At 49.5% G+C, this 57,671-nt stretch carries 50 protein-coding genes and 2 pseudogenes (1 of these 52 cut by a window edge); 28 read left to right on the top strand and 24 right to left on the bottom strand.

Going from position 1 to position 57,671, the window contains the following annotated elements; translation table 11 throughout:
* Positions 1–1,308: the 5' portion of a sulfatase family protein gene (locus B1728_RS16435; protein ID WP_306293531.1), read on the bottom strand. 558 nt of this gene lie to the left of the window's left edge; only the first 1,308 of its 1,866 coding nucleotides appear in the window; its start codon is at positions 1,306–1,308; its stop codon lies beyond the left edge, outside the window.
* A 371-nt stretch (positions 1,309–1,679) separates the two neighbouring features.
* Between B1728_RS16435 and B1728_RS16430 the strand changes: the two genes are divergently transcribed.
* Positions 1,680–2,282: a class I SAM-dependent methyltransferase gene (locus tag B1728_RS16430; protein ID WP_079911317.1), complete on the top strand. Its 603-nt coding sequence runs from the start codon at positions 1,680–1,682 to the stop codon at positions 2,280–2,282.
* 23 nt (positions 2,283–2,305) lie between these two features.
* Here B1728_RS16430 and B1728_RS16425 read toward each other — a convergent pair whose 3' ends face one another.
* Together B1728_RS16425 and B1728_RS16420 are read right to left on the bottom strand one after the other, a co-directional pair.
* Entirely contained in the window at positions 2,306–3,541 is a 1,236-nt protein-coding gene (locus B1728_RS16425; RefSeq protein ID WP_079911316.1) for an MFS transporter, read from the bottom strand.
* A gap of 100 nt (positions 3,542–3,641) precedes the next feature.
* On the bottom strand, positions 3,642–4,601 hold the full coding sequence (locus B1728_RS16420; protein ID WP_079911315.1) for a helix-turn-helix transcriptional regulator: 960 nt from the start codon (positions 4,599–4,601) through the stop codon (positions 3,642–3,644).
* Positions 4,602–4,833: 232 nt separating this feature from the next.
* Here B1728_RS16420 and B1728_RS16415 point away from each other — a divergent pair, with 232 nt between their 5' ends.
* The 4 genes from B1728_RS16415 (at position 4,834) to B1728_RS16400 (ending at position 9,936) form a co-directional block, all read left to right on the top strand.
* Positions 4,834–5,814 (top strand): glycosyltransferase family 4 protein, encoded by a 981-nt coding sequence (locus B1728_RS16415; protein ID WP_079911314.1) that lies wholly within the window; start codon positions 4,834–4,836, stop codon positions 5,812–5,814.
* 23 nt (positions 5,815–5,837) lie between these two features.
* Positions 5,838–6,953 carry a glycosyltransferase family 4 protein gene (locus B1728_RS16410; RefSeq protein ID WP_179136046.1) on the top strand — a complete coding sequence of 372 codons (1,116 nt, stop codon included), beginning with the start codon at positions 5,838–5,840 and terminating at the stop codon, positions 6,951–6,953.
* Positions 6,954–6,973: 20 nt separating this feature from the next.
* Positions 6,974–8,260, top strand: coding sequence for a protoporphyrinogen/coproporphyrinogen oxidase (locus B1728_RS16405; RefSeq protein ID WP_179136045.1), 1,287 nt, complete (start codon positions 6,974–6,976; stop codon positions 8,258–8,260).
* A gap of 254 nt (positions 8,261–8,514) precedes the next feature.
* Complete coding sequence (locus B1728_RS16400) at positions 8,515–9,936, top strand: PQQ-dependent sugar dehydrogenase (RefSeq protein ID WP_079911311.1); 1,422 nt, start codon at positions 8,515–8,517, stop codon at positions 9,934–9,936.
* Positions 9,937–10,033: 97 nt separating this feature from the next.
* On the opposite strand, the gene B1728_RS16395 is transcribed toward B1728_RS16400, so the two are convergent.
* A complete protein-coding gene (locus tag B1728_RS16395) occupies positions 10,034–10,630 on the bottom strand; it encodes an NAD(P)H oxidoreductase (protein WP_079911310.1) in 597 nt (198 codons plus the stop codon).
* A 170-nt stretch (positions 10,631–10,800) separates the two neighbouring features.
* Between B1728_RS16395 and B1728_RS16390 the strand changes: the two genes are divergently transcribed.
* Positions 10,801–11,157 (top strand): winged helix-turn-helix transcriptional regulator, encoded by a 357-nt coding sequence (locus B1728_RS16390; protein WP_079911309.1) that lies wholly within the window; start codon positions 10,801–10,803, stop codon positions 11,155–11,157.
* A gap of 69 nt (positions 11,158–11,226) precedes the next feature.
* On the opposite strand, the gene B1728_RS16385 is transcribed toward B1728_RS16390, so the two are convergent.
* Positions 11,227–12,108 (bottom strand): LysR family transcriptional regulator, encoded by an 882-nt coding sequence (locus B1728_RS16385; protein WP_079911308.1) that lies wholly within the window; start codon positions 12,106–12,108, stop codon positions 11,227–11,229.
* Between the two features lie 171 nt (positions 12,109–12,279).
* Between B1728_RS16385 and B1728_RS16380 the strand changes: the two genes are divergently transcribed.
* From B1728_RS16380 to B1728_RS16370, 3 genes are all read left to right on the top strand, one after another.
* Positions 12,280–13,194, top strand: coding sequence for an NADP-dependent oxidoreductase (locus B1728_RS16380; protein WP_079911307.1), 915 nt, complete (start codon positions 12,280–12,282; stop codon positions 13,192–13,194).
* 254 nt (positions 13,195–13,448) lie between these two features.
* Positions 13,449–14,144: an MIP/aquaporin family protein gene (locus B1728_RS16375; RefSeq protein ID WP_079911306.1), complete on the top strand. Its 696-nt coding sequence runs from the start codon at positions 13,449–13,451 to the stop codon at positions 14,142–14,144.
* A gap of 107 nt (positions 14,145–14,251) precedes the next feature.
* Positions 14,252–14,590, top strand: coding sequence for a hypothetical protein (locus B1728_RS16370; protein WP_079911305.1), 339 nt, complete (start codon positions 14,252–14,254; stop codon positions 14,588–14,590).
* A gap of 58 nt (positions 14,591–14,648) precedes the next feature.
* On the opposite strand, the gene B1728_RS16365 is transcribed toward B1728_RS16370, so the two are convergent.
* The 5 genes from B1728_RS16365 to B1728_RS16345 all read right to left on the bottom strand — a co-directional run bounded on the left by B1728_RS16365 (position 14,649) and on the right by B1728_RS16345 (position 19,558).
* Positions 14,649–15,722, bottom strand: a complete 1,074-nt coding sequence (locus B1728_RS16365) for a hypothetical protein (RefSeq protein ID WP_079911304.1) — start codon at positions 15,720–15,722, stop codon at positions 14,649–14,651.
* A gap of 118 nt (positions 15,723–15,840) precedes the next feature.
* Positions 15,841–16,152, bottom strand: a complete 312-nt coding sequence (locus B1728_RS16360; RefSeq protein ID WP_079911303.1) for a helix-turn-helix domain-containing protein — start codon at positions 16,150–16,152, stop codon at positions 15,841–15,843.
* A gap of 68 nt (positions 16,153–16,220) precedes the next feature.
* On the bottom strand, positions 16,221–16,568 hold the full coding sequence (locus B1728_RS16355; protein WP_079911302.1) for a type II toxin-antitoxin system RelE/ParE family toxin: 348 nt from the start codon (positions 16,566–16,568) through the stop codon (positions 16,221–16,223).
* Between the two features lie 254 nt (positions 16,569–16,822).
* Positions 16,823–19,114, bottom strand: coding sequence for a M56 family metallopeptidase (locus tag B1728_RS16350; protein WP_079911301.1), 2,292 nt, complete (start codon positions 19,112–19,114; stop codon positions 16,823–16,825).
* A 51-nt stretch (positions 19,115–19,165) separates the two neighbouring features.
* Complete coding sequence (locus tag B1728_RS16345) at positions 19,166–19,558, bottom strand: BlaI/MecI/CopY family transcriptional regulator (RefSeq protein ID WP_306293530.1); 393 nt, start codon at positions 19,556–19,558, stop codon at positions 19,166–19,168.
* Between the two features lie 248 nt (positions 19,559–19,806).
* On the opposite strand from B1728_RS16345, the gene B1728_RS16340 reads away from it, so the two are divergent.
* On the top strand, positions 19,807–20,367 hold the full coding sequence (locus tag B1728_RS16340; protein WP_079911299.1) for a hypothetical protein: 561 nt from the start codon (positions 19,807–19,809) through the stop codon (positions 20,365–20,367).
* A 108-nt stretch (positions 20,368–20,475) separates the two neighbouring features.
* Here the strand turns inward: B1728_RS16340 and B1728_RS16335 are convergent, their stop codons facing one another.
* Positions 20,476–20,922 carry an OsmC family protein gene (locus B1728_RS16335; RefSeq protein ID WP_079911298.1) on the bottom strand — a complete coding sequence of 149 codons (447 nt, stop codon included), beginning with the start codon at positions 20,920–20,922 and terminating at the stop codon, positions 20,476–20,478.
* A gap of 443 nt (positions 20,923–21,365) precedes the next feature.
* Between B1728_RS16335 and B1728_RS16330 the strand changes: the two genes are divergently transcribed.
* Positions 21,366–22,862: a malate:quinone oxidoreductase gene (locus B1728_RS16330; RefSeq protein ID WP_079911297.1), complete on the top strand. Its 1,497-nt coding sequence runs from the start codon at positions 21,366–21,368 to the stop codon at positions 22,860–22,862.
* A gap of 149 nt (positions 22,863–23,011) precedes the next feature.
* On the opposite strand, the gene B1728_RS16325 is transcribed toward B1728_RS16330, so the two are convergent.
* Positions 23,012–24,481, bottom strand: coding sequence for a stalk domain-containing protein (locus tag B1728_RS16325; protein ID WP_079911296.1), 1,470 nt, complete (start codon positions 24,479–24,481; stop codon positions 23,012–23,014).
* A gap of 422 nt (positions 24,482–24,903) precedes the next feature.
* Here B1728_RS16325 and B1728_RS16320 point away from each other — a divergent pair, with 422 nt between their 5' ends.
* From B1728_RS16320 to B1728_RS16285, 8 genes are all read left to right on the top strand, one after another.
* Entirely contained in the window at positions 24,904–25,410 is a 507-nt protein-coding gene (locus B1728_RS16320; protein WP_079911295.1) for a MerR family transcriptional regulator, read from the top strand.
* The gene (locus B1728_RS16315; protein WP_079911294.1) at positions 25,407–25,847 is read left to right on the top strand and encodes an SRPBCC family protein; all 441 of its coding nucleotides are present in this window, start codon (positions 25,407–25,409) and stop codon (positions 25,845–25,847) included. Before B1728_RS16320 ends, B1728_RS16315 begins: the two co-directional genes overlap by 4 nt.
* Positions 25,848–25,849: 2 nt before the next feature.
* Positions 25,850–26,287, top strand: coding sequence for an SRPBCC family protein (locus B1728_RS16310; RefSeq protein WP_079911293.1), 438 nt, complete (start codon positions 25,850–25,852; stop codon positions 26,285–26,287).
* Between the two features lie 156 nt (positions 26,288–26,443).
* Positions 26,444–26,824 carry a penicillinase repressor BlaI gene (gene blaI / locus B1728_RS16305; protein WP_079911292.1) on the top strand — a complete coding sequence of 127 codons (381 nt, stop codon included), beginning with the start codon at positions 26,444–26,446 and terminating at the stop codon, positions 26,822–26,824.
* 66 nt (positions 26,825–26,890) lie between these two features.
* Positions 26,891–28,432: a M56 family metallopeptidase gene (locus B1728_RS16300; protein ID WP_144027894.1), complete on the top strand. Its 1,542-nt coding sequence runs from the start codon at positions 26,891–26,893 to the stop codon at positions 28,430–28,432.
* A 252-nt stretch (positions 28,433–28,684) separates the two neighbouring features.
* Positions 28,685–29,266: a Crp/Fnr family transcriptional regulator gene (locus tag B1728_RS16295; protein ID WP_079911478.1), complete on the top strand. Its 582-nt coding sequence runs from the start codon at positions 28,685–28,687 to the stop codon at positions 29,264–29,266.
* Positions 29,267–29,343: 77 nt separating this feature from the next.
* Entirely contained in the window at positions 29,344–29,682 is a 339-nt protein-coding gene (locus B1728_RS16290) for a darcynin family protein (protein ID WP_079911290.1), read from the top strand.
* A 122-nt stretch (positions 29,683–29,804) separates the two neighbouring features.
* On the top strand, positions 29,805–30,542 hold the full coding sequence (locus tag B1728_RS16285) for a hypothetical protein (protein WP_079911289.1): 738 nt from the start codon (positions 29,805–29,807) through the stop codon (positions 30,540–30,542).
* 20 nt (positions 30,543–30,562) lie between these two features.
* Here B1728_RS16285 and B1728_RS16280 read toward each other — a convergent pair whose 3' ends face one another.
* Complete coding sequence (locus B1728_RS16280) at positions 30,563–31,264, bottom strand: FlxA-like family protein (protein ID WP_079911288.1); 702 nt, start codon at positions 31,262–31,264, stop codon at positions 30,563–30,565.
* A gap of 278 nt (positions 31,265–31,542) precedes the next feature.
* On the opposite strand from B1728_RS16280, the gene B1728_RS16275 reads away from it, so the two are divergent.
* From B1728_RS16275 to B1728_RS16255, 7 genes and pseudogenes are all read left to right on the top strand, one after another.
* Entirely contained in the window at positions 31,543–33,903 is a 2,361-nt protein-coding gene (locus tag B1728_RS16275; RefSeq protein ID WP_179136044.1) for a helix-turn-helix domain-containing protein, read from the top strand.
* Between the two features lie 14 nt (positions 33,904–33,917).
* A complete protein-coding gene (locus B1728_RS16270) occupies positions 33,918–35,462 on the top strand; it encodes an extracellular solute-binding protein (RefSeq protein ID WP_079911286.1) in 1,545 nt (514 codons plus the stop codon).
* Positions 35,463–35,922: 460 nt separating this feature from the next.
* Positions 35,923–40,179: pseudogene (locus B1728_RS37240) on the top strand (pectinesterase family protein); the annotation flags it as partial.
* A 15-nt stretch (positions 40,180–40,194) separates the two neighbouring features.
* A pseudogene (locus B1728_RS36820) lies at positions 40,195–41,448 on the top strand (pectate lyase family protein); the annotation flags it as partial.
* 864 nt (positions 41,449–42,312) lie between these two features.
* Positions 42,313–43,920 carry an S-layer homology domain-containing protein gene (locus tag B1728_RS36815; protein ID WP_306293533.1) on the top strand — a complete coding sequence of 536 codons (1,608 nt, stop codon included), beginning with the start codon at positions 42,313–42,315 and terminating at the stop codon, positions 43,918–43,920.
* A 193-nt stretch (positions 43,921–44,113) separates the two neighbouring features.
* Positions 44,114–45,331, top strand: a complete 1,218-nt coding sequence (locus B1728_RS16260; protein ID WP_079911284.1) for a chromate transporter — start codon at positions 44,114–44,116, stop codon at positions 45,329–45,331.
* Between the two features lie 114 nt (positions 45,332–45,445).
* Positions 45,446–46,084: a histidine phosphatase family protein gene (locus B1728_RS16255; protein WP_079911477.1), complete on the top strand. Its 639-nt coding sequence runs from the start codon at positions 45,446–45,448 to the stop codon at positions 46,082–46,084.
* Positions 46,085–46,217: 133 nt separating this feature from the next.
* Here B1728_RS16255 and B1728_RS16250 read toward each other — a convergent pair whose 3' ends face one another.
* The 4 genes from B1728_RS16250 to B1728_RS16235 are packed head-to-tail and all read right to left on the bottom strand — an operon-like array spanning position 46,218 to position 49,959.
* Positions 46,218–47,225 carry a FecCD family ABC transporter permease gene (locus tag B1728_RS16250; RefSeq protein WP_079911283.1) on the bottom strand — a complete coding sequence of 336 codons (1,008 nt, stop codon included), beginning with the start codon at positions 47,223–47,225 and terminating at the stop codon, positions 46,218–46,220.
* Positions 47,222–48,232 carry a FecCD family ABC transporter permease gene (locus B1728_RS16245; RefSeq protein WP_079911282.1) on the bottom strand — a complete coding sequence of 337 codons (1,011 nt, stop codon included), beginning with the start codon at positions 48,230–48,232 and terminating at the stop codon, positions 47,222–47,224. The genes B1728_RS16250 and B1728_RS16245 overlap by 4 nt, the downstream gene beginning before the upstream one ends.
* Positions 48,233–48,238: 6 nt before the next feature.
* Positions 48,239–49,159, bottom strand: a complete 921-nt coding sequence (locus B1728_RS16240; protein WP_079911281.1) for an iron-hydroxamate ABC transporter substrate-binding protein — start codon at positions 49,157–49,159, stop codon at positions 48,239–48,241.
* An 8-nt stretch (positions 49,160–49,167) separates the two neighbouring features.
* Positions 49,168–49,959: an ABC transporter ATP-binding protein gene (locus tag B1728_RS16235; protein WP_079911280.1), complete on the bottom strand. Its 792-nt coding sequence runs from the start codon at positions 49,957–49,959 to the stop codon at positions 49,168–49,170.
* A 180-nt stretch (positions 49,960–50,139) separates the two neighbouring features.
* On the opposite strand from B1728_RS16235, the gene B1728_RS16230 reads away from it, so the two are divergent.
* Together B1728_RS16230 and B1728_RS16225 are read left to right on the top strand one after the other, a co-directional pair.
* Positions 50,140–51,189: an NAD(P)/FAD-dependent oxidoreductase gene (locus B1728_RS16230; RefSeq protein ID WP_079911279.1), complete on the top strand. Its 1,050-nt coding sequence runs from the start codon at positions 50,140–50,142 to the stop codon at positions 51,187–51,189.
* 89 nt (positions 51,190–51,278) lie between these two features.
* The gene (locus B1728_RS16225) at positions 51,279–51,647 is read left to right on the top strand and encodes a DUF4180 domain-containing protein (RefSeq protein WP_079911278.1); all 369 of its coding nucleotides are present in this window, start codon (positions 51,279–51,281) and stop codon (positions 51,645–51,647) included.
* A 116-nt stretch (positions 51,648–51,763) separates the two neighbouring features.
* Here the strand turns inward: B1728_RS16225 and B1728_RS16220 are convergent, their stop codons facing one another.
* The 7 genes from B1728_RS16220 to B1728_RS16190 form a co-directional block, all read right to left on the bottom strand.
* On the bottom strand, positions 51,764–52,741 hold the full coding sequence (locus B1728_RS16220) for a FecCD family ABC transporter permease (protein ID WP_079911277.1): 978 nt from the start codon (positions 52,739–52,741) through the stop codon (positions 51,764–51,766).
* Complete coding sequence (locus B1728_RS16215; protein ID WP_079911276.1) at positions 52,738–53,760, bottom strand: FecCD family ABC transporter permease; 1,023 nt, start codon at positions 53,758–53,760, stop codon at positions 52,738–52,740. Before B1728_RS16215 ends, B1728_RS16220 begins: the two co-directional genes overlap by 4 nt.
* Positions 53,761–53,765: 5 nt before the next feature.
* Positions 53,766–54,737: an ABC transporter substrate-binding protein gene (locus tag B1728_RS16210; RefSeq protein WP_079911275.1), complete on the bottom strand. Its 972-nt coding sequence runs from the start codon at positions 54,735–54,737 to the stop codon at positions 53,766–53,768.
* Positions 54,738–54,835: 98 nt separating this feature from the next.
* Positions 54,836–55,639 (bottom strand): helix-turn-helix domain-containing protein, encoded by an 804-nt coding sequence (locus B1728_RS16205; RefSeq protein ID WP_079911475.1) that lies wholly within the window; start codon positions 55,637–55,639, stop codon positions 54,836–54,838.
* Between the two features lie 133 nt (positions 55,640–55,772).
* Positions 55,773–56,423, bottom strand: coding sequence for an ABC-2 transporter permease (locus B1728_RS35795; protein WP_144027893.1), 651 nt, complete (start codon positions 56,421–56,423; stop codon positions 55,773–55,775).
* 5 nt (positions 56,424–56,428) lie between these two features.
* The gene (locus B1728_RS35790; RefSeq protein ID WP_144027892.1) at positions 56,429–57,280 is read right to left on the bottom strand and encodes an ABC transporter ATP-binding protein; all 852 of its coding nucleotides are present in this window, start codon (positions 57,278–57,280) and stop codon (positions 56,429–56,431) included.
* Positions 57,277–57,666 carry a GntR family transcriptional regulator gene (locus tag B1728_RS16190; protein ID WP_079911273.1) on the bottom strand — a complete coding sequence of 130 codons (390 nt, stop codon included), beginning with the start codon at positions 57,664–57,666 and terminating at the stop codon, positions 57,277–57,279. The genes B1728_RS35790 and B1728_RS16190 overlap by 4 nt, the downstream gene beginning before the upstream one ends.
* Positions 57,667–57,671: the final 5 nt, after the last annotated feature.

Here is a 57,671-nt window from a genome sequence, read left to right as displayed (position 1 = left end):
TTTTAACCTTTGTTGAACCACATCGGCGTCAATTCCGGCAAGCCCAAGCATGGTAGGAAGCAGATCTACATGGGAGGTAAGTATATCCGTTGTTTTCCGGCCGTTAAACAGCTTGGGATTATGCATCAACAGCGGTACATGAATGGTCTCTTCATAAGCGTTATACCATTTCTGATGCATACCGCCATGGGCGCCTAACATCTCCCCATGGTCTGAACTAAAGATCACAATCGTATCTTGATAGAAAGAGGAGTCGCGCAGGCTTTGCAGTACCTTTCCTATTTGCTGGTCCACGTTTTTCTGAAGCTGAAAGTACAGCTGGCGGTAGAAACTCGAGTTTCCGGTAGGCTGGAAAACCCGGGGATACAGATCACGATAGCTTCGTTGAGCGCGAGGCTTCGTGCTTAGGGATTCGGTCCATGTCGGAGGCGGAGGAATATCGGGGATCGTTGGGTCTACTTCAAAGTTGAATTGCGGAAGCTGCCGCGTAATCTCTCCAAACAAGGTAATATCATGCGGGTTCACAAATGAGGAAACAATGAACCACGGCTTTGGTTCCGCCGAGGGATGTTCTCTTTGCTCCCGGTCCAGACGTTCGATCAGCTCTATGGTTTCCGCCGCAAACACCTGGTCTCTGCCTGCCAATCCGATGGCCGACGACGATCCGGAATCATGAGGACTTGAGCCATGCGGCTCAGGGCCGACCCATCCGTGGAACCCGTAATTGGCAAGGCGGTCCGCATTTAAATAAATATCGACTCGTTTCGGTCCGGGTACGCCGGTCTGCGGGTCATAGCTTGTAAACGATTGATAAGTACCGGGAATCAAAATGTCCGGATGCGAAATATGCCACTTGCCTTTGTAAAAGGTTTGGTATCCCGCAGCTTCAAAGCAGTCTCCTATGGTCGGTACTGTGTTCGGGTCAAGCCAAAATATCCCGTCCCCGAAAGGTCCCTTTCCGGGGCCGCTTGTCTGAGTCACTCCGTGCAAGGAGGGATAATGTCCTGTAAATAAGCTTGCACGGCTCGGGGAGCATGCGACAGAAGCAGCATAATGACGTTGAAACTCTAATCCATTGCTGCGAAGAAATTTCTGAGCCAGCAAGTTCTGCTCACGCCATGTTTTCAGTTCCGTGCTTTCGTAAACAGGGGGATAGCGTTCCTCATCTACTATGATTAGCAGAAAATTAGGTCTTTTGTTCAAGCGCTTATTGTCAAGAGAGTTTATAGAAAGCTCTTTTCTCCGATCGTTCTTTATGCCTGCCGATGACTTTGTAGAGCCTGTTGATGTACCCCTTTTTTTAGGCAATCGTCCAGTCCCCTTCCCTAAGTAAATATCGGTATTAAATATATGCTCTGAAAGAAACGGTAAAACCATGATTATGTACGCCGTGTTCATTTCCTCGAGGTTGAACCCCATCTGGAGCATGAGGATCTTGAGGTTTTGCCCGAATGGGAGGCATTGGAGAGGGCGTTACATTGGCATATTCCATGGGAACGGGATGCAGCGCGGATAATCCTGTTGTAAACTTAGAGTTGGTTAGCAGGTATGATTTGCATGAGGATTACAGATTCTGAGATTATGGTAGTTGAAGAGGTCATCGAATAGTTGAGCGAAATTCATTTTCATAACGTGATGGACCTGTCAGAACATATTTAACGGCAGAAGGAGAGAAACGAATGGGAAATACGGATAAGTTTGAAATGATAGCTAACCTATACGACACCCCTGAAAGAATCCAAATTGCAAAGGTATCATCGGAGGCCATTCGCACCTATCTAGTTGACACTAAAAGTAAGAATGCTATTGATTTTGGTTGCGGAACGGGTCTTGTCGGAATGAACCTGCTAAACGAGTTTAAATCCATGCTGTTTCTGGATACATCGCAAAACATGCTTGATCAAATCAAGCAAAAAATCTCCCGCTCTGATATTCAAAACGCAGACACCTTATGCTTTGATTTTGAGAAGGAAGGTGTATCGGATTTTCAGGCTGACTATATTTTTATGGCGCAGGTCCTCCTTCATATTAGTGACGTCGAATTGGTCTTATCAAGGTTATTTGACGCTTTAAATGAAGGAGGCCATTTACTGATTGTAGATTTTAATAAAAATGAAAACATAGTGTCAGATATCGTTCATAACGGATTTGATCAAGCAGAGCTGGCTAACATCATGACGAAAATAGGGTATAGGGATATTCAATCCCGAACCTTTTATACCGGAAGTAAAATTTTCATGGGACAAGATGCATCTATGTTTATTCTTGATTCTCAAAAGTAAGCTTCAAAGGGGGTGCCGCTGCCCTACTTAGCATCTTCGGAGACGGCCCGAATCTCCCGGCCTTCCATTCGCTTGATAGCGCTATGAGCCGGTTCCCTTCGCAAGCGGGCCAGCATCCCTGCGCCCAAGAGGGTGGTAAGGACAGCTATCATGGCCATAGGGCTGTAACGATTCATTTGATATAGAGTGGTGCTTAGAATAGGGGCGATGATGGCGGCGATTCCCTGCATGGCAGCAACCAAGCCGGCAACGCCTCCTTGCTGTTCGCTGCTTACCGAAAGAGAAGCGCCTGCCATAAATCCGGTCATCATAAAGCCCGATCCTAATCCAAAAACAAAAAACGCCGAATAGTAGAACGGCAGGTGAGCCGTAAGAAGGAATAGGAGCATGCTTACGACGAGAATCAAGGAACCGAGCAGGATCATCGGCCGCGGCCCCCATTTCAGCCATTTGGACTGCACGATTTGGGCAGAGAGCATGGCAATGCCCGTAAGCATTAATCCGAAGGATACTATTCTTGCCAGCTGATCGGAGGGGAGGCTCAGCTGATCCTGCAGATAAAACCCTCCAATAACTTGAATCGTTACGATTCCTATCATCGTGACTAGCGCCACGATTAAATAATTGCGCAAACCAGGTTGAAATGGGCTGACTTTGGCAGACCCCTTCGCTGTCGCCGGTTTCTTTGCAGGCATCAGCAGCAGAGTGATGAAATAGGCAACTATTGCAATCCCAATTCCAAAATATAAAGGCCACAGCAAACCAAATAATGTAAATACACCGGCGATCGCCGGGCCGAGAATAAGCCCAAGCCCATTTGCCGCGCTAATGATCGCCATGCCGGTTCCTCTTTCCTTCCCCTCCGTCACATCTCCCATATAAGCTTGTGAGGAGGAAAGGATTGCCGGGATAAACATCCCGACCAAGCTTCGCGTGACGATCATCAGCGACAGCAGTAGTCCGCCGCTAAGCCAGTGATGGAGACCGCTGTAGAAGGTGACCGCCAACAATAAAGTGCTGATGGATATACCAATAAACCCAATCAGGATTACCGGCTTCCGTCCCTTCACATCGCTGATATTCCCCCATACAGGAGCCATAACCGCCATCATAATCGATCCGACGGAAATAAGGATTCCGGAATGGATTTCCCTTAAGCCCAATTCTCGTATAAGCGAGGGGGTAATCGGCGCGATAAGCATAAGCCCCAGCATGGCTGCGAAAACACTGAAAAAAATGCTTCCCTTCATTTTGTTCATTCTTACACTCCTCTACACAATAGTATTGTTTGAAGAGGAGTATAAGGGATTTGCGGTACGGACCGCTCCCGTGAAACGGAATCCATTACGGTCAAACGGATTAAAAATATTTTTTTATCTCCGACGGCTTTATACCAAACTTCCGAATGAATTGCTCGGAAAACGCGCTTACGTTGCTGTAGCCTACCATCATCGCAGTTTCGGTTACATTGGACTCTTGGTTCCGCAGAACCATCATCGCATGCTCGAGACGAACGTGTCTCAAATACTCGAATACGGTCATTCCAAAACATGCCTTGAATCCCGTCTTCAGTTTAAAGTCGTTTAACCCGACCATTTTGGCCAAGGCCAGCAGAGAAGGAGGGTCGGTCATACAAGATTCAAGTATTTCCTTAGCCCTATGCAGTTTTTGGATATCCCCTTTGGACAAGCCGCCCGGTCTGGGCGAAGGCTCGAATAATTGAAGCATATACATGTTCAGTAACTCCAATGCGGATGCTTCCATCAGTAATGGGGATCTATTGGCGTCTTTAAAATCGGAGATTAATTGCTTCGCCAATACCATGCTTCTGGCGTCATTTTCAAAACAATAGCGGCGGAAGGTTTGCCCCTGCAGGAGCCGGTCGAATTCAAAGTTTGTATTGGTTGAAGTCGTCAACTCATGAGCCGCATAATCAAATAGAGAAACCGGAATGGCCAGCGATAGAGAAACATACGGTTCTTGTGCCGAGGGATAAAACTGTGCTTGAAAGTCTTGAATTAAAGCAAGCGCACCCTGCCCGACCGGAGTCTCATGATCATGACCGGACACATTCACCTGCCGCCCCCCGGAAAGAGTAAACTGAAGCTCAACCATACGTCCTCTGGAAGCAAAACAAAAAGGATACGGTTCATGATAACGAATGTCGTGATACACGATTTCGATCCCGCTGTAAGTAGTGACCTTGCAGGCATTCCCGGCGCCGATCTCCGGTCGCAGATTGTACGTTACTCCGTTCTTTTGGCCAAACAACGTTTCATCGAAATATCGCTGATAAATGGACTTCAACGATTCCACCATAATCACCTCTGTACGAAATAGTATACCGCAAGAAATCCGGAGGATGAATTCCAAGATGGGAAGTACGATCAGGTATTCGGGAAACACGAGATAAAAGTGGCAGGAAAAATATACAAATGAATTGCTATTTTATTACAATCGAAATATAATGGGGACAAGACTTGTTCGTTAAAACGAACGTCATTTTGCAAAATCAAAAGCCTTATAACGAACGAAGGGGGATACAATTCATTTGTTAGCAGCCAGCTTCTTTATCTCGCTAGCGTTTTGTATGCTATTGACCCCCATCATGAGGATTATCGCGCTTAAGCTGCGCATCGTTGATTATCCAAATACGGAATTGAAAACACATAAGCGCCCCACTCCCTATTTGGGAGGACTGGCTATTTTTGCCGCTGTAGCAGTCGTACTGATCTTACAGAACGATCATGTGACCTTGATGAATCAGTACGGTAAAATACTTGGCGCGCTGATTATACTGGGACTAGGTCTCGTTGATGACATAAGGCCGTTATCACCCGTTACGAAGCTTATTGTACAGTTTATTGCTGCTTTCATCGTTGGGTCCAGCGGGATCTCTTTTTCGTTTTTTGATAACGGAATATTGAATCTTGCAGTGACCATCCTTTGGATCATAGGTGTGTCTAACGCCATTAACTTAATCGATATTATGGACGGGCTTGCGGCAGGCATTGTTAGTATTTGTTCCTTATTTTTTGCATTGTTGCTGCAGCTTTCAGGGGATCTATTCAGCAGCGCTTTAATGCTCGCTTTAGCTGGCGCATGCTTAGGCTTTCTGATCTATAATTTTCAGCCCGCAAGAATCTATATGGGCGATACCGGCAGTTTACTGATTGGGTTTTTAGTTGCATGCACGGTGATAGATTGGACGGAGGGTCAGGAGTTTGGTCGGCAGCTGATCGTCCCCGTTTTTATTCTGGGGATCCCCTTATTTGAGCTGATCTTTGTCTCGGTACTGCGAATAAGGGCCGGGAAGTCCCCGCTTCGAGGGAGTCAGGATCATTTTGCGTTGAGGCTTGTCAAGATGGGGCTATCCGTCAGAAAAGCGGTGCTGCTCGCCTATGCGGGTGCCATTATACTGGGTACCATCGCCTTACTCATCCTATCGTTTGATGCCTATGGATTGGCAGCGGCAGCATTCGGATTGGTATGTGCGGCGGCATACAAATTAAGTCAGGTAAACGTAAGTTAATCCGGTCCCGAGAAGGTGATGAAATGGCAAAGGTTTTATTTGTTGTTCCGTACGCCAAGTACTATTTGAATTTTAACCGGGATCTTTTGGAATCGTTGGTACGAGACGGGCACAGCGTAACGGCATTGGCACCTGATACCATAGCGGAGGATACGTTGGCTGCCATTGGGGTTAAGTTCGTTCGGGTTCCTATCCGGAATACAGGGTTAAACCCGTTGTATGATCTACGCAGTATTCTTCATTTGGTTCGGATCATAGGAGATGAGGACCCCGATATCATCAGCTGCTACTCTATCAAGCCCGTATTTTACGGCAGCCTGGCGGCCAGACTCGCAAACAAGGGAAGGGTATTTGTCAACATCACCGGATTAGGCTATATGTTCATGGAACGAACCTGGAAGCAGCGAATGCTGATGCCGATTGTCAAAACCTTATACCGCCAGGCCTTTCGTCATTGTGAAGGGGCTTTTTTTGAAAACGAGGATGATCTTCAACTATTTACTAACATTCACTTCATTCAGCGGGAAAAAGCGACGATAGTGAACGGAGTGGGTGTCAACCTTACTTCATTTAGAAAGCCTTCCGGCAGGACGGGCAAAGCGCCTGTTACCTTTATCCTTATAGCAAGAATAATTAAGGCCAAAGGAATTTACGAATACATCGAAGCTGCGAGAATTTTAAAAAGAAAGTATCCGGACATAGGCATCAAGCTGCTAGGCCCCTTTGATGTTAACCCGACGGCGATCCGTGAGGATCAAATGACCGAATGGATAAATGAGCAGGTGGTTGATTATCTTGGAGAAACCAGGGATGTTCGACCGCATCTAAACAGCTCGGACGTTTTCGTCCTGCCCTCCTATTATCGTGAAGGAACTCCTAAATCTATATTGGAAGCGATGTCAATGGGGATGCCTGTTATTACTACGAATACACCTGGATGCAAGGAAACGGTTATTCAAGAATACAACGGTTTCCTGGTACCGGTTAAGAACGCCGCCGCGCTAGCTGAGGCTATGGAACGATTCATTCTAGAACCTGGCTTGATAGAAAGAATGGGAGCATGCAGCCGCGAGATAGCAGAGCAAAAATATGACGTACATAAGGTCAACTCACGAATTAGAAGCGTCATGCAGATCTAGTAGAAAAAAGGGGGAGCATGGTGTCCATATATGTTATCGGAGCGGGCGTAACCGGCTTATCTTTTGCAGCAAGCTTAGGCCATGCGAAGGTCCTGGAAGGCAGTTCCAGACTTGGAGGGAAAGCCGCATCGTATGGAATCGATACTCCCGTTGGCAAGTTTACCTTCGATGTAGGTGGCCATTGGTTTCATTATCAAAATGTCCCGGAGGTTTTGCAGCTTTTGGAAGGACTTCCTCTGCAAAGGCACACACGGCAAGCCTTCGTATACCTGGAAGGAAAATGGTTCGACTTTCCGTTGCAGCAGAGCTATAAAAAGCATGAAGACCGTCGATTTGTCAATCAGATTAATCGGGAGTTAATCGCCATAAAGGAAAAGGAAGCAGACAGAGGGGGCCGCTTCCAGAACTATTTGGACATGCTGCTCCGATCGTACGGACCTACTTTGTTTGAATATTTTTTCAGGGATTATAACAGGAAGATGTTCGGGGTATCGGATCTGGCACAAATCCAAGTAAGCCAATACGAGCAAATCAGAAATGTTCGAACGGACAAGAATACTGCGGGATATAACAGTTATTTTTATTATCCGCAAAGCCCGTTAGGAGCCCAAGCGATTCCGGGACACCTGGCGAACCATGCATGCATTCAGTTCAATTCTCAAGTCCAATCGATTCATCTTCATAACCGAACTATCACCATCAATGAGCAAACGGTTCCTTGGGACATGGTTGTTTCCACGATGCCGCTACCCAAATTGATAAGTATGCTGGACGGTGCAGATAGTCAGATCGCAAGCTTATCCCGTCATTTGCAAGCAAGCAGGGGGTTCATCCTCAATTTAGGAGTAAAGAAGAATCCGCTGCATGCCAACAAAAGCTGGATTTATGTATCGGAGATGAAGTACTGCTGCTACCGCATCGGTTTCTATAGCAATGTTCAACCTAGTATGGCCCCGGAAGGCTATAGCTCCATTTATGTAGAGTGCTCCCCTTTGTTTTTTAAGGATGAACAGGAAGCATTAAGCTTAAGGCCACGGGTCATTAAGGACCTTATAAGCATTGGGATCATTGAGGATGAACGGGATATTGTGACTATGAAACCAATCTATCTGGAGCATAACTATTGCTTGCCGGACGATCGAATTACGTCTATTATTCGAGGCTACTTGCGGCAGCATAACATATACAGCATCGGCAGGTACGGGAGCTGGCACTGGTCCAGCCAACATGAGGATATGAAGCAGGCTATTGATCTAGCTAAGGAATTGAAATTAACGAAGCGCTCCTTTAAAGCTGTCTCTAATTAAAATATTCTGAAAGGATTAGCTGCAATCTTGGCCTAAGGCACCGCAGGAGGATTTTTTTACAATTCGTGGGAGCCGATGGTCAAATAAAGGATATGGAATATCCAGCGGCATTCATCCGACCGGAGCAGCGCTTATATGGCGTTTGCTCCGTTTTTTTCGTGAAGAAATAAGGTTTTGAAGAAAACCTCCTAGTACTAAAGGAACCGCTCTAATCATATTTCTAAAAAAGGAAGCAAGAGGAGGTGCTACTATAGTTGATAAAAGTTAAGGCTCGTTTGCGGCCCATTGTAAGCAGAATCAATATGCCCACTGTTTTGAAAACCGCTATGCTTCCGGGTGATTCAGCCGAAACCTTATTTATTGCGACCCAGGTAGGAGAGGTCTTTTACATCCGAGGCGGTGTTATAAGGACGTTGTTAAATATTAGCCCCCGCATCCTAAAACTAGGCGGCTCTGGCGGATATGATGAACGGGGGTTGCTCGGGCTTGCGTTTCATCCCGAATTTTATTATAACGGTCTTTTCTATCTTCATTTTTCAGCAGCGGGAACTCAAGGTCCCGGCGCGCTTTCAGGTGAATTTGAATCGTTTAAGCCTAACCCGTGTGATCCCAAAACATTAAACCTGCAGTGGATACATAGAGAATCGCAATATGATCATATCGATACAGTGGAAGAATGGGTATTACAACCGAATGGCCAGCCTCAAAAGCGGCGAGCATTACTGAATATAAGAAGACCATTTTTAAATCATAATGGTGTCAATAGCTTGAATTTTTCGCCTGAAACAGGAAGGCTTATTTTGACAACCGGAGATGGCGGATCCGGCTATGACCCGTTTAATTTAAGTCAGAACGATATGGAAATCGCAGGGAAAATTATTGAAATTGACGTAGGCAAGAACACATTTATGTACAACCCGCCCGTGGTCACGCGTTTTAATGAACTGCCCGTACCTATCCAGGAAACGCTTACGGTAATAGCCAAAGGGGTCCGTAATATTCCAGGCATTTCATTCCAAAGGGTCTATAATCAATATATCAAATATGTGGGAAATGTCGGACAGGATCTGGTGGAGTCGATTTTTTCATTCGTTCAGCATAAACCAATACCGGTTACCCAGCTTGTTCAAGCTTCTGTAATGAATTCTGAGCCTGACCAGCAAGGGTTTATTAACTTTGGATGGAGAGGGTGGGAAGGCGCTTTTCCTACCTCGATCATTAGGGGGTGCTCTGGAAATCCAACTGGGGATGAGAAGACCATTGCCTATTACAATGAAACCGTAATGACCTCAGCGAGGCGTCTTCAGCCTTTGGTGAGTTATTTTCATCAAGATCCCCGGCCCGACAAATTCGGAGGAACCGCACTAACAGGAGTCCAGCCCTATGGAGGGAACGGAATCCCCGCTTTAACGGGAAGTGTTGTATTTATCGATCTTGCCCGCAGTGAAGGCTCTCGCCCTCCGGTTAGAGGGGTTTTAGCTTATTCCAGGGCACAAACGGACTGTAGACCTAGTGATTTTAGTGTTATTGAAACGGATGATCCGTTCGGTTCTCAATCAGCTTACTATGTTAGTTTGGGAACGAATCTGGATCAAACCCGGCTTTATTTAGGTGTCTATGGGTCTATGAAAGTAGCGGATTTTCACCAGGGCTCCGTTTTTGAAATTGTTCCATAATTCATCTGTGCGAACAAGAAGGCCCGGTTTATCCCAAAAATATTGAAAGTAAAGGCCCCTCTCGGACGAAAGGGGTCTTTGGTATGTCAATCTTTTATCAAGCTTCCTTAGCGGCTTTTATATCGTTGTCGTATTCCAATCCCAGATGGTAGGCGCGTGACAGGAGATTCTCAAAGGTTTCCGGCCTTGAATCCAAGGTGTCGTATAATATCTCGACCTTGCTATTAGAGATTCCGCAGTAATCGGCTATTCCGATGTTGAGATGTCGGGAGAGCATCATATCGTATTCTCTCTTCTCGAAATGTTCTTTCGGAGCTGCTGCCAGACCAAGCCACAGCACTTTTTTATGATGCAATGTAGAAGAGCCGTACGCAAAACCATTATTCCATACTCGATCGATATATCCTTTGAGCATAGCGGGCAGGTTGAACCACCATATCGGAAAAATAAAGGCGAGCGCGTCATGATGTTTCATTCGTTCCATTTCGGCCTCCACCTCAGGTGAATAGATCTTGTGATCGGATGACCAATCCGGTTCATCCGCTTCCCACATTACGGGATTAAAGCCGCTGCGATGCAAGTCCAGCACCTCCGTCTCGTGCCCTGCATCGGCGAGTCCTTGGACGAATCTGCCTGTTACGGAAAAGGTTAAAGAGTTCTCCCGCGGGTGTGATACAACGGTTAAAATTTTCATAAATGGCACCCTCCCTATTTCTCTTTTGACTTCGAATGAAGTACGATAAAATTATCATGTATTCTGAGAAATATAGGAAGTACTTACTTTCTTGTGCTATAAACACTTCAAAGTGATATAGGCACTAAAAAGTAACCGTACATTCTAAGGAACGAGAGGATGGTGATCCCATGGAAGAACAGATAACTCGGTCTTTTAACATCCCTGCAGAAGCGACATTGGAAGTGATCGGGGGGAAGTGGAAATTATTGATTTTATGCCATTTGAACTGCGGACCCGGGCCCAAAAGAACGAGCGAATTAAAAAAAGCTATTCCCGATATAACGCAGAAAATGCTGATTCAACAGCTTCGGGAATTGGAGGAAGACGGTATCATCACGAGAACGGTATATAATCAGGTGCCGCCGAAGGTTGTCTATGAAATGAGTGAGCTTGGAAATTCATTGCAATTCATATTAGACCAACTGGGTGAATGGGGCGAGCAATACATCCGCCGCCGCGAATGGAAGTCTTCCTGTTCCGAATAAGCGTAAGCAATGCCGCATCTTTGAGACACTCTTGTAGTTTATATTGGATGCAGCCAGCCTCATTCCCATTCAACCTGCTTTCTCTGATTCGGCAAAATACCCGATGAGAAAGTCGCGAAACTTGCGCGCAGCGAGGGATAGGTACCGCTTCTCGTACCAAACGATTTGGAAATTACGCTGGCAAACGGGGAACTCAATACGGAGCAGGTTCAGAGGGGAGTTCGGGCCGCCGCAATTTCCTACAAGTGCAACGCCTAACCCGGCTCGGACAAGACTAGCGATGGCGGCAGGCTCGTCGACCCGGCAGACGAAGTTAGGTGTAATCCCAGCTTCCTGAAAGAACAAATCGTTCATCCGCTGAAAAGGAAGCCCCTCCTTATACCCGATAAACGAGTCCTCCGCCAGCTCACTCAAACGGATGCTCTTTCTCCCGGCAAAGCGGTGTCCTTGGGGAACAGCCAAATAAACATCTTCCTTCAAAACGGACACGGCGCTTATGTCGGGCCGATCGATCGGCAGGGCCGTAAAACACATGTCGACCTCGCCTGCTTCCACCAAATGCGTCATTTCTTCCATCGAAGCCTGTGTAATCCGAAAGTTGACTTCCGGATGAAGTGTGAGAAATTCGCCGAGCGCCTCCGATAATCGGTCCAGCGTTGATGTGGCGAGATGAATACTCCCTTGTTCGAGTCCCGCCAGCTCAGACACTTCTTTCCTCCCTTCGTCCAGCAGGGTGAGCGCCTTCTCTACTTTGTCCAGAAATGCCTTGCCGAAGGTATTAAGGCGAATCCTTCCCCCATGTCTATCGAACAAAGGAACCCCAACGCTTTCCTCCAGTCTGGAGATCGTCTTGCTCAGCGCAGGCTGCGCGATGCACAGCTCCTGTGCCGCCTTCGTCATGTGCTCCAATCGAGCCACCGTTCGAAAATACTGCAGCTGCAGCAGCTCCATCCACTTTTCCCTCCCCATATACCCGAGTATATAATCCTCATGGTTTAAGATATATTTTTGTTTATTTAAAAGCGATTGTAAAATAAATCATGCAAGGAAAGCAATATGCTTTTATATAAATAAATCTCATTTTTGGGAAAGAACACGCTATGAACAGAGGAGGATTGTTCTATGAAAGCAGCAGCATTTCGTTCGGTTGGTGGACCAGAGGTTATGGAGGTGATGTCGTTTCCCGATCCGCAGGCCGGCCCGGGGCAAGTCAGGGTTCGGGTGAAAACGGCGGGGGTGCAGCATTATGATTGCGGGGTGCGGAGCGGCTGGACTCCGCAGGGCGTAGCCATTCAACTTCCGCAAATTCCGGGCAATGAGTTTGCAGGCATCATCGATCAAGTAGGGGAGGGTGTAACCGGCCTTCACATCGGCAGCGAGGTGCTGGGCTTTGCGTTATTGAATTGTTATGCCGAATACGTGGTCGTTGGTGCAGACCAAATCGTAAGCAAACCCAGCAGCATGACCTGGGAAGAGGCAGGCGGACTGACTGGCAATGGTCAGGGCGCGTATATCGCTTTGAAAGCCATCGGCGTTGGACCGGGCGATACGGTATTGATCAATGGTGCGGCCGGCTCACTTGGCGCTTTTGCCGTACAGCTCGCGAGAGAGTGGGGGGCGAAGACCATCATCGGCACCGCCAGTGAGCGTAACCACGACTACCTTCGTTCGTTGGGCGCTATTCCAGTGACGTATGAGGAAGAGCTGGTCGAGCGGTTACAGGCGATTGCGCCGGAAGGCGTCGACGCCGCATTCGATACGGCAGGAGGGGAGGGGCTTCGGGCTGCGGTGAACTTAGTGAAGGATAAGAATCGTATATGCACGTTCTTCGCCTATGACCTCGTTGAGGAGCTCGGCCTTCGTGTCGTCCGCGCTGAACGCTCGGCAGCCCGCCTTGCAGAACTGGTAGAGCTGCATTCAAAAGGCAAGCTGCACATCCATATCCGGCAGACGTTCCCGCTCGAACTCGCTGCGGATGCCCACCGGCTGATAGAAACCAGGCACGGCCGCGGTAAGATTATTCTTACCATCGATTAAGCGGAGGGGAGAACTCTTTCTAGGGTCACGATTACACCAACGAGCCTTACAGCTTGCTGTATCATTTCAAATAAAATTTTCGTGGTCACTTATGATGCAATCCTGCATATCATCTAAAGGGCAAACGCTCTTGTACAAAAATTCACTAATAGGATTTTACATCTATTTCACTACATCCCACCCTTTGTACAGTTTTTGTCTATTTGCATCATTTATGATGGATAAGGTTGATTTTATTCATTAGGAGGGATGTTATGAACTCGTCTTTCAAAAAGTATGCTGCCGAATTCATTGGAACTATGGTGCTTGTTCTGTTTGGTTGCGGCAGCGCTGCTACGGCGGGTGGTGAGCTCGGGTATTTGGGAATCGCATTGGCATTCGGGCTTTCTATTGTGGCGATGGCCTACGTTATCGGTCCAATTTCGGGGTGTCATATCAATCCGGCGGTTTCACTGGCTATGCTTCTCAGCCGTAAACTGACGAGCACCGACTTTATCGGGTATGTTCTTTCACAAATTGCCGGCGCTATTGCGGGCTCCGCCATTCTGTACGCCATTATCGTCTCTGCGGGCATGCCCACGACGGGACTCGGGCAGAACGGTTTCGGCCCTGGCTATGGAATCGGGATTTCGGCGCTGATGGCGGTCGTTGTCGAAATCATTTTAACCTTCGTTTTTATTTATACGATCCTGGGCGTGACCTCCTCGGTGAGCAATGGAAACGTAACCGGCCTGGTCATCGGACTGACGCTCGCTTTCGTCCATATTCTGGGTATTGCCTTAACAGGAACGTCCGTCAACCCTGCAAGAAGCCTGGGTCCGGCGCTTCTGCTTGGCGGGCAAGCCTTGTCCCAATTATGGGTGTTCCTTATCGCACCGCTTGTCGGCTCGGTATTAGCCGTTGCTATTTTCCAGTGGCTGAACAGCGGAACTAAAGGGAAGCAAGCATAAGATTGTCAGTGGGTTAAAGAAGCTATGAAAAAGTGATGGGTATCCCGTTGGGGTACCCCTTTCGTTTTAAGGTGATTTTCAGATAATCTAAGAGGGGAGGCGAAAAAATGGCTGGAAATGCAGAGGAATACCGTCTCATTGCGAGTGAAGAGCTGACGGAGGCCGATGTACCGGAAAAGATGGCGGGCTGGATGGGTATCGCTAAGTTCGCGATGACATTCGACGAGTTCGATTCTTTCGAAGAATGCTTCGACGCTGCGGACCGGGTGGAACAAGCGTACGAACGCGACCCTCAATTCGCCGGTTGTTCGCTATGGGATTTGCGGGCGTTTCTGCTCATGGAAGAAAGGGGCTGCCAGCATCGCGGCGATTGGCCGTCACCGGAGCGGATGCAGCTCATTTACGATGCTATCGAAGCGATACGTGATAAAGTCAGACTATCTTAAATCTGACCGCTCGCCGAAAAGGCCGCCCCAGCAAGGATGGCCTAACAATACATTTGGATCATAGATAGATCCTGCGAGCTTCCTCATCGAAGAACTTGATTATATTCTCATACTCGGCAATATCGATACGGTTTTGCCTCATGATCTTTTGAATAAAGGTAGCATCCGTAAAGATTTTATTGATGACCGATTCGCACAATAGCGGAGTACCCTTAAAGTAATCGATCAAATCATGAAGGTCTTCGAATTGAAAATAAAGGATATAAGTGACGTAATTCTGAAGCAGTGTACGGAAGCAGTGATCGCGATAGGGGGTAGAGCGGTCATCAGAAAGAAAGTCTCTCATGATACCGAACAGCTTTGTTTTATCCTCGGAATGCATCTGCAGGAAAGCATCGACGTCATTGATCAGCTGCAGCACATCCTCTAATCCTTCCTCCGGGGGCATGGTCAGCTTGGGTGATTTGCCTTCTATCGAATGTAACAGCTCCAGAGTAAGCTTCTTGCAAGCATTGATTTCTTGCGGGGCTATGGATAAGCTATCCTTATACTTATCGAAATGATCGCGGTAATAATCGTGATAGGCAGTAAAATAATGCTCCATACAGATATTGGTTTTCGTATGAACCAGATCCTGCCCGCGGAATGAAAAGGAGTAAAGGGTCTCTTCATTAACCGGGTGAGCGTAAAGGTAAAAAAAGAAGAAAAAGTCTCTTAATGAATCCTTCTGCTCCTTGTTCAATCTGGTTATGTGCGTCAACTGAGACAGCTGAAAAAAGCAATAGTTCTTCATAAAATCATTCATGGCATTGTACGGATTGATCTTGATAATGGACATCGTCCGGTTAATAGTAAACAGCAGATAATATAAAATCTGTTCATCATATACATCCAGCTGCTTATAAAAAGCCGAGAGCACGGGCTCCCAGTCCGGGTTCACGGTGTAATTAGGATCCCTCGGCTGTAATTCACCGGCCCACTCGCTAAACGATTCCTCCTCATGACCGACAAAGAACAATTCCGCGCTATCGTTTTCGCACAGGCTGTATTCGAATCCATCTGTCGGAGCAGATGGTAATCCCCGGTTGAATTTGATATTCAGATACTCATTATACAGTGATTGCAGCTTCATCCGTCGGTTCCCCCGTCCCTCGTTTACTTATAGGATATTACGTCATAAAAAAGAGAGAGCCTTTCGGCTCTCTTGAGAGGTGGACTATGAAATAGGGTACAGAACATGTTCCGATCGATTAGGCAGTTGCAACTTGGGCCGCAGCGGCTTCCTCGAATCCGATTTTCAAACCGAGCGCTAGAGCTACTTTCATGACTGTTTCCATGGAAGGTACAGTATGGGAATTTTCCAACCGCGCTACTTGTGCTTGGGTGATTCCGGCACGTTTTGCCACTTCCGTCTGCGTTAATCCGAGTGCTTTTCTTCTACGTGTGATTTCACTGACCAACCGGGCCATTTGTTCGATGACTTCTTTTTCCGTTTCGTTGAGCGCATTGATCTTCTTTTTGAAATCATCCCAATCTACGGGGCCTTGCGGATGATCTGTCATATGCGATCACCTCCTATCAAGACAAGATGTGAGGAAGGGCGCTCCAAGCAGCCCTGCCCTTATACTTCTTACTTCTTGGGATGACGGCTTTTCCAATCCTTCATCCGTTTTAACGCCCGTTGCAATTCTGGATCAGGCGTTTGATTGGTGGTCTTCCGGAATTCGGTGAGCATGACCATTTCATCATTCCAGAAGAAATAGATGTAACGGTGTCGTCCTGGCCTTAATTCGTAGAGACCTTGTTGCAGCACTCCTGAATGGGGCTGTCCATGCTGAAACCGTTCCATACAATAATAGAAGTCAGCCAACTCTTTCTTTGCTTGTTGATTGCCAGCTGCTGCCTTTTGGTTGAGACCAAGTAGATGTTTTTCTACATCTGATGCTCCACCTTTCGTTCTGTAGAATACCATCTTCATAGTCAGATGACCCTCTCTGTATGATGTTATAAAAAGAACGCGATGATGACTTTATATCATATATGGTATAAATATATCATATATGATATAAAATGACAAGAAATCCCAAGCGAATTGCAACCCATCAAATTTCGAATCAAACCACCTTGAAGATAACCTTAGAATCGCTTGTCCGAGCATCGGAGTTATAGCCCAAGCTTCCGGCAAAAGGAAAGGAGGGGAACATCACGTACCCCTCCTGGATCAGCTCGCTCTCAGCCTCTCTGAGGGGCGAGAAGGAAAGCTTTGATAAGCTTTTCGTGGTCTTCTTCCTTCACATCGCGATCGTCTAGGTTGGCAGCATAATAAATGCCGTTCTGTTCCCATAAGTAATAGCTTTCGGGTATGATTTCCGTCTCTTCGGCATCACGGTAATAAGGTCCTCCGTAAACGTGACGGTCGTCTTTATAGACGGAAACGCTGAGCCCGTTCGCATCCATAGTACGAATCCGTGTCAGCTGCGAGCCGTCGATTAGCGGGGATTTGCTCTGGTAGACCGTGAGACTTCCTTTTTTGGGATCGTCTAGTGCAAGATATGAATTTCTAACCGCATTCACGGTATGCCGGAAGGAGTACCCGGTGTTCTGATCTCCTGCCTGAAGCATTACCAAATCCACAAGCTTGAGTTCGTTATTCAAAATAGCGAACGGATATTTCACTTTAAAGCCCAGCAGCTGTTCCGCTTGCTGCAAATCTTGTTCACCATAGATCGGAAATGAATTTCCCTTCCCGTCGTAGCGGACATGCTGGAGGTGCAGCGGGTACTGAAACGATTGTAAAATGGTTTCCAGTTCGGTTTGCGAAATCGTTCTCCGATTCCGGGAGAGTCCTTCCTCTAAGGTATGATCTTCGCTGTAAAATCGTATGGCATAGTATATTGTGTCATCTCGCCAGAAAAAGGCCTTTTCGATCTCCGGCTCATGATTCTCGTATTTTTGCACGGTGGTTACCAGAATCCCGCGGATATTGGCATACGTAACCTCATCCTGGATATAGGTTTGCGGTTGTGCCGCCCCCCATGTAGGGCCCGGGATTTTCCTTGTTTCGCTCCCCTGCAGTAATTGAGAGAGGGCCCCGTTCAGTAAGTTTCCCGTGGAGGCGATCACTTCGAATTGCTTCTCGTCCTCTTGACCGTGATTGGATACAAAGTTGATGGTGACTTGATTATCCGTACGATTCACATAGTTCTCGTCAACGTAGATACTTGACAATTGATACCCGTCCGGAAGGAAATCGGGAACTTTGAACGAGAAGCCGGCAAATTCATTCGCCCTCTCCAGATTGTTGAACCATTTAGCCCAGTCATTCAATCTCTGAAACTGAAAGGTGGAAGGGCTCCCTTGCTTGGAAGCTATGCCTGAAGCTGCTTCCGCTTCCGCACTTTTGGCGTTCTCCGAAGCATTCGTGAGCATAACGGCGCTTAGGGCTAGAACGAGAATGATAGCGGCCGCGGACAGCTTATACGTGCCCTTTTTGAATTTGGCGATCATGGTAATTCTCCGTTTCATTTCTTTATGGTTTTCAAAAAAAGGCGAAAGATTGACCTGGGGCGAAGCGCTTCGGGCAAATAACCGCGACAGCATAAGAAGCGTCCTGCCGTAGGATGAGGCTTCCTGCTCGCCCAGCACCTCGAGTACGCCCGCGTCGCATGCAACTTCCCGGTCGGCCTTCATTTTTTTTATGGAGAGCCAGACAAAGGGATTGTACCAGTGAAGCACAGCGGTCCATGTCCATACGAAATGGAACCATAGGTCCCTGCGTTTATAATGGGTCAGCTCATGCAAAAGGATGTGAGTCAGCTGACGGGAATCGGCGATCGTTACGATATCCGCGGGCAAGTAAATTTTCGGCTTCGTCAAGCCGTAGATGCATGGGCTATGGAGGCGATCGGTCTCGTAGATGGGAATCGCTGCAGTGATGCCGAGCTTCTCCTTGCACGTCTCCAGAATGGAGAGAACCTCGTGATTATCGAGCATGCGGGATGCTCCAACTTGTCTATTGAATCTTAGGGTAACGAACAGGTAATACATACTCAAAGACAAAAGCCCCGCAACCCATACGAGTGAGCCGATCGTAAGCAGCTTATACGGCTCGTATCGCTTATCTTCATAGGTATCCGTTAGAGGCAACGGCTTTGCTGGGACACTCGGCTGTTCTGCCAGTTTCGGCGCAGGAGCGGGAGTGAAATCGTCTGCTGCAGTGCTCATTAATGCCGGGCTGGCTTCATAGCCAGTTTGTGAAGAAACGGGATGCTCCTCCGCATTCCCTTTAGGCCCAATCGATAACTCCTGCAAGTCCTGCGGGACCAGATTGAAGAGGCTGACAGGACTTTGTGGGGCTATGGGAACAAGCAGCTTGATCAATACAAGAAACCACAGGACATGAAAAATGCGTGGGCTGAGCCGCTTGTACAGCAGCTTCCGAATGACGAGCAGCAGCAATATGATGACAGTGGATGCCAGAGATGCAGTCAACATGAGATAAAATAGGGTTTCGATCATTTTCATGAATATACGTTCTCCTTCCGGCAGCCTCACGGCAGAAGCAGCCAGCGGCCCTTAGCTGCCGTCTCTTTTCTTTTTCTCCAATAGCTGCTGGAGCTGCTCGATTTCACTATCGGAGAGCTTCTCCTCTTCCAGGAACTTGGCGAACAGCATCCCGACAGCCCCGTTATACATCCGGTCCAGGAAGGAGCGGTTCGCTGCTTTAACATATTCGTCGTATGTAACCATCGGATAATAGAGGTAGTTTCTGCCGGACTTTTCAAACCGGATGGCCTTTTTTTTGTGGAGCCTGTTGAGGAAGGTTTTGATAGTCTGGTCCGACCAATCCATCGAATCCTTCAGCTGGGAGATGATCTCGATAGCCGTCAGAGGCTCCTTCTGCCATAGAAGCTTCATCACTTCACTCTCGGCCTCGGTAATGTGAGGGGGATTGTTCAATAGCTTCACCTTTTTCTGAGGTTATTGTTTACGTGTGTAAACGATGATTAAAGTTTACGTCTGTAAACGATAAAAGTCAAGGGGCGATTAAAGAGGGATAATTCGACCTTTAGTTGAGGGGGTTCAGCTTCGTCCTCGAACGGTTGTCCAGCATAAGACTGCAAAGTATAAGGATGATATAATTAAAAGATGGAATGAGCGTGAGAGAAGCAAAGTAAATCTTTTTTATTCATCCCGCAAAGAAAGGAAACTATTCTATGTCTGAGCAATCAAATTATCGGCTTGGGCCGGCTTATCTCGAAGAGGTAACCATCGCTGATAAACCGGAGACTTGGGTTGAAGAGGAATGGACAGGCAAGCTGCAGACGAAGGAAGGCCGCACACAGTTTCGCCTTTATTATTACGGAGAACTGATGGACGGGTTGATCGCAACGACTGACTTTGCCCCTCAGCTGATCTTGGCCGAGGACCCGATCACTGAAGAACGGTTCATTCTGTTCGACGGCTGTAAGCATGGCTATAACGCAATGCTATGCGATACTTATTCGAAGGAGCAGCATACCGACCGGTTGCCGCTGCAGCCTTACGTGGATCAGGACGGCGAAGATACTTTCGAGATGTATATTACGGCCTATTACAATGTCGATTGGGATGAAGAATTTTCCGACGATGTTGATGAACAAGGGCGGTTGATGCTGATCAGCGGCGGGTATTGCGATTTTGAAGAGGCGAAGCGTAACGGATATGACGCGCTGAGCCTAACGCTGGTGAATCGAAAAGGAAGAAAAACCGAAGCAGTGCAGGAAGAATTGGCCTGACTGTTCTCAAGTTATACTCCAAAAAAGAACCCTGACTGCATGAAGGACTACTGTCTCTTGCTGAAGGTCAGGGTCTGGTTCAGCAACGCCTAGAGGCTAAAAGCTTAACTAATCGTTCTCGATGACGATACCGCTTAACTTCAGGTTTACTTTGTTCGCGATCGTATCTCCAACGGGGCAAGTTTCTTCTAAGAAAGCTATAAATTGCTCCACCCGTTCTTTGGGAGCATCAGTCTTGATATGGAACGTGTACCGAATATCCGAATAGCCTGGGCGGACATCCGATCGTTTAAAGAACCCGTCTAAATCAAGATCGCCTTCTACTTCTACCCGGAAGTCCTTTAGATTGATATCAAATTTAGGGGCATACACTCTAGCGACGATAGACTGGCAAGCACCTAGTGCGCCGAGTACAACTTCAACGGGATTGGGACCTGTATCCGTACCGCCCAAACTTTTTGGTTCATCGATCGTGAACTCGAACTGTCTTGATTGAACTTTGACTGCAACGCCTTGCTGCAAGTGCGCGGATGCTTTAAATGTCGTAATCGCCATAGTATCTCTCCCCTGGCTAATGAATTTAATTCACATAATAACATATAATTCCTATCAGTTAAATATGGTATTAGGGAAAATTTCATCTTTTTATATCCAATGCCATTCTAAGCAGCCGCCCCAAGCCATAACCCTTGCAGGTAGCAGGGGCAAATCCTTGGTTTTTTGTGTATTTCTAGGGTTTTGTGGACGGTTTCCCATTTCTTACTGCATTAGGTTGCGATCCATGAAATTTACCGGATTTTAAAGGCTTTTAAATAGTATATAACTATCATATAATAGTAGATATATTAATCTATTATGAAGTGATAAGTAATACAGCAGGATCAGATGATATTTGATCTAGAACTAGGGTGTGACCAGGGTCCCACCCTGACTTGCTGTGCAGGCTGAGGAGCGCCTGCATCTTTTCTTCCAATATTAGCATGTAAGGGACGGTAAAAATGAGCAGCAGACAAACGACAACAGACGTTATCTTAATTGGTGCCGGAATCATGAGTGCGACTTTAGGGTCATTGTTGAAAGAATTAGTACCGGATTGGAAAATTACCGTGTTTGAGAGACTCGCAAGCGCGGGAGAGGAAAGCTCGAACGAATGGAATAACGCAGGAACAGGGCATTCTTCGTTGTGCGAGCTTAACTACACGGTGGAGAAACCGGATGGTTCCGTCGATATCAGCAAAGCGATTAAAGTCAATGAAGAGTTCCAGGTTTCCAAGCAATTTTGGTCTTATCTGGTAAAAAGCAATCTGATTCGGAATCCGCGGGATTTTATCGTGCCCGTACCTCATATGAGCTTTGTCCAAGGGGAAAAAGACGTAACCTTTTTGAAAAAACGGTTTGAAGCCTTGTCCAAAAACCCTCTGTTTGACGGAATGGAATTTTCTGATGATCCGTCCAAGCTGGCCGAATGGATTCCGCTAATGATGAAAGACCGGCAGTTGAACACCCCTATTGCGGCAACAAGAAGTGAAGCCGGAACGGATGTCAACTTTGGTGCTTTAACGCGGTTATTGTTTGATCACCTAAAGAAGAAAAATGTAGACATAAAATACAAGCAACAAGTAGATGATATTAAACGTACGAGCGATGGCTCGTGGGAATTGAAGGTACGGAATCTGGATAGTGGTAATGTCGAACGCCATACGGCCAAATTCGTCTTTATCGGCGGCGGCGGCGGAAGCCTTCTTTTGCTGCAAAAATCCGGTATCCCTGAAGGAAAAGGTATCGGGGGCTTCCCGGTAAGCGGACTCTTTATGGTATGCCAGAAGCCGGAAATCGTGGCGCAGCACCGTGCCAAAGTATACGGACAAGCTCCGGTGGGCGCTCCTCCGATGTCTGTTCCGCATTTGGATACCCGGGTTATCGACCGCAAAGAGTCGCTGTTATTCGGACCGTTTGCCGGCTTCTCGCCGAAGTTCTTAAAAACCGGTTCTATGATGGATTTGATCACTTCCGTCAAACCGCATAATCTCGTAACGATGATGGCGGCAGGCGTCAAGAACGCTTCCTTGACCACCTACTTGATCAAACAAGTGATGTTATCCAAAGAACAGCGTATGGATGATTTGCGCCAATTTATCCCGAACGCCAAGAGCGAGGATTGGGATTTGCTGATAGCAGGTCAACGCGTACAAATTATTAAAGATACGGCTGCAGGCAAAGGTACGCTCCAGTTTGGTACAGAAGTCATTAATGCCGCTGACGGCTCGATAGCCGCATTGCTCGGCGCTTCTCCTGGCGCTTCCACCGCGGTTTCCGTCATGCTGGAAGTTATCAATAAATGCTTCCCGCAGCATGTTAAAGAGTGGGAACCTAAAATTAAAGAAATGATTCCTTCATACGGTGTGACCTTATTGAAGAATCCGGAGCTGATTCGCGAAATTCATACCTCAACGTCACGGACGCTGGGTCTGTCCGGCGAACTGCAAACCGTATAGAAATAAATACTAAGCGGCCTTCGTCCTTACTTTATTGGGGATAAGGCCGTTTTTTGATTTGGGTCAAAAAATGCACCCCCACTGCTGTTCGATACAGCTAACGTTGGGAGTGCATGTTCAAGTTAAAGGATGATTTTATAAACAATCAATTAGGGGTTTTGAATGGAATCCAGGATATTGCCGGAAAAATATAAATATTGGGCTTTGAAGCTCGAGCCATAACGATAAACCCACTGTTCCATTTTTCCGCCATACGCATTGACATTATCCGGTTTTCCCCACGACACCAGGACTTGCTCCCGTGTCATGCCGATGGCCACCTTCTCCCGGCGGATCAAATCTTTGGTCTCGCTGGACCAGTCGAACTCAGCCAGAGGATCTTTGGTGTAGAAGGCCGCGCCTAGAGAGCTAAGAGAGGAAAACTTAAAGTCGATCGATTGATTGCCGTCGCTTAAGGTTGCATTTAATCCGCTGTAGCTGATTACGGTCAGCTTTTCATATTGATTAAACTTCTGCCCGGCGGGATATGGGAGATCGCGGCTGCTCCACAAGGAATCGCCGTATTTCTTCCAAATGCTTTCGGCGGCGATATCGGTCTGCAGCTGCTCGGCAGCCTTGTTAATTTTGTTATCAACGCCCCAAGAAGTATTCTTGGTCAGGTCTCCCGCCGTAAGATCAATTCGACGGCCTTCTCCCCATGCAACCTGGACGTCCAAATACTCCGGCAAAAAGGTAATCGGCACATACAGGACGGATTGCTCGGAAATAACCGGATATTCCATGCGGTTGGAATGCTGATCCATGCTGCTGCCGAAATAGGTGATCAAATTGCTGTCGGAGCCAATCAACAGGACCCGGTTCGGATGATTGATTCGAAGGACGTCGCCCACCGGCTTAGCCGACATTTTCAAGGTACCGAGAAGCGCCCAAAGCGGCAGATAGACCACATCGTTGCGAACGATCGGCGGGTAGTCGGAAGTAAGGTAATTACCGTTGACATAGATTTTATAGTCGTTCGATAGCAGCTCTACAGGCTTTCCTTGATCCCAAGCCCCCTTATACCACACGTCATTATAAATGGAAGTGCCTTTTACGGCTGTACCTTGCCCTTGCGGAAGCCCATTCACCAGATCTCCGGAATAAACAAAATGATTGCCTTCCCACTCAAAATAAGGATAACCCATTATGTACAGGCTCTTATCCGCGGTTTGAACCGTCGCTTGCTGCTTTTCTCCATTCCATTCCACTTTAGCGCCGAACGCTTCGCTGATGAGACGCAGCGGTACAAAAGTTTTGTCACCCTCTATTCTTGGGGCAACCTCCAGTGTCTTTGCTTGTCCGTTGACTTGAACCTGAGGATCGTCAATTTTCATAAATACCGAGGAGCCTGCTCTGTCCAGAGTGATGGACTTCTGCTCATCATTCCAAGTTAGCTTGGCATTCAGCTCATCCGTAATATCACGGAGCGGAACGAGCATACTGCCGTTAACTAAAATGCCGATGTCCAGGTTTGCTTCCTGTTTGGCGGCCTGCTCATCCGCAAAAACCGGCAAGGACGATGCCGTCAGCATGGCAAGCGACATGGTGGTGATGAGAGAACGATGAAGCCATGTTTTCATAAACCAAACCTTCTTTCAACAATGAGATGAATCTATGATGAAACCTCCAAAAATAGGTTTTGGAAGTGGAAAGCCTTCATGGTTTCTTCGCCTATGTACGGGGCTCCTGCAAAGTGCCGGAATCAGATTTGAAGCCAAGGACCCATTTCGTGGGTCTGGGTAATATTGCATTGGGTAAATTTTACTATATTCTAGCCATTATAACCCATAACGCCTGCTAAAACATTATAAATGTTCCGATACATGGAAACTATTTGGGGAATTTTGCGATATTTGTCGAATTTATGCGGATAGAGATTGATTTCTATGGAGCATCTACCTCTGAAACATCAACTTTTCAATTTCTCTTGCACCTTACGTAACGTAAGGTTTTATAATAAAGCTACCGGTAGACAGCTAGCGATCAGGAGTGGAGATGATAGATGAGGAAGCATTGGAAGGTCGGCGAGCTCGCCCGGATGACGGGGCTTACCGTAAGAACGTTACGTTACTACGATCAAATTGGCTTGTTCTCACCGTCAGACCAGACGGATTCCGGTCACAGGCTGTATAGTGAAAAGGATTTGTCGCGCCTGCAGCAAATTTTATCGCTTAAGGAGCTGGGCCTGTCTCTCGAAGAGGTTAAGTCGGCTTTAACGGGCGGGCACCTTAGTCCTCTTGAGATCGTCACCCTGCAGATCACAAGAATTAAGGAGCAGATTCGGCTGCAGCAGAAGCTGTTGGAGCAGCTGGGACACGTATCCAAGCTGATGCAGGGGAATGCGGAATTAACCTTGGAGGATTTCACAGGACTTCTGCAAGCGATGAAAATGCAGTTCGAGAAGCCCGTCCTGGAGCGGCAAAGGAGCTGGGAGCGACACCTGGACCAGCTGGAGGAATTCCTTGCCGGGGAGAACGGAACGCCGAAACCTAAGGAGGAAAATCAATGAGCGAACGATTTGTCAAACATGCGACCTTTGTTATCGAGAAAACCTATACTGCCTCGCCTGAACGGGTATATCACGCGTGGTCCAACCCTGCGGCCAAGGCCAAATGGTTCTCCAAGCCGGATATTTTCGATTTTCGGGTTGGAGGACGAGAATACAGCAGCGGCGGACCGCCGGAGGGGCCGGTCTTTACCTTCGACGCCATCTACCAGGAGCTCGTACCGGAGCAGCGCATCGTATATACGTATACCCTGGATTCGGACGGCAAGCGCTTCTCCGTCTCTACTACAACGGTTGAGCTTATTCAGGCAGGTGACGGCACCAAGCTGATTTTTACCGAGCAGGGCGCGTTCTTTGATGGTCATGATACGCCGGAGGTACGGGAGCATGGGACGAACATTATGCTGGATGCGCTGGGGAAGGCGTTGGAGGAGGAATGAGGATGCTGGCAGGCAAGAATGAACTCATCACCTCACGAGTGTTCGATGTCCCGCCGGAGCACGTGTTTCGAGCCTGGACAACCCCGGAGCTGTTAGCCCGGTGGTGGGGGCCGGAGGGCTTCACGAATACGTTTCACGAATGGGATCCAAGGCCGGGCGGCGATTGGAAATTCACCATGCATGGACCGAACGGCATAGATTATCCTAACTATAACGTCTTTGTTGAGATCGTACCGGCGGAACGGATCGTGCTGGATCATCTGTCGGGACACGAATTTCGAATCACGGCAACGTTCGAGGATCTGGGGGAACGAACCCGGCTTACGTTTCGCCAGCATTTCAAGGTAACAGAAGAATACGAGGAAGCCAAGTCTTACTGTAAAGAGGCGAACGAACAGAACCTTGACCGGCTGGGTAAGGTGCTGGGGGGGCTGGCCTAGGTTATCGAAAAAACGCACTGTCTATGGACAATGCGTTTTTTTGGCATTATAGCAGCAGGTCATGGATACAGAGATGCATTTGACATTCCGAGATTACGCTTGTAATATTGTTATTGTATTACATATGTAATCAATCTGGTCAGGAGGGTAAAAGCAATGAATGAGATTCCCCAAATTTCGGACGCGGAATGGGAAGTGATGAAGGTGCTCTGGGCTAAGTCGCCAAGTACGGCCAACGAAGTGATTGAAGCTCTGGAAGACCGGACGGATTGGAAGCCAAAGACGATAAGAACACTGTTGAACAGACTGGTTCACAAAAAAGCCGTTTCTTACTCGCAAGAGAGCAAGGTATACGCTTATTTTCCGTTGGTTTCCGAGGACGAGTGCGTGAGGTCGGAAACGGCTTCCTTTCTAAAAAGAATTTACGGCGGGGCCTTCAAGCCTCTTTTGGTAAACTTTTTGAAGGAAGAAAAGCTCTCTCCGCAGGAGATAAAGGAATTGAAGAATATATTGGATGACAAGTCCAAAGGGAACTAAATACTTATGGTTACCGCCTTACGGGCTCTTGCCCTATGGATCGATTAACGAAAGGGTAGGGTGAATGTGAATCGGTTACTAGACTGTCTGGTGAATCTCTTCGATTGGATTTGCTCTGTCTCTGTCATGGCCGTTGTGCTGGTAATTCTGATTATTCTCTTCCAGCGCATGCTGCGGCATCGGCTCAAGCCAAGATGGCAATACTTGATGTGGCTGTTGGTCATTGTGCGGCTGGCATTGCCATGGGGTCCGGAGAGTGAATTCAGTATTTATAACTGGATCGGCTATCCAGGCTCCGTTTCTTCGGATTCGCCAATGAATGCGGAAGAAGCGGCGTCAAGAACGGATACATCAGAACCGCCGTCCTCGCCGGTTTACCGGCAAATAGGGGTTATGATATGGCTGCTTGGCGTCGGCTTGTTCGGAATGTATACCGTTCAGGTAAACAGAAGATTTGCCCGGAGGATGAGGCAGGGGACGATTCCCGTAACGGATGTAAGGGTGCTGGAGGTATTCCGGCAATGCAAGCAAAGGATGTCCGTCCATCAAGCCATTGCTCTTGTTGAATCCAGGCATGTGGGTTCGCCGACCCTTTACGGATTTATTCGGCCTCAATTGATTATGCCTCAGCAGCTTACCGATACTCTGACTGACGATCAACTGAGGCATGTATTCCTGCATGAGCTGGCACACAGCAAACGAAACGACATCAGAGTCAACGGGATCATGCATGCTTTGCTGATCCTTCACTGGTTTAATCCGGTTCTGTGGTACGCCTACCGCCGAATGAGGGAGGACCAGGAAATTGCCAGCGATGCTCTTGCGCTTAGCTTCCTCGCTCCGGATGAGCGTCAGAACTATGGGTATACGCTTATCCAATTGCTGGAGAGCTTATCTCAGCCTGTCCGAGTAGCTGGAAATGTCCATCTTATGGGAAATAAAACTCAATTGCAGAGGAGAATTGTAATGATCAAGAACTTTAAATCGAATTCATACCGCTGGTCATTCCTTGGCATTGCGACTGTGGTCTTTATAAGCGGATGCACCTTAACCAATCCCAAGGTCAATTCGGGGGCTGCGCAGACCGTGAATTCGCCGGTCTCCATCACTGAAAAAACACCGGCAGGGTCCGGCTCGGACGCGCAAAAGTCGCAGACAGCGGATGATACAACAAAGCAGCAAACTTCTGCAGAGCAGCCATCGACCCCTCCGGAAGGCACATCGAAGCAGCAGGAACCTTCCGAACCGAAGCAGGTATTTTTTGATGATGCTTCCAAAGCGTCATCCCCATCGGGGGGAGTGCCATCATCTTCTAATGATAAACCGCAGCCGGTACCTCCCTCCGAGCTGCAAGCAGCGGGCGCGAATGATTCATCGAGCCAACCGTCGGCGGTTAAGGCGGCTCCAAGGGAGTCGAGCGCCAAGCCGCAGCCGGCACCTGCTGTGAGAGTGCAGGTAGGAGAGCCGAGTGATGCATCAAGAAAGCCGGCGGCAGTAACCCCGGCGCCAGCGGCTTCCAATGACACATCCAACCGTAAACCATCGGCTGTGCCGAGTACGGAAGGTGCTGAACCGCGGCTAGTTCCTTCTACACAAGCCGAACAGTAAGCTGAGGCCGGAGGAAGAGCCTCAGACCTCCTACCAAGTGAAACCGAGCGAATCCTATCGCTTTAAGCTGGACCCGCGTAACCCCCATAGAGTTCAAGAAATTCTTACGCATAAAGCATCTTCCAGGGCTGGTGTATCCTTTGGATGACACACTGCCGTTACTGGAGGTGCTTTTTTCGTCGCACTAATGACGCGCCGCCGGTTTTGAAGTAAGCTGGTAGGAATATACGCATAATGATCGAGGAGGAGCCTATGTACTCATATTATCGTGCACTGGAAAATCGGGCCCGGCAGGCATCGATCTCTGAGGAAGAATGGAAGCCATTCGTTGACCGGACAAGAGTGCGGCATGTGAAGCAAGGAGCCCGTCTTATAGAGTCCGGACAGCATGTACAGCATGCGTATTTTTGCTCGGAAGGCTTGTTCCGGTTATTTTACACTTTGGCTGATGGAAGGGAATATAATGTCGCTTTTACACTGGAGCAGGATTATGCGACCTCCTACGCGGCCATGGTAACAGGAGCGCCGTCGCCTTATACAATCGAGGCCATGGAGGATTCGGTTGTCATTGAAATATCGTATGATGTGCTGAATGAGCTTATGGATACTAGCCATAGGTGGGAACGGTTCGTGCGAAAGAGTGTAGAGAGGCTGTACATCCGGAAGGAAGAGCGCGAACGCCAATTATTATATTTGTCTGCAAAGGAACGCTATGATGCGTTTCTTCTCAAGTATCCCGGCTTGGAAAAGCGGATTGTGCAGTATCATATCGCCTCGTACATTGGCATATCTCCCGTCTCGCTAAGCCGCTTGCTTCACAACGAGCCCCATTAACCTATGTTAATGCGGACCATGGCGGGAGCGGGTTACAATAAGGGTATCAATCTACAGTAGCAAAGAGGGATGCGGATATGAGATATGTGTTGATTGTTTTGCTGGAATTTTACCCTTCGTGGCTGGCTTTGCCCCGGGAGGAGCGCAGAAGCCATGCCGGGAAGCTGCAGGAAATTATTCAGACCTACAGCGCTCACGTTAAAGTTCGTTTTTGCGACGCGGAGGCGCTGCCGGGAAAAGATTATACGGATTTCGTTATCTGCGAAACGGACGATATGGCCCAATATCACTATATGTGGGAAGAAATTCGGGATTCGGAGCCGTATACCAAAGGCTATATGAAAATTAAAGATGTCATTATGGGCATGGAGAACGCATTCCAAGCCTATGAATCGGAGATACTCAAGATGGATTAGCATGAGCTGGTCCATCTTGTTTGTCGAGAAGCCTATATAGCTTGAAGCATGCCTGAAGAAGAACCTTGCAAAAGACAATCTATCTTATGGTACAAAATATACAACTAAACGAGGAAAACCCCATGCCTTTTCCAACTCAACTGCAGCGTTACAAACAAGCGATATTATCCCTTCCCAAGGACACGGTACTTACCAAGGAGGAGCTTCTGACAGAGGAATTTCTAGTAGACCGGGATGGGAAGCTGGAAATGTACTATGCACCTCATAATGAATACAGGACTCCTTCGGCCGCAGTGGCCATTGTCGGGCTAACGCCTGGCTGGGCACAAATGCGAATCGCTATTCAAGAGGCTAGAATCGGCTTGGAGGAAGGGCTGCCGGATGCAGAAATATGCAAGAGAGCGAAGGATGCCGCAAGGTTCGCGGGCACTATGCGAAGTGAGCTCATCCGTATGCTGGATGCTCTTGAGCTGCATCATCATTTGCAAATCCCCTCTTGCGAATCTTTGTTCCAAGAGCATCAGGAGCTGCTTCATTCTACTGCTTTGCTGCGCTATCCGGTTTTCACAGATAAGAATAATTATAGCGGCACGCGCCCTGAACTGATGTCCAATGAATTTCTTAGAAATCACGCGCTATCCTCAATACGGGAGGAGCTCGACATCATGAATCGTGCACTCATTATCCCATTGGGCAAACGGGTGGAGGAGGTGCTGCAGCTCCTCGTGAACGAAGGAAAGCTGAAGGGGGAGCAATGCTTGTGGGGATTCCCGCATCCGTCAGGAGCTAACGGGCACAGGCACAAGCAGTTTGCTGCTCATCAGGAAGCTATGCGCGGGAAAATAGAGGCTTACTTCTAGCCTAGCTGCTGCGGAATCGGTTATATTCTAATATCGATTCGCTTTCTCTGATCCTCTTTCTGATCCTTCAGCATCTCGTCTTCGCTTAGTCCAAAGCTGCCGTCAGCTTCTTGTTCCTGAGTTAAACCAGGCTCGGAAGAGAGTTTTTCTGTATCTTGTACCCGTTTATCGTTCTCATCCTCTTTGGAGGACAGAGCCTTGCTTTCCTGCAATCCCTCTTCTACCAGCTTGCTGCTCTGTAAAGCTTTTTGATATTCGGGCATCGCGTAGGATAAAGCTCTTTCCATTTTATTAATATCGGGATGAATGACCTTGGCCGCTTCCTTCTTGTATACGGTGAAGGCGGCGTCGCCTTTCTTCATAGAGTTTGTCGCAGAGACGAGACCTGTCACGACTTTTTCGTTCAAGACCTGGGCATCCTCTTCATCGTCTTGGTCATTGGATTGCGCTTCGGAAGCCTTTTGCTGTTCTTCCGTTCTTTTTTTGGCTATTGCATCTGCGATTTGCTTATCCAGCGCCTTGATCTGGTCATCAAGCTCTTTTATCTTATTTTGTTTCATTTCGGTGGACATCTTGCTTTGCTGGACTTGCTTCATCTGATCTTGAAGCTGTGTTTTTTGCTTTTGCAGAGCATTAATCAACGATTGGGTCGAGTTACTATTAGCGGCTGCAGCGGGTTGAGCATACTTCGTTGTACTGTTGGACAATCCGCTTATTTTCATTTGATTGATCCTCCTTTTGTCCTATTGTTATTTAAGTTATCGGCATAAGGTAAGAGAATCGTTAGACGGGCGCTGATCAATCCATGCAGGCTATCGTATGTAGGATGGGGGCAAGGCTCGCACGGTATAGCACGAAAATATATGCTCGACCACCATTTTGGTCTATATCTTGGCAAAATGCGTTCTTCTTGACCCTTCAGCCTTATGTTACAATAGGGTCAACAAGCGTTAGAATGCGCTTCCAACGGTTGAACAAGACAAGGGTGAACGCACAAGAGATGAAGAAACAGCCGAACCGTTATTATGTGAGATGGGTATGGTTATGCTTTATTACGGCCACGCTGCCTGTTGTGCTGCTTGGTTTATTTTCCTATGCCAAATCCTCCGGCGTCGTGCTGGAGAAGACGAAGAAAGAAACGGCGCTCAGTCTGCAGCAAACGCAGATGAACGTGGAACACTCCTTGAAGGTAGCCGATCAGGCGACAACCCACTTTCTGGGCTCTAAAATTATTCAAACCGCGCTCAATGAACCGCTTAGCCCGGATCAATTCCAGCTCTATACCCAGGTGAAAACTGAGCTTAGCAGCCTCCAGCGCCTCGATACCGGGATAGACGATATTCAACTATGGAGTACCGCCGGCAATTGGCTTATTAAAAATGACGGTCTGTATCGGCTGGATGCATGGATTAAAGGAAATGCATCGGCAATGCCGGACCCGGCTGCACCTTCGGTTTGGGCCATTGGCGAGTCAAAAGCGGCAACGGGGGCTCAGGAAGCTAATATGCCGTCCGGCAGTCAAAATGAAAGCGTTACCCAACCAACTTCCGCAAATCGTTGTCAGACGTATGTCAGCCTGCTGAAGAAGCTCCCGCTCACGGCTTACCGGAGCCTCGGAACCGCCATGATTCAAATTCCGGCCTGCAGCTTAAGCCAGCTGATTTCGGTGAATGCGGAGCATGAGGCCGTGCTGCTGTTTGATCAGGATGGACAGTTGTTTGTCCATAAGGGCGTAACCTTGGACGGTTTGGACGAGACACTTCATCAATCGGTCCGGCAGCTCCCGGGAGATCGTACCGGGCAGTATACCCTGAACATGGACCGCCAATCGTTTGCCGTTACCTACCGCAAATCGGACTATAACGGATGGACCTATGTATCCGTCGTTACGCTCGATCAATTAACCCGATCCTCCCGCGACATCGGGTGGTTTACTCTATCGATTTGCCTTATTCTGCTTTTACTGTCTATTGCGGCCATCCTATTGTGGACGAAGCGGTTGTACCAGCCGATCGCTCAAATCTACAAGGAAGTGATGTCCCAGATGGGAATGTCCCCTTCCAGGAAGCCATTGGATGAAATTCAAGTAATAGGAGAGCAGGTTCAGACCTTATTCGATACGAAAAAGCGGCTGGAGAGCAGGCTGGAGGGGCAGACCGAGCTGCTGCGCACGTTTTTGATGGTCAAGCTGTTCTTGTTCGGCATGAAGGAAGGAGAGATTGTCGAACGGATGGAGAGCCTTGGGATGCGGCAGAACTTTTCACGATTTTGTGTGCTCGCGCTGCAGATCGGCAGTCTGGAGAATACCCGATTTACCGAAAAAGATATCGATTTGCTGTTATTTGCCGTCAATAACATGGTCGGTGAGCTCCTTGCCGCAGACCGCAGATTGCATCCCATTGTGCTGGGCAGAACGCAAACGACGGTTCTGACCGGCGGATCGGAAGCGAAGGAATCGATGATATCCGAGGCTTATGCGGCTGCGAGACTTATACAGCGAACCGCGGCCCGGGTGCTCGACTTGAAGGTTCATATCGGAATCAGTGTTCCGTACCAGCGGCTGCCGGAGCTTCCCCGAGCCTATGAAGAAGCGGTTGAGGCCTCTAAGAGACATGCATTCTTAGGCGATGAAGGCATTGGCTACTTCGGTGATTTAGGCGAAGACCATGTCCTCCATTATTCTTATCCTTTTGCGCTGCAATCGGAGCTGTTTGATGCGGTCAAGCTTGTGGATAGGGAGCGGGCCGGTAAGCTCTTACGGCAGCTGCTTTACGAAATTAGCCAAAATAACCCCAATATTTACGATATGCAGTTTAATGCCGTGCGCTTGCTGATGAATACACTCGGTCTTGCCAACGGCGTAACGGGTCAAGCCATTCCGATGCAGCGGCAGCAGGCGCTGTTCGACGAATTGTTTCACTTGAATCTAACGGAGTCCGGCGCGGCATGGTTTATGGATCACATCATCGACCCCGTCATGAACGGAATTGAGGGACAGACGGAAGCAAGGCATCTTTCCTTATCCAAACAGATGGTGCAAATGGTCCATGAGGAATTCGATACAGATATTACGATCGATACCTGCGCGGACCGCCTGCACTATAATGCAAGCTATTTGGCAGCTCTTTTCCGTAAAAGCATGGAGGTATCGTTCAGCGCTTATTTGGCACAGTACCGCCATCAAATGGCGCTCAAATGGCTTATGGAGACTGACATGCCGATCAAAGAAATCGCCGAGCGGCTGCGCTACAACAATTCTCAGAACTTCATTCGCTCGTTCCGTAAAACAGAGGGCTGCAGCCCGGGGAAATTCCGGGAACTGGGGCGCCAGAATAACGGCAAGGCAAGTGGTTCTGCATAGATGGAGGGATAGCCATGTGGAACAAACGGAGAAGCACAACCTTTTGGAAGCTTGGCATGATTTTGATGCTTGCCGTCTCTACAGCGGGCTGTTCATTGCAGGCATCGCCAAAGGTCGATAGCCAGAAGGCAAGCGGGAACAGAACCGCCAATGCAGATATCAGCTTCATGCTAATACTGAACCAGGATGATCCTCCACAGGATACGATCCTTCGTGGGCTTGAATCCATGACGAATACGAAGCTGGCGATATCCTGGGTGCCGGATACGATTTACTCCGACAAAATGGTGGCTGCCATCGCTACCGGAACGCTTCCCAAGGTGGTGCAGATCAAGGCGGTCGACGTGAAGCAGCCTTCTGTCGTCAACGGAATCCGATCGGGCCAGTTTTGGGAGATCGGCCCTTATTTGAAGGATTATCCGCTGATCAGCAGGTACATCAATCCGACGATTATGAGCAATGCGTCTTTTTTCGGGAAAACCTACGGTATATATTGGGAGCGGCCGCAATCGAGACAGGGAATACAATTCCGCAAGGATTGGCTGAATCGGCTGGGCCTGCAGGAGCCAAGGAGCATCGAGGACTTATATGAGGTGCTTCAGGCCTTCACTTACCGCGATCCGGACGGCAACGGTAAACAGGATACCTATGGCTTGATCGACCGCAATGATCTTGTGTATGGCGCCTTCAAAAACATCGCTTCCTACTTCGGCGCACCTAACAGCTGGGGGCTTGTGGCCGGCAAGCTGACCCCGGATTTTATGACACCGGAATATACGGCGGCGATGAAATTTATGAAGAGATTGTATGACGAGAAGCTGATGAACCCCGACTTCACCGTGACGAGCAAGGTACAGCAGGAGGATCGCTTTATCAAAGGCGAAGCAGGGATGATGATCAGCAATGTACTGGCTTCCTCCGTGCAATACCGGATTCAACGGGTAACTAAGGACGCCGAGGTCGATATCGTGAACCGGATCAAAGGACCTCAAGGAGAGCGGATATGGGGAGGAAGCGGCTTCGGCGGTCTGTTCCTGTTCCCCAAATCGAGCATCAAGAACGAGGCGGAGCTTCGCGAGGTCCTCGCCTTTTTCAACAGCCTGTTGTCCGAAGAGGTGAACAATCTGCTCACCTACGGGATAGAGGGACGTCACTACAAGCTTAATGAGGACCGGACGACGATCAAAATTTTCCCGGATACGCAAGCCTTGCGGGAGCAGGAAGTGGAGCCTTACGCGAATGCGCTGCGGACCTTTGATATCCGGTACCTGAAGCTGGAGGAAACCAGCGAAATGCAGGACAAGATTCAGCGCATGATTGACGACAACGCCAAGATGGCGGTTAATGACCCGACGACTGCTTTGTTCTCACAGACGCAGGCGGAAAAAGGCGCAGAGCTGCAGACGATCATTTCGGACGCGACCTACCAATTTATTTTGGGAAAAATCGATGAGCGCGGATTCGCTGCCGAAGTCGGCAGATGGCGCCAGAGCGGCGGGGATCAAATGATCGACGAGCTGAATAGAGAATATGCTGAAATGAAACCCATAAAGCCCTGAAGGTTAAATGAATACGATTGCTCCTTGAAGGCGGCGAGCCTTTGAGGGGCTTTTTTTCTTGATGGAGCTTATGAGTTTCCAGGCTTCCCGGCAAGTACCTGAATCAGCTTCATAGCCACGGTGTCGCTATGTAGTCGGGTTATTTGTTCCAGTAAGGAGTCATTTCGTTTGCAAGGCAATCTGCCTTCGAGAGCACTGTTTTGCAAAAGGGTTAAAACCAGCATATACGTGTAATCCGGGCTCATCTGAATAATCACCCATCTTCAGACAAGATGATTATAGCCGGTGAATGCCTGGAGAGGCATAATGGGGGAGCGGTGGACAAGGCTGTGTCTTTACGCGGAAAGCAGGGAGATGAGAGCCGTGCCGCGGGATTCAGATAGGGTAAAGGAGTGAAAAGGTCAGGCTATTCATCAATGTATGCAGCAAGAAAAATGGGCTAAGGAGGTTCGCCAATAACATGAAGAAAGGCAATATCATGATCTGTTTGCGCATCATGCTGTGTTTTGCATTGCTGGCGTCGTATATCCCGGTCTTGGGAATACCGGATGTTCAGGCGGCGCCGCTCCCTACGGGCTGGAGCAGCTTGAGCTACAATAGTTCCACGGGGAACACGACCTATGATAAGACGGAAGGTGTGCTTACCGTTACAAGCACTTCATCTGCCGGTATTACGAATCAGAGTGCTGCCACGGAGCAGTTTCAATATGCGTATACTCCGGTAAGCGGGGACTTCACCCTGATCGCTAAACTGACCAGCTATCCGTATGTTAGCGGAGCTCAGGCGGGGATTTTGCTTCGCAGTACACTGGATCAAGGCAGCTCATTTGTGTACAGCTATTATTACGGCACGGGAAATAAGTATCAGCCATACGTTACAACGAAAGCGGTTACCGGGGGTTCGGCAAGCAATTCAGGATACAAAGTATCAGGGACTGATATGACGTACGATACGCCTCCAAGCTACATGCGTGTCCGCAAGCAATGGAACGCCGGCTCATCCAGAGCGGATGTCTATTTTGATATCGGCACATCGGATGGGACTACGATCACTTGGACGAATATCAACGGGAAAAATATTACGGATGTGACATCCAACCAATCTATGTATGTCGGCTTTGCTGTAGGGAAAGCGGCTGCCGCATCCTTCGGCAGCATAACGCTTCAAAATGCGTATAATGCCGCTTCAACGACAGCAGTTTCCAGTTTAACGGCGACCATGCCGGTATCCCTGGAAGCCCCGGCCCTTAACGGTACGGCAGGCGATCGTCAAGTGACGCTCAGCTGGGACGCGGTCACGGACGCGGTTTACTATGATGTGGGACGGAGCACCGTTAAAGGCGGACCCTATAGCAAGCTAAACAGCGGTCCGATTCATGGACTCAGCTACACAGATACGGCAGTAACCAATGGACAAACGTATAACTACGTGGTCACAGCTGCCAACGCGGTATCCGCCAGCGTCTATTCCAATGAGGTAGCTCTTACGCCGGCAGCGCTGACTGCAGCAGTACCGGCTGCGCCAGTGAATGCTGCGACAGCCGCAGGGAACCAGCAAGTCACTCTTTCCTGGAGCAGCGTATCCGGGGCAACGTCCTATAACGTGAAGCAAAGCGCAGCGGCCGGAGGGCCCTATACCGTTGTAGCGAATGTAGCTAACGGCACCAGCTTTACTCACACCGGGCTAGCTAACGGTACTGCTTATTATTATGTGATAAGCGCGGTTAATGGCGTCGGTGAAAGCTCCAACTCTAACGAGGTTTCGGACAAACCAGGTCTCTATTTCATCAATGATAATTTCGAAACCAGCGTATTGGGAGATACTCCTGCAGGCTATGTTTCCATTGCCAATGCAGCAGACGACAAGATCAACAACGTGACTGTCATCAACAACGATCATTTGACCAACAAATATTACTCGCCGACAGAAGCCGCACCGGCCAATAACAAATCGGCGGCGATTAAGGACAATTCGACCAATGTATTATGGATCAACGATAATGCCGATTCGGGCCGCAGAGGGGGCTTTACGAATTCCTTCTCCCCGGTATCCGGCAAGAACGGTCTGACGGCTGAATTAAGCTTCATGGAACCCAAGGTCATCGGGGATTCCTATCCATTGGAGCTTATCGACAGCTCGGGTAAAACGGTGCTTTCCTTCAGCGTCACGAACCTGAATACATTCGAGACCATTAACTCCAATAATACGGTGAGATGGTATACGCTGAGGTTTGTCGCCGATACCGGAACGAATACGGCCGATGTTTATTTCAACGGAGTGTACAGAGGCAATTACAAATTCAGCACACAGGATACTAACATCGCCAAAATTCAAGCGAGAACAGCGGGTTCCTCCACAGGAAGCCTGTATGTAGATAATGTGAAGGTTTATAAACACACGGCGGTGACTCCACAAAATCTGACTGCAGCAGGAGCCGACCAGAAGGTCGTGCTGAACTGGAACTCAGCAAGCGGCGTGGATTCCTATAATGTCTACCGGAGCACCGTCATCGGGGGACCTTACACTCGTGTAGCGACCCAGGTTACATCCCCTGCGTACACCGATACGGGGCTTGAAAATAAGAAGGATTATTACTATGTCGTTACAGGTGTTAATGCTAACGGCGAAAGCGACCCATCGAATGAGGCACACGGCTATCCGAACAATGTTCAGCCGCCGGATACTGCACCTGTATTTGGTACTATCGATATTCGGGACAGTCAAATCACTTTGAATTGGAGCTCCGTCCAAGTTAAAGATGAGGAAGGACAACCAGTACAGTCTACTTACACACTTCTGCGGAGCACCCATCCGGACGGCCCGTTCATTACCGTAGCGCAGAAGCTTACCGGAACGACGTATCTCGATAAAAACCTGACGAATGGGACCTCGTACTACTACCAGGTAACGGCAGCCAATATGGGCGGCTCAAGTCCAAGCTCCGCGCTGCTGAAGGTTGCGCCTTCCGCACCTTTAGCTGCACCGACGCTGGTAAGTGCCGTGCCCGGAGATAATAAGGTCGATCTAAGCTGGACGTCGGTTACGGACGCAACCTATTACATGGTTAAGAGAAGCACCGTGAACGGAGGACCTTACACAACGGTAGCCCAAGAGGTGAGGGATGCCAGCTTTACCGACACCGATGTTACTAACGGCACGAACTATTACTATACTGTCGTTGCAAGTCGTGTGGCAGACGATCAATTAGCTCAAGAGAGCATGATCTCCAACCAGCTGAAGGCGGTTCCTTATGCAGCGAAGGCCGGTGCTCCTGCCGCTCCGACTGGGCTTAGAGCGATTGCTGCCGAAGGCAGTGCAAGCCTTTCCTGGGACAAGATGGCCGGGGCGGCCGGTTATACTGTGAAAAGATCGGTAACAAGCGGAGGACCTTATACAACGCTTGCCACAACGGATCAAACCTCCTACAACGATGCGAGCGTAGTCAACGGCACGACATACTATTACGTAATTGCCGCTTCGAATGCTAACGGGGAAGGACCCGCAACAGACGAAATCGCCGTACTGCCTGCAAAGGTGCTTACCGTAGATCAGGCGGCCACAGCAAGCAGTGCGAATTTTGGCACGACACTATTCCATACGATTCAAAGTGCTGTGAACTCGATATCTACAACGAATACGGAACGAACTGTCATTCATATTAAAGCAGGAACCTATACCGAGAAGCTTACGGTGGATCGGCCTTATGTAAGCCTTGTAGGGGATGGCATGGACCAAACCGTGATCGTTTATGGCGATTATGCCGGAACCTCATCGACAACCGGGAAGCCGGGCCATACGGGCAACACCTTCTTGAGCCAAACGGTGAAGGTAACGGCAGATAACTTTACCGCTGCCCACTTGACCATCGAGAACAGCTCGGGTCCGCGCTCGGCCGTAGCCCAAGCTGTGGCTCTGTCCTTATACAGCGATAAGGCTTCGTTGGAATCGGTCAAGCTGAAGGGCTATCAGGACACGCTGTATAACGGACTAAATCCAAGCGGTAAAGGGCGTCATTATTTCCACAACAGCATCATTCAGGGCGATGTCGACTTTATCTTCGGCGAAGCCCCGGCGGTTGTCATGGATAATGTAAAAATGGTCCTCGTCAGCAACTCCGGCGGCGGCGGACATATCACCGCAGGAGCACAAAAGAATGTAACGGATAAAGGCTATGTGTTCTTCAATTCACAAATCGTGGACGATGCCTCTGCCTCCGGTACTTACGATTTAGGGCGTGGCTGGAAGGATTATGCGAGAGTCAGCTTTATCAACACATTGATCGACTCCAGGAAATTTCTAAATGAAGGGTGGGGCGCTTCTTGCGCGGGAAGCTGCATTACGAACTACTTTTCCGAGTATAACAGCTATGGTGTGGGAGCCAACCCGTCCGCCCGTAAAATTTCGACGCAGCTGACAGGACCGGAAGCTAGCTTGACGATCCCGCAAATTTTTACTGATTGGGATCCTTCCATTCCGGTGATTATGCCTAATGTGACTTACCTGCCTACGGTGTCGGTGACAACGTCCAATTTTGACAAAAATTCAGCGAATCAAGCAGACATTCATGCGACTCTCCAGCTCAATGGGGATGCTCTTAAGAGTATTACGAATGGCTCTGCAGCTCTAACGGCATCCGATTATTCGGTGAACGGCAATGTAGTGACGTTGAACAAGGCTTATCTGGCAAGTCTGCCCGAAGGAACGACGACACTCAGCTTCAACTTTGGCACGATTTCCGTTCCGGTCACTATTAACGTGATCAATACGGATGCTTCGTCGGATATTGGAAAGCAGGTGCTGGCCGTCAACGACGGGTGGGGTTCCTTCACGACGGGAACGACCGGGGGCTCCAAAGCTTCTGCGGCAAATATTTTCACCGTAACCAAACGCAGCGAGCTCATTAAAGCACTCGGAGGCAATAACAGCTCGAATGCGACGAATTCGACGCCGAAGATCATCTACGTCAAGGGCACCATCGACATGAATGTGGATGACAACGATAATCCGGTAGGTATGGATTATTATAAAGACCCGGCATACGACCTCCAGGCTTATCTGGCTGCTTATGATCCGGCGGTTTGGGGAACCCGGGTTCCATCTGGGCCATTAGAGACGGCACGTGCCGTTTCGGAAGCGAACCAGGGGAACAAAATCAAAATCAATGTGGGCTCCAATACGACCATTGTCGGCTTACCGGGCTCCAACGCCAAGATTACAGGCGGTAACCTGATGATTCAGAACGTGGATAATGTCATTATCCGCAACATCGAATTCGAGAACGCGTTCGACTATTTCCCTCAATGGGACCCGACAGATGGAGATGCAGGCAACTGGAACTCCGCGTTTGACAGTATCACCGTGAAGAACGCCCAGCATGTTTGGATTGATCACAATACGTTCAGTGATGGAAATAACCGCGATGATTACAACATCAAATATTTCGGGCGGCAATACCAGCAGCATGACGGCGCATTGGATATTTCTAACTCTTCCGATTTGATTACAGTCTCTTATAACTACTTCCATGATCATGATAAAAACACCCTGGTTGGCGGAAGCGACAGTTATACGGACGATCGCGGCAAAGAGAGGATTACGTTCCACCATAATTTTTATCAAAATGTGACGCAGCGCGCACCGCGTGTGCGGTTCGGGCAAGTGCATCTGTATAACAACTATTATGAAGGTACCCTTAATAACGAGAGCTATCCTTTCCTGTACGCTATAGGCGTAGGATTCGAGTCGCATATCGTTGCGCAAAACAACTATTTTGTTCAGGATGAGGGGACATCCGCCGCTTCGCTGATTCAAGTATCACCTGGCGGAACGGAGTTTACGGATGCAGGCTCTATACTCAACGGAGTAGAAGTAAATATCGCGCAAAGCAAAGGCGGATTGAGTCCGGCCAACTGGACGCCGACGCTGTTCAATCAAATGGACGCAACCGTGGATGTGCCTGCTATTGTCAAATCACAAGCAGGAGCAGAGCATGCACGGTCAGGTGATAAAGCGCCTGGGACACCGGCTGATCTGACAGCAACAGCGGGCGATGCCCAGGTCAGCCTGCAGTGGAGCAGTGTAACAGGAGCAGCCTCGTACAATGTGAAACGCAGCACGACCAAAGGCGGCGCGTATACGACGATTGCGACGAATGTTGCAGGTACAAGCTACACAGATAAAGAGCTGACGAACGGAACGACGTACTATTATGTAGTAAGTGCGGCTAATGCCGGGGGAGAAAGCGCGAATTCGGCGGAAGTGAGTGCGACTCCGACAGCTCCAGTGACACCGGTAGAGCCACCGGCCGCACCGACAGGTCTCGTAGCGACAGCTGCGATTAGCCAGGTCAGCCTGCAGTGGAGCAGTGTAACAGGAGCAGCCTCGTACAATGTGAAGCGCAGCACGACCAAAGGCGGCGCGTATACGACGATTGCAACGAACGTGGTTGGAACTAGTTACACGGATAAAGAGCTGACGAACGGAACGACCTACTATTACGCAGTAAGTGCGGTTAATGCCGGAGGAGAAAGCGCGAATTCGGTGGAAGTAAGTGCGACGCCGACAGCTCCAGTGACTCCGGTAGAGCCACCGGCCGCACCGACAGGACTCGTCGCGACAGCTGCTGTCAGCCAGGTCAGCCTGCAGTGGAGCAGTGTAACAGGAGCAGCCTCGTACAATGTGAAACGCAGCACGACCAAAGGCGGCGCGTATACGACGATTGCGACGAATGTTGCAGGTACAAGCTACACAGATAAAGAGCTGACGAACGGAACGACGTACTATTATGTAGTAAGTGCGGCTAATGCCGGGGGAGAAAGCGCGAATTCGGCGGAAGTGAGTGCGACGCCAATGGCTCCAGTGACTCCGGTAGAGCCACCGGCCGCACCGACAGGACTCGTCGCGACGGCTGCTGTCAGCCAGGTAAGCCTGCAGTGGAGCAGTGTAACAGGAGCAGCCTCTTACAACGTGAAACGCAGCACGACCAAAGGCGGTGCGTATACGACGATTGCGACGAATGTAACGGGAACCAGTTACACGGATGCCGACTTAACGAATTTTGTGACCTACTACTATGTCGTTTCGGCTGTTAATACAGGCGGGGAAAGCGCCAACTCCTCTGAAGTCAGCGCGACTCCTTATTACTCGCGCGGAGGTTCTGGCAGCAGAGGCGGCTCGTCAACGACAACGCCACCCGTAACCACAGAGCCTGCCCAAGAAGGCTCGCTTATGTTGAACCTGCCGTCAGTGAGTGGGAAGACCGCAGACGGAAAAGCGGCGGCAAGAGCCACTCTGGAGGGTGCGGCATTAACTCAAGCATTGGAAATCCTTAAAGGTGCAGCAGGGCAGCGGATCTCCATCGAAGTCAAAGGAAATAGCGAGCCTGTCGGCCTATTGGAGCTTCCATCCGCCTCAGTAGCGGAGCTTGTCTCCAAAGCACCGAATGCGGTGATTTCCTTGAAGTACGGAGGAGCTTCGTATGATTTGCCATTGAGAGCCATCGATATCGATGCCCTTGCAAGCAAGCTTGGCGCGGCGTCCAAGGATGTCAAGATCGTTATTTCGATCGAGAAGGTCAGCGGTGCAGCTCTATCTGCTATCGAAGCGAAGGCCAAGCAGGAGGGCCTGAATCCTTTGGTTCCGGCAGTGGACTTTACCGTAACGGCAGCTGATGCCAGCGGCAAAGCAATTCAAATCAGCGATTTTGGAGCTCTGTATGTTACTCGTACATTAGATCTGACCAAGGCTCCGGATCCGAAGAAAACGACAGCCGTGCTGTACAATCCGGAGGCAGGAACGTTCAGCTTCGTACCGGCCATATTTACTACGGAAGGCGGGGCTTCCAAGGCTGTAATAAGACGTCCGGGCAACAGTATCTATACGGTTGTCGAATACTCCAGAACTTTCGATGACATCAAAGAACACTGGGCTCGGGCCGATGTGGAGCTGCTAGCCTCCAAGCTTGTGGTCAATGGAGTGACCGACAGCAGCTTTGCACCACAGCATGAGATTACTCGCGCGGAATTCGCAGCGCTTCTGGTTCGAGCTCTAGGCTTGAACGAGACGGCTGCAACGAAATTCCGGGACGTTAGGGCAAACGACTGGTTTGCAGGAGCTGTTGGCGCGGCTAGTCAGGCCGGCTTGGTGGACGGCTTTGAGAACGGCACCTTCCAACCGGAGGCTGCCATTACGCGTGAACAAATGGCGGTAATGATCACTCGCGCCATGAGCGCAGCCGGGAAAAAGGCGGACGTAAGCCCACAAGGCTTGTCCAAGTTCTCGGATTCCGGCCTGGTTAGCGGCTGGGCTAAGGATGCAGTGGCTCAAGCTGTTAATGCAGGAATTATTAATGGTGTGACCAGCGATACGTTCGTGCCTGGCGCCAAGGCCAGCCGTGCGGAAGCGGCCGTCATGCTGAAACGATTGCTGCAGTACGAACAGCTTATGAATGAAGAATGAATGAAATAGAGGCAACCTGATGTAATACCGGATGCTCCCCTTTAGGCCGAGAGGTTCAATGACCTGCCGTCTTTAGGGGAGTATTTCTATGATTATTAATTTTCTCATAAACCAAAAATCAGCATGACAGGATATGGTATAATGGCCTCGTTGAGAAAAGCTAACGGACATTGGAGAAGGGGCCGGTGGGTTTATGGAACCGAATGAGCAGCATATCGCAGCGGGGGAGCGCAAAGGGAAGGTGGCTGCTCTGCTGGAAGTGCTCGGCGTATCTGCCAAATTGGGGCTCACCTCTTTTGGGGGGCCGATTGCGCATCTCGGTTATTTTCATAACGAGTACGTAAGCCGAAGAAAATGGATCGATGAACGAAGCTATGCCGATCTGGTAGCGCTGTGTCAATTCCTCCCCGGACCTGCGAGCAGCCAGGTTGGCATTGGAATAGGCATGATAAGAGCCGGGCTGCTTGGAGGCCTGGTCGCTTGGCTGGGTTTCACCCTTCCGTCGGTTATAGCGCTAGCCGCGTTTGCATTCCTGCTCCAAGGCTATGACGTGGGGGATGCCGGGTGGATTCACGGCTTGAAAATCGTAGCCGTAGCGATCGTCGCCCAAGCTGTTCTGGGCATGGGACAGAAGCTTACTCCGGACCGGGAGCGGATCACCATTGCGGTGATAGCCGCTGTCGTGACATTAGCGTGGCCATCGGCCATCAGCCAAATTATTATCCTTACGGCAGCCGGACTGATAGGCTTGTGGCTGTATCGAAGGAAGCCGGAGAGCGCGGCACCGCACCTTCCTATTAAGATTAGCCGATCTCTGGCGGTGATCTGTCTAAGCTTGTTTTTCATTCTTCTGGTGGTGCTGCCTCTTGCCAGACCGTGGGGAAGCCTGGAATGGGTCGCCATGTTCGACAGCTTCTACCGCTCGGGCTCGCTCGTATTTGGCGGAGGCCATGTCGTTCTGCCCCTTCTGGAACGGGAGGTTGTTCCTATGGGATGGGTTAGCGAGCATGATTTCCTTGCAGGCTACGGAGCCGCGCAAGCGGTGCCCGGACCGTTGTTCACCTTTGCAGCCTATCTGGGGGCAATGGCAGGAGGTTTATCTGGAGCAATCGTGGCTACTGTCGCCATTTTCCTTCCAGCATTTTTGATCGTTGTCGGGGCGCTTCCGTTTTGGAACGGGCTAAGAAGCCATCCAGGGGTTCAAGGTGCTTTGGCAGGCATTAATGCGGCTGTAGTGGGGCTGTTATTAGCCGCTTTATACAATCCGCTATGGACTTCTGCCATTATCAAGCCGATGGATTTTGCCTTGGCTGTTGTTTTATTCATCTTGCTCGTCTTTTGGAAGCTGCCTCCATGGGTTATCGTACTGGCCGGTGCCGCGGGCGGCGTGCTGCTGAACTTCATAGGATAGATTCGTATAACGGATAATGGACCATAAGCGGTCCTTATCCGTTTTTAATTTTTACCAGTTGGAGGCAAACTACAGGGGAGACACCTACACTCTATGAAAGAAGTGACCCCCACTATGAAAAAGAACGTTTGCAAAGGGCTGCTGGCCCTCCTTCTGCTGTTTCCGTTATTAATGGGCTTGTCGATAGAAAATGCAGCCAAAGCAGCACCGATCGGTCCGGACTTGCTGAACTCGCTCCGTCAAGGCGGGTACATATTGTATGTCCGGCACGGAGAAGCGAATGTTGGACAAGATCAGCCAGGGCTTGCGTTCAGCGACTGCTCCACCCAAAGGAATTTGTCGGAGACAGGGAAGCGGCAGGCTGTTGATTTCGGGAACACGATTCGCCGTTTAAGGATACCTGTGCAGTACCCTGTACTGGCGAGTCCGTTTTGCCGGACCAGAGAGACGGCGCAGCTGGCCTTTGGCACTGACCCTGTTCGAGTCGACCCCTTCTGGATTAACATTTACAATCTGGGCGGACATCTGAGCCTCGCGGAACAAGACCGTATTTTGAATGAAACGGCGGCGGTGTTAGAGAAACAACCCGGTGCCGGGGCCAATCAGGTCATTGTTTCCCACAGCTTCCCTCAAGGTGTCGGGTTGGGGGATATCCCCAACTTGGGGACTGTGATCATAAAACCGTTAGGAACAGGCAGAGGCTATGAGATTGTAGGGAGATACACATTGGCTGAGCTTATGAATACGAGGTAATAAAAGTGGGTTTGGTTCATTCATATGCCCTCATTTCATGACCAAAAACCAGTCCAACACTTCGGTGTAACGGACTGGTTTGTTTTTTAGCACAATCGAAGCCAAGGCTCCCCCTCAGAGGGATCTCTTGCAGCTACTTTTTCAGCAACAAGTACATAAAATAGGGCGCTCCGATCAAAGCAACCATAATGCCCGCCGGAATCCCATCGGGGTCGACGAACTGCCGCCCGATCGTATCGGCGATTAGGAGCAGCCAGGCGCCCAGCAGGATGGCAAGAGGCATAAATAATTGATGTCTTGGACCAACCAGGGCTTTGGCAATATGAGGGGCCATCAGCCCGACAAAAGCAATTCCCCCTGTAACGGAAACGGCTGAGGCGGCTAAAGCCACGGCGGTTAACAGCAAGACGAGTCGTTCCTTCTGGATCGATACCCCGATTCCTACAGCTACAGGCTCATGGAGAGAAAGCAGATTCAATCGTTGGGCCTTGTACAGTACGAAAGGGATAAGGATAATCAGCCAAGGCAGGAGAGCCCCTATAAAAGGCCAATCCACTCCCCATATACTGCCGGCCAGCCACTTGGATATAAAATCGACTTTGGTGCGCTCGGCCGACGATATCAGTACAATCATCAGCCCGGAGAGGGCCATGGAAAATCCGACTCCCGTCAGCACCAATTTGACAGGCTGCAGGCCGGTGTGCTGGTTATACGAAAATACATAAATAAGACAAGCCGTAAGACAAGCCCCGGCAAAAGCGACAAGCGGCAGTAAATAAACGAAGGAGCCGGCCTGTACAGGAAAGAACAAAAAGAAAACAGCTATGGCCGCGCCTGCCCCGGAGTTAATGCCTATGATGCCGGGATCGGCCAGATCGTTCCGGGTAATACCTTGAAGAATGGCACCCGAAAGCGCCAAAGCCATACCGGCTAGCAGGGTAATCACTATTCTCGGAAGCCGAACGGAGAAGAACACGAACTCTTCCTTGAAGGTGCCTTGACCAAGCAGGGTCGGGATCAGCCGATGATAAGGCAGCTTGGAATATCCCATGCCCATCCCGATAACGATGGTAATGACGATAAGCGCCAGCAGGATGATCAGAATCAGGCGCTGCTTTTTGATTAGGGCCGGATGGATCATAAGTACGCTTTGCCTCCTTTATGCACGATAAACAGAAAGAACGGCAGGCCCATGATAGCGACTACGGCCGCCACCGGGGTCTCATAAGGCGCATTCATCGTACGGCCAAGCGTATCCGCAAGCAGCATGAAGGAGGCTCCTGCCAATGCGGACATGGGAAGGGTGAACCGATAATCCTTGCCTGCGAACGCACGTACGATATGCGGAATCATGAGGCCGATGAAGGTCATGTTTCCGACCAGGGCGACGGAAGCGCCGGCAAGCAGGATCGTGACGACAAACAGGATGGTCTTCACTCTCCAGGTGTTCTGGCCTAAGCCGACAGCCACTTCTTCACTCAGGCTGAGGATTGTCAGCTGCCGGGATAGTACAATGGCAATGGAAATCCCCGTTACGATAAACGGGACGATGATTTGAAGCTGGCTCCACGAGGTCCCGCTGATGCCTCCGGATGTCCACATGGATACATCCTTGGAGATCTTAAAGGCGAGCCCAATCCCTTCCGCAATGGCGTACAAGAAGGTGGAGACAGCGGCCCCGGCCAAAACGAGGCGAAGGGGGGAGAAGCCGCCTTTTCTCATCGCCCCGATCCCGTACACCATCCCGGAGCCGACAGCTGCTCCGACAAAGCAGGCCGCCATAATAGAAACATAATTAGCCGAAGGCAGGAGTGCCATGGTTGCCGCAAGCGCAGCGTTGGCCCCGGCGGTGAGTCCGAGCAGACCGGGGTCGGCAAGGGGATTGCGCGTCATGCCCTGCATGATCGCACCGGATACGGCCAATGCCGCGCCGACGAACATAGCCGCAATTTCACGAGGCAGGCGAATCTCGCGCAGCAGCGAGAGCTTCTCCCCAGCAGCCTGGGAGGTTAGCGCGAGCCAGACGTCTTTGAGCGTCGTATCGGCTGCGCCGAACACCATAGACACCACGAACATAGCAACCAAGCAGACAACTCCAGCTATCCATTTGTATACGAAAGCGGAGGGACGTTCAGTTTCTTTCTTCATGAGTGATCACCCTAGAAAGCTTTTGATAATGAAATTGAGCTGGTAATCCAATGTTATAGGATCATTGAAGTAGAATGCTTTGGCATCGGCTTCGAAGACGTGATGGTTCTTAACGGCCGGAATATTTTTATACGTGTCAGTTTGCTGAAAGGCATTGTCGGCTTCATTGTTTTTACTGAAAATCACGTAATCGCCGGCATAAGCGGGCAAGACCTCCACGGACAGCGCATAGTAGCCTGCCTTGAGAGCCGTTTCCTTCACTTTATCCGGCATGTTCAGCTTCATGGTTTGGTACAAAATTTCGGTTCCGCGCCCAAAGTTATCTCCATACACATAGAGCTGCTTGTTAAAATTCTCGATAACGGAGACAGTGGCATTTTCGCCGATCTTGGCTTTGATGTCACTGCCGGCCTTTTCGGCGCGCTGTTTAAAGTCGTCTACCCAAGCCTTGGCTTCCTTCTCCTTATTCAACAGCTTGCCGATCTCCACGAACTGGGTTAAATAATCGACCTTGCCATAGGTATAAGTGACCGTCGGCGCGATTTGTTTCAGCTTATCGATGTTTTTGATACTGGACAAGCCAATAATCAGATCGGGATCCAGCTCGATGATTTTTTCCAGATTTTCGTCGGATACTTCCTGAACGTTTTTTAATTTGGCATCGAAGTTCGGATTCATCTTGGACCAGGAGTCGACACCGACCAGATTGACGCCAAGGGATATCACGCTGCCTGCGAAGGAGGAAAGCACAACTACGCGTTTAGGGTCGGCAGGGACCTGAATAGGGCCGGACTCCGACTGGTAGGTAATGGTTCCGGATGAAGCGGAATTCTTGGAGGTAGAGCCTTCGGATGGTTGGGCGGCCGGATTGCCGCAAGCGCTTATGAAGAGCATCAAGGTCAGAAGCGGGATCAGCACTTTTTTCATCGGGTGGGTTACATTCCTTTCATCAAGTTATAGGTCACGCACATGGGCTTGCCGGTTCGAGGATCTCGTCCGATCTCGGCATCGATCTGAAACACCTGCTGGAGTATCTCATGCCGGATAACTTCCTCGCAGCTTCCTGCTTTGACGATTTGTCCGTCCTTGAGTGCGATGATATAGTCGGCAAAACGGGCCGCTTGGTTCAGATCGTGAAGCACCATGACAATCGTACGCTCCTGCTCGGTATTCAGCTTCTGCAAAAGCTCCAGCACCTCAAGCTGATGGGCCATGTCCAAATACGTCGTCGGTTCATCCAAAAAGATGATGTCGGTTTCTTGCGCCAGCGCCATGGCAATCCATACACGCTGCCGCTGACCGCCGGATAAGGCATCGACGGGACGGTACTTAAAAGCTTCCGTTCCCGTTGCTTGCAGTGCCCAGTGAATCACTTCCATGTCCTTGGGGGTCAGCCGGCCAAGGCCTTTTTGATACGGGAACCGCCCGTACGATACGAGCTCGCCGACCGTTAAGCCGTTTGCTCCTTCGGGCGTTTGCGGCAAAATGGCCATCTTTTGGGCGAGCATTTTCGTATTTTCTTGAGCGATATTGGCACCATCAAGGATAACAGCTCCGGACTGATGGGGGACGATCCGTGTGATGGCCTTGAGCAGCGTAGATTTTCCGCATCCGTTCGAGCCGATGATGGCCGTAATTTGCTTATCCGGAATCTTCACGCTCAGATCTTTCACAATCATGCGTTCACCGTAGCCAATGCTCAAATGGTCAGTGTAGAGGCGTACCATGAAGGACCTCCTTTCTTCGTAGCTGACGAAATTTTTATTGATAACGATTATCAATATCACTAATCTAATACGATAAAAGGATTTCCTCTTCTTGTCAACCCGTTCTTGAAAAAGTGTCAAATACCGTGTAAAGTTAATTGATAATGATTATCATTTTTATTCAGGTGGAGGGTGACCAATTTGTACGGTGAGGAATTATTTGACGTAACGGTAATAGGAGGAGGCCCGGCAGGGCTTTATTCCACTTTTTATAGCGGTCTGAGAGAGATGAAGACCAAGCTGATCGAATACCAGCCGCAGCTGGGAGGAAAGGTTCATGTATATCCGGAGAAGATGATCTGGGATATCGGGGGCCTCACACCTATTCCCGGCGCTAAGCTCATAGAACAGCTTGTCCAGCAGGGGCTGACGTTTCAGCCTGAGGTGGTGCTGAATGAAAAGGTGCAGTCGATGACACGCAACGACGATGGGATCTTCGTGCTTCATACCGCGTCCGGACGGAAGCATTACTCGAAAACGGTCATTGTCGCCGTAGGAAGCGGTATCCTGAAGCCTACCAGGCTGGAGATCGAAGGAGCGGAGCGGTATGAGGTCAGCAATCTGCACTATACGGTGAAATCCTTGAAGCAGTTTAAGGATAAAACCGTTATTATTTCCGGAGGCGGTAATTCCGCCATTGATTGGGCCAATGAGCTGGAGCCGATTGCCCGGCAAGTGTACCTTACTTACCGCAAGGACGCCTTATCCGGCCATGAGTCCCAAGTAACGCAGCTGAAGAACAGCTCGGTTCACTGCTATTTTCAAACGACCATTACCCGATTAATAGCAGCAGCTGATCATGAATCGATTGAATCGGTTGAGCTGACGCATCATGACACAGGCCAGGTCACGTGCCTGCCCGTCGATGAAGTAGTCATCAATCATGGCTATGAACGGGATACGAACCTGCTCGTAAACAGCGGTCTGAATATCGACATGATAAACAGTGACTATATTGCGGGAAACACCAACAGCGAAACCTCGGTACCCGGGCTTTATGCAGCCGGGGATATTCTGATGCATGACGGCAAGCTGCATTTGATTGCCGGCGCCTTTCAAGACGCAGCCAATGCCGTGAACAAGGCCAAGCAATTCATTCAGCCTGATGCCAGCAAGAGCGCTATGGTATCGTCGCATAACGAGGTATTTAAAACCCGCAATCGGGAGCTGGTGAAACAGATGATGGAGTAGCCTGATTTTGGTGGGTGGGAATATATGGTACAATGGAGGACACAGGAGCACACAGGCTGGCTCCGATTTAGCTGGAGGGGAGAGAGGAAATGAACATTGTCATAGATCAAAGGGGCGACTCCAAGGTCGCCGTAATAGAAAGCTCCGACATCGTAATAGGCGACGTTCAGGATGCTTTGGATTTGATGGCAACGGTAAATTACACCGAGGAATGCCATAAAATTTTGCTGAATAAGGTGAATATAACAGAGGACTTCTTCGAGCTGAGAACGAAGCTTGCGGGAGAAATCCTGCAGAAATATACCAACTATCAAGTCAAGCTCGCCGTAGTCGGAGACTTTGAAGGATATAACAGCAAGAGCCTCAGAGATTTTATTTATGAGTGCAACCATGGCAAGCAGTTCTTTTTTGTAAAAAATAACGAGGCCGGACTTGAGGCGCTTCATAGCGTCAGGTAACAGGGAATGAAGTGCAGAGGAAATGTATCCAGACAAAAAAACAATCGGACCAAGCCCAGGGGCTCGAACCGATTGTTTTTTTGTTTTGGGTTGTAGTATAGCAGGCAGCAGCTTGCCTAGCGTCTTAACCTTTCCCGGCGCAGCAAATAGATGAAGTAGGGTGCGCCGATAACGGCGGTCATGATGCCGACGGGAACTTCGCGCGGGATGATGATAACACGGCCCAGGCAGTCGCCAAGCAGCATGAGGTCTGCGCCCAATACCGCCGCCAGCGGAAGAAGCCGTTGATTGAGGCTTCCGACAAGGCTTCGTGCCATATGGGGAGCCAGAAGTCCGATGAAGCCGATGGCGCCGACAGCCGATACGGAAATACCGGATAAGGCTACCGCCAATAAAAACAGCCAGAAGCGCTCGCGCACAACAGGCAGACCTAGCGAGACGCTGATTTCGTCGCCAAGCTGAAAGACGTTCAGCTTCCTGAAGCTTCCGTAAGCAAAGGCGAGCAGCACGATCATAGCAGGCAGTAGGTACTGCACCTGGCTCCAGCCGCGTCCCCATAAGCTGCCGGACATCCACAGTAGCGCCATATTGACGTTGGTCGGATTCGTCACGATCAAATATTGAATTCCCGCTTGAAACACGGCTCCGATCGCCACGCCGACAAGAGCCAGCGCTGCCGGAGTCAAGGTGAGCTTCCTGCTTAGGGCCAGCAGGATAAGAAAGGCGGCAACCGCCCCGGCAAATGCGGCTAGAGGCAGCACATAAACCGGCGATTGGGGGAACAGGAAAATAACGGCTGCCGCCATGAAGCCTGCGCCTTTCGTAATGCCTATCACATCGGGACTGGCCAATGGATTGCGGACCAGACTTTGCAGGATGCCTCCGGCGACAGCTAACCCGAATCCAGCTAAGATAGCGACGAGGACACGCGGCAGCCGCAATTCATGAACGATGAAGTAGGAGGAACTGTCCTGATAGAACAGGCCGCTGCCGATATCGGACAACGGAATCGAGACAGCACCCACACTGAACGAAATGACACTTAAGATAACCATCACCAGGCAAGCCAGAAGGAGAATCAGCGTATTTTTCATTTCCTCGAGCCTCCTTGCCGCCGTGATAAATAAATAAAGAACGGCGCTCCAATGGCGGACGTTACGATGCCTACGGGCGATTCGAACGGAAAAGCAATAAAGCGGCTGAATAAATCCGCATAGACGAGCATCAAGCCGCCGAGCAGTCCGGTCAACGGCACGAGAACGTTCAGGCTCGGGCCTGCCAGCGAACGGGCGATATGAGGAACGATGAGACATATAAAACCGATCGGGCCGCATACGGCGACGGCTGAACCGGCAAATACGATGACCAACAGCATTCCGGTTCCGCGAACGAGGGCAACCCTTTGGCCCAATCCCGATGCAATATCGTCATCAAGCGGCAGCAGGCGGAAGGCAGGCACCATGAAGCCGAGCAGCAGAAGCCCGCCGGCCAAAAAAGGGAGGAGCGCCGCCACCTCATGCCAGCCTGCGCGATTCACCGAGCCGACCAGCCAGAAGATCATGCTCTCTGTAGAGTATTGGTTCAAGATCATAGCCCCTTCTGTCAGTGATGACAGCAGGAAGTGGACGGTAATGCCCGCAAGGGCCATTCGGACCACCTGCTTGTGTCCGATGCCTGCTAACGACCAGACGAGGAGAGCTCCGGCGACAGCTCCCAAGAAGGCAAGCGCCATCGATGCCATCAATCCCAGTCCGGCGGACAGCACCAATCCGAGAACAACAGCCAAGGAAGCTCCGGCATTAATCCCGAAGATATGCGGCGAGGCAAGCGGGTTCTTGGTCGTAAGCTGCGTCAATAGGCCCGCGAGGGCGAGCATAATGCCCACCATGCAGGCTGTCAAAGTGCGCGGCAGCCGCAGCGTCTGGATATACAGATGAAGCTTATCATGGCCCTGATAGGTAAGAGCCTCGAATAACGTGCCCCAGGACAGCTGCGCTTGCCCCCACTTGAGGCTCAGCAGCATGCCGCCGATTAACAGGAGCGTGCCCATACAAAAAAGGGAGAGCAGAAACCAAGAGCGGCTCTGCTTCTCCAATTGCGCGGAAGTTTCCATTTCGGTTATTCTCCCAGCTGCTTTAAAATATCTTCGGCGATTTTCTCCGATCCGAGCATGCCTCGGGATAGCGACCAATCACGGCGTTCCACCGAGTACACTTTATTTTTGGCGACAGCATCGATCTTTTTCCATAAAGGATTCGTTTCCCACTGGTTCACGATGGTCACTTTATCCGTTGGCATAAGGAACAACGCTTGAGGGTTGGTCTCGACCAGCTGCTCCAGAGTCAGCTGAGGATAAGCCGTATCGCTGTGTAGAGGATCGGTGAAGCCCAGCATTTTCAACATGGAGCCGGAATAAGAATGGTCGGAATGACCGAAGAATCCGGTTGGATTGACTACGGCAGGTAGAACGGTCAGGTTAGCATTTGTAATCTTTTTCTTGGCTGCTTCCATTTTGGCTTGGTGCTCTTCGAGACGTTTCTTTCCTTCGGCTTCCTTGCCGACGGCTTTGGCGGTAATGATGTAGTTTTTGAGCATTTGTTCGTAATCCGCCTGGAAGTCGTTCAACACAAGAATCGGTGCGATGGCTTTCAGCTGAGGCAGCGCATTCTTATGCTTATTGATATCGACGATAATGAGATCGGGCTTGAGAGAGCTGATCAGCTCAATGTTCGGCTCATAGCGGGAGCCAACGGATGTATAGGATTTCAACTGGCTCTTTACGGCATCCATGAATAAGTCTTTATTGCCATCATCGGCGATTCCTACGGGCTGAACGCCTAACGTAACCAGCATGTCGGTAAAGCTGAAGTCCATAGTCACGATGCGCTCCGGTTTCTTAGGAAGCGTGACCGTTCCTTGGGCGTCTTCTACGATAATTTTGCCTTCGGCCGGTGCTGCAGAGGGAGAGCTGCCTTGGCTAGCTTGACCGCTCTGGCCGGAATTGCCTGCGGTTTGACCGCAAGCGGCGAGGCTTATGGCAAGAACCAACCATAAAGTAAAAGTAAAGATGCGGCTAAATCGATGCTGCATGAATGTTCCTCCTGATAATAATAATTATTCTCAATTGATTTTAGCCGCATAGTGAGGGTTCGACCATATCTAATCTGAAGATCGAGCATGTTATATTTTTAGATTTTATCCAAGCTCTTGAGGTACTCCGTAGGAGAAAGGTCCGTTTCCTGTTTAAAGGTCCGGCTAAAATGGAAATAGTCCATGAAGCCGACGCGCTGGGCAATTTCTTTGGCAGGGAGCTGCGTTTGCTGGAACATTTGCTTCGCTTTTTGAATCCGCAGTCTGCGTAAATAATGGCTCATGGTGGTTCCTGTGAGGTTTTTGAACAAAACCGTGTAATGACCTACGCTCATTCCGGCACGTTCCGCCAGCATAGGGAGGGTGAGCTTCAGCATGTAATGCTCGTTTATATAGTTAAGGGATTCTTCCATGCTGACCGCAGAAGACTTGTCCTCCTGGGTCCATTGGGTCTCATATAAATAGATGAACAGGATGCGTTCCAGGAGCAGACGCTTGCGGACCTGCTGCACGAGTTGCTCCTCGTCGGAAGGAGTATGGAGATCCCCCGTCATCCGGATTAGCTCGTCCAGCATATACTTGATTTTTACTTCACTGTAGGTACGAAGCGGGCCATGCAGGGTCCAGGCACTGCTCTCGGGGAAGATACGATATGAAATGACGAGGTATTCGGCCGATTTGGTTTTGGGAACCTGGATGGTGAAAGGGCTGTACTGCGGGTGGCAGGCGAAGCCTTGAGCAACCATAGCGGGCTCTTGATTGCAGCCTGAGATTAAGAGATGTCCGCGCAGTACGACAAGGATAAGGTGGCGGTCGGGAGGGCTGATGATGGTTTGAGCCGTAGTGAAGGTCTCTACTTGTTCGAACACCGGTATGATGGAAACGAGCTGTTGAAAACTCATCGTGGTCAGTCCCTCTCTTCCTGTCGTAATTCTTTGTTCATCATACAATGAAGGTGAAACGGCAGGCAACAAAAGATAGGAGGTGCGGCAGACCGGATGGCCCGTCACACCCCCTTGTTTGGCAGGAGCGGTTCTAAAGATTTTGTTTTTCATAAATACGGATGGTAGCGGTCATAGAAATCATGCCTATCGCGAGCGCCAAGACAATAGGCAGCAGCCCCTGAACGATGGCCGGAACCGGAAGCGTCCAATGGAAGCTGATGTCGTTAGCTTGCATATATTTCAACAAAACCGGAACGATAAACGGCACGACGAAAATACTAATCGAGAACATATATCTCGCTTTTTCGAAGCCGAGGCGATACTGCACCGGAACCATGATCGAGAAGACCACTGTTAGAATAAGAAAGCAGTACGCAAATTCGGACAAGCTTAACATCCCCATTTGCTGCGGAACCAGCCAGGAGGTTACGGTATATAGGATGGAGCAGCCGATAAATAGAAGCAGTAAAAACAAATATTTCGATTGAATGATCGCGGCCCTGCCATAAGGAGTGGCACACAGCAGGGCGGAGCCTTTGTGCTTGAACTCTGACATGGAGACGGAGCTGAACGTCAGGAACAGAATGTACAGCGTGCTTATAAAGAAGGCCAGAAAGCCGCCGGACGCAAGAAATTCCATTTTCATTTTGATAAACACAGGAAGGATAATGGCAGCGACAAACATGAGAATCATATACTTTTTGACGAGAAGGGAGTCTTTCTTCACCAGATTCAGCAGCATAGTCATTACCTCCTTATATAGCCGAGCATGATATCCTCGATGGTGGGCTTCTCCATAAGAACGCCAGCCATATTTTCCAGTACAGCCGGTTTGTTGTGGGTCAAGCCTTCAAAGCCATATGCAGTTTCGCGCAGTGTCAGAAACAGGTCCCGGGTATGCTCGTTAAGCTCTTTCTTGTCTCCTTTGACGAAGCCGTGGGTATCCAGCAGCAGGTCCTTATCCTCGTTAAAGATGATACTGCCTCTATCGATTAAAACCAGCGTATCCGCAATTTTATCAAGGTCGGAGGTAATATGCGTGGAGAAAAAGACGCTCTTGCCGTCCTGCTCCATAAACTCCAACAGGATTTCCATAATCTCGCTTCGTATTAAAGGATCCAGTCCGCTTGTCGGCTCATCCATGATCAGCAGATCCGCGTGGTGGGATAGAGCCAGGGCAATCGCATATTTCATTCGCATCCCTTTGGATAAAGTAGATATTTTCTGGCCGGGATTCAGCCCGAAGCGATCCATGTACTTGTGAAAAGCGGCATTATCCCAGCTAGAGTAGGCGGGCGCAAGAACACTTTTCATTTCTCCCATAGTTAAATCCTCATAGAAATAGCCTTCATCGAACACGATGCCGATCCGGTTTTTTAATTCCCGTCCATGCTTATCCATATCCTTGCCGAATACATGGATTTTCCCGGAATCCTTTAATGCTAATCCCAGAATGGATTTAATGGTTGTCGTTTTGCCGGCGCCGTTAACCCCGATAAAACCGGTGATGCAGCCTTCAGGCAGAGAGAAGCTGACATCGCGCAATTCGAAGGAGCCCCTATTGATGCGTAAGCCTTCTACTTCCAATACCGAACTCATGATTCACTATCTCCTTCCTCGAACAGCAGGTCCATCATTTGGTACAATTCGCTTTTACTGATGCCGAGCGAGCGGGCCGCATTCCATGCTTCGGTGAGCTTTTCTTCAACCATACGCCGCTTGGATTCCCGTAAAAGCTCCAGATTGCCTTGAGCCACATAGGATCCCTTGCCTGCCTTGGTCGTTATAAAGCCTTCCGCTTCCAGCTCGTCATATACTCTTCGGGTCGTCAGCACGCTCACGCGCAGGTCATTAGCCAGTGCCCGAATGGAAGGAAGAAGCTCGCCTTCGGCCAATTCTCCGCGCAAAATGGCATCCTTGATTTGTCCTTTTATTTGCTGATAGATCGGGGGATCCGATACGTTTGAAATAATAATTTTCGTAATCCTTC

The sequence above is a fragment of the Paenibacillus sp. 32352 genome (genome assembly GCF_002042965.1).
Lineage (GTDB): Bacteria > Bacillota > Bacilli > Paenibacillales > NBRC-103111 > Paenibacillus_S > Paenibacillus_S vulneris.
The sequence above is the reverse complement of the archived record's forward strand: the minus strand, read 5'-3'. Positions and strand labels throughout refer to the sequence as shown.

Bases quoted from the DNA above. Each gene is read 5' to 3' on its own strand.
- B1728_RS16430 (WP_079911317.1), top strand. From the start codon at position 1,680: ATGGGAAATACGGATAAGTTTGAAATGATAGCTAACCTATACGACACC.
- B1728_RS16425 (WP_079911316.1), bottom strand. From the start codon at position 3,541: ATGAACAAAATGAAGGGAAGCATTTTTTTCAGTGTTTTCGCAGCCATG.
- B1728_RS16420 (WP_079911315.1), bottom strand. From the start codon at position 4,601: ATGGTGGAATCGTTGAAGTCCATTTATCAGCGATATTTCGATGAAACG.
- B1728_RS16410 (WP_179136046.1), top strand. From the start codon at position 5,838: ATGGCAAAGGTTTTATTTGTTGTTCCGTACGCCAAGTACTATTTGAAT.
- B1728_RS16395 (WP_079911310.1), bottom strand. From the start codon at position 10,630: ATGAAAATTTTAACCGTTGTATCACACCCGCGGGAGAACTCTTTAACC.
- B1728_RS16390 (WP_079911309.1), top strand. From the start codon at position 10,801: ATGGAAGAACAGATAACTCGGTCTTTTAACATCCCTGCAGAAGCGACA.
- B1728_RS16385 (WP_079911308.1), bottom strand. From the start codon at position 12,108: ATGGAGCTGCTGCAGCTGCAGTATTTTCGAACGGTGGCTCGATTGGAG.
- B1728_RS16380 (WP_079911307.1), top strand. From the start codon at position 12,280: ATGAAAGCAGCAGCATTTCGTTCGGTTGGTGGACCAGAGGTTATGGAG.
- B1728_RS16375 (WP_079911306.1), top strand. From the start codon at position 13,449: ATGAACTCGTCTTTCAAAAAGTATGCTGCCGAATTCATTGGAACTATG.
- B1728_RS16370 (WP_079911305.1), top strand. From the start codon at position 14,252: ATGGCTGGAAATGCAGAGGAATACCGTCTCATTGCGAGTGAAGAGCTG.
- B1728_RS16365 (WP_079911304.1), bottom strand. From the start codon at position 15,722: ATGAAGCTGCAATCACTGTATAATGAGTATCTGAATATCAAATTCAAC.
- B1728_RS16360 (WP_079911303.1), bottom strand. From the start codon at position 16,152: ATGACAGATCATCCGCAAGGCCCCGTAGATTGGGATGATTTCAAAAAG.
- B1728_RS16355 (WP_079911302.1), bottom strand. From the start codon at position 16,568: ATGAAGATGGTATTCTACAGAACGAAAGGTGGAGCATCAGATGTAGAA.
- B1728_RS16350 (WP_079911301.1), bottom strand. From the start codon at position 19,114: ATGAAAATGATCGAAACCCTATTTTATCTCATGTTGACTGCATCTCTG.
- B1728_RS16340 (WP_079911299.1), top strand. From the start codon at position 19,807: ATGTCTGAGCAATCAAATTATCGGCTTGGGCCGGCTTATCTCGAAGAG.
- B1728_RS16335 (WP_079911298.1), bottom strand. From the start codon at position 20,922: ATGGCGATTACGACATTTAAAGCATCCGCGCACTTGCAGCAAGGCGTT.
- B1728_RS16330 (WP_079911297.1), top strand. From the start codon at position 21,366: ATGAGCAGCAGACAAACGACAACAGACGTTATCTTAATTGGTGCCGGA.
- B1728_RS16325 (WP_079911296.1), bottom strand. From the start codon at position 24,481: ATGAAAACATGGCTTCATCGTTCTCTCATCACCACCATGTCGCTTGCC.
- B1728_RS16320 (WP_079911295.1), top strand. From the start codon at position 24,904: ATGAGGAAGCATTGGAAGGTCGGCGAGCTCGCCCGGATGACGGGGCTT.
- B1728_RS16315 (WP_079911294.1), top strand. From the start codon at position 25,407: ATGAGCGAACGATTTGTCAAACATGCGACCTTTGTTATCGAGAAAACC.
- B1728_RS16310 (WP_079911293.1), top strand. From the start codon at position 25,850: ATGCTGGCAGGCAAGAATGAACTCATCACCTCACGAGTGTTCGATGTC.
- blaI (WP_079911292.1), top strand. From the start codon at position 26,444: ATGAATGAGATTCCCCAAATTTCGGACGCGGAATGGGAAGTGATGAAG.
- B1728_RS16295 (WP_079911478.1), top strand. From the start codon at position 28,685: ATGTACTCATATTATCGTGCACTGGAAAATCGGGCCCGGCAGGCATCG.
- B1728_RS16290 (WP_079911290.1), top strand. From the start codon at position 29,344: ATGAGATATGTGTTGATTGTTTTGCTGGAATTTTACCCTTCGTGGCTG.
- B1728_RS16285 (WP_079911289.1), top strand. From the start codon at position 29,805: ATGCCTTTTCCAACTCAACTGCAGCGTTACAAACAAGCGATATTATCC.
- B1728_RS16280 (WP_079911288.1), bottom strand. From the start codon at position 31,264: ATGAAAATAAGCGGATTGTCCAACAGTACAACGAAGTATGCTCAACCC.
- B1728_RS16275 (WP_179136044.1), top strand. From the start codon at position 31,543: ATGAAGAAACAGCCGAACCGTTATTATGTGAGATGGGTATGGTTATGC.
- B1728_RS16270 (WP_079911286.1), top strand. From the start codon at position 33,918: ATGTGGAACAAACGGAGAAGCACAACCTTTTGGAAGCTTGGCATGATT.
- B1728_RS36815 (WP_306293533.1), top strand. From the start codon at position 42,313: ATGGCTCCAGTGACTCCGGTAGAGCCACCGGCCGCACCGACAGGACTC.
- B1728_RS16260 (WP_079911284.1), top strand. From the start codon at position 44,114: ATGGAACCGAATGAGCAGCATATCGCAGCGGGGGAGCGCAAAGGGAAG.
- B1728_RS16255 (WP_079911477.1), top strand. From the start codon at position 45,446: ATGAAAAAGAACGTTTGCAAAGGGCTGCTGGCCCTCCTTCTGCTGTTT.
- B1728_RS16250 (WP_079911283.1), bottom strand. From the start codon at position 47,225: ATGATCCATCCGGCCCTAATCAAAAAGCAGCGCCTGATTCTGATCATC.
- B1728_RS16245 (WP_079911282.1), bottom strand. From the start codon at position 48,232: ATGAAGAAAGAAACTGAACGTCCCTCCGCTTTCGTATACAAATGGATA.
- B1728_RS16240 (WP_079911281.1), bottom strand. From the start codon at position 49,159: ATGAAAAAAGTGCTGATCCCGCTTCTGACCTTGATGCTCTTCATAAGC.
- B1728_RS16235 (WP_079911280.1), bottom strand. From the start codon at position 49,959: ATGGTACGCCTCTACACTGACCATTTGAGCATTGGCTACGGTGAACGC.
- B1728_RS16225 (WP_079911278.1), top strand. From the start codon at position 51,279: ATGAACATTGTCATAGATCAAAGGGGCGACTCCAAGGTCGCCGTAATA.
- B1728_RS16220 (WP_079911277.1), bottom strand. From the start codon at position 52,741: ATGAAAAATACGCTGATTCTCCTTCTGGCTTGCCTGGTGATGGTTATC.
- B1728_RS16215 (WP_079911276.1), bottom strand. From the start codon at position 53,760: ATGGAAACTTCCGCGCAATTGGAGAAGCAGAGCCGCTCTTGGTTTCTG.
- B1728_RS16210 (WP_079911275.1), bottom strand. From the start codon at position 54,737: ATGCAGCATCGATTTAGCCGCATCTTTACTTTTACTTTATGGTTGGTT.
- B1728_RS16205 (WP_079911475.1), bottom strand. From the start codon at position 55,639: ATGAGTTTTCAACAGCTCGTTTCCATCATACCGGTGTTCGAACAAGTA.
- B1728_RS35795 (WP_144027893.1), bottom strand. From the start codon at position 56,423: ATGCTGCTGAATCTGGTGAAGAAAGACTCCCTTCTCGTCAAAAAGTAT.
- B1728_RS35790 (WP_144027892.1), bottom strand. From the start codon at position 57,280: ATGAGTTCGGTATTGGAAGTAGAAGGCTTACGCATCAATAGGGGCTCC.